The 57317-nt window shown below is 70.2% G+C and carries 51 protein-coding genes (1 of these 51 running past the window's edge); 26 read left to right on the forward strand and 25 right to left on the reverse strand.

From position 1 onward, the window contains the following. Window positions 1-486, reverse strand: a 486-nt coding sequence (locus ABZW18_RS19310) for a methylmalonyl-CoA mutase family protein (protein ID WP_356188865.1), incomplete at its 3' end; no start/stop codon positions are given. Beyond that, a complete protein-coding gene (locus ABZW18_RS19315) occupies window positions 486-2372 on the reverse strand; it encodes a methylmalonyl-CoA mutase family protein (protein ID WP_356188867.1) in 1887 nt (628 codons plus the stop codon). The genes ABZW18_RS19310 and ABZW18_RS19315, both read right to left, overlap by 1 nt. A 101-nt stretch (window positions 2373-2473) precedes the next feature. On the opposite strand from ABZW18_RS19315, the gene cobF reads away from it, so the two are divergent. Next, window positions 2474-3283, forward strand: a complete 810-nt coding sequence (gene cobF, locus ABZW18_RS19320) for a precorrin-6A synthase (deacetylating) (RefSeq protein WP_356188869.1) — start codon at window positions 2474-2476, stop codon at window positions 3281-3283. Here cobF and ABZW18_RS19325 read toward each other — a convergent pair. Further along, the gene (locus tag ABZW18_RS19325) at window positions 3204-4064 is read right to left on the reverse strand and encodes a cobalt-precorrin-6A reductase (RefSeq protein WP_356188871.1); all 861 of its coding nucleotides are present in this window, start codon (window positions 4062-4064) and stop codon (window positions 3204-3206) included. The genes cobF and ABZW18_RS19325 overlap by 80 nt on opposite strands. A 574-nt stretch (window positions 4065-4638) precedes the next feature. Between ABZW18_RS19325 and ABZW18_RS19330 the strand changes: the two genes are divergently transcribed. Continuing rightward, the gene (locus ABZW18_RS19330; RefSeq protein WP_356188873.1) at window positions 4639-5580 is read left to right on the forward strand and encodes a hypothetical protein; all 942 of its coding nucleotides are present in this window, start codon (window positions 4639-4641) and stop codon (window positions 5578-5580) included. A gap of 10 nt (window positions 5581-5590) precedes the next feature. Then, a complete protein-coding gene (locus ABZW18_RS19335) occupies window positions 5591-6616 on the forward strand; it encodes a zinc-dependent alcohol dehydrogenase family protein (protein WP_356188875.1) in 1026 nt (341 codons plus the stop codon). 34 nt (window positions 6617-6650) lie between these two features. Here the strand turns inward: ABZW18_RS19335 and ABZW18_RS19340 are convergent, their stop codons facing one another. Beyond that, a complete protein-coding gene (locus ABZW18_RS19340) occupies window positions 6651-7220 on the reverse strand; it encodes a TetR family transcriptional regulator (protein WP_356188877.1) in 570 nt (189 codons plus the stop codon). Window positions 7221-7339: 119 nt separating this feature from the next. On the opposite strand from ABZW18_RS19340, the gene ABZW18_RS19345 reads away from it, so the two are divergent. Both ABZW18_RS19345 and ABZW18_RS19350 read left to right on the forward strand, forming a co-directional pair. Next, complete coding sequence (locus ABZW18_RS19345) at window positions 7340-8131, forward strand: SDR family NAD(P)-dependent oxidoreductase (RefSeq protein ID WP_356188879.1); 792 nt, start codon at window positions 7340-7342, stop codon at window positions 8129-8131. A 135-nt stretch (window positions 8132-8266) separates the two neighbouring features. Beyond that, complete coding sequence (locus tag ABZW18_RS19350; RefSeq protein ID WP_356188881.1) at window positions 8267-8962, forward strand: glycoside hydrolase domain-containing protein; 696 nt, start codon at window positions 8267-8269, stop codon at window positions 8960-8962. Between the two features lie 96 nt (window positions 8963-9058). On the opposite strand, the gene ABZW18_RS19355 is transcribed toward ABZW18_RS19350, so the two are convergent. The 5 genes from ABZW18_RS19355 to ABZW18_RS19375 form a co-directional block, all read right to left on the reverse strand. Further along, window positions 9059-9274, reverse strand: a complete 216-nt coding sequence (locus tag ABZW18_RS19355) for a DUF397 domain-containing protein (protein WP_356188883.1) — start codon at window positions 9272-9274, stop codon at window positions 9059-9061. 9 nt (window positions 9275-9283) lie between these two features. Next, the gene (locus tag ABZW18_RS19360) at window positions 9284-9598 is read right to left on the reverse strand and encodes a Scr1 family TA system antitoxin-like transcriptional regulator (protein WP_356188977.1); all 315 of its coding nucleotides are present in this window, start codon (window positions 9596-9598) and stop codon (window positions 9284-9286) included. Window positions 9599-9734: 136 nt separating this feature from the next. Then, window positions 9735-10925 carry a methyltransferase domain-containing protein gene (locus tag ABZW18_RS19365; protein WP_356188884.1) on the reverse strand — a complete coding sequence of 397 codons (1191 nt, stop codon included), beginning with the start codon at window positions 10923-10925 and terminating at the stop codon, window positions 9735-9737. After that, window positions 10926-11069, reverse strand: coding sequence for a hypothetical protein (locus tag ABZW18_RS19370; RefSeq protein ID WP_356188885.1), 144 nt, complete (start codon window positions 11067-11069; stop codon window positions 10926-10928). 301 nt (window positions 11070-11370) lie between these two features. Continuing rightward, a complete protein-coding gene (locus ABZW18_RS19375) occupies window positions 11371-11583 on the reverse strand; it encodes a hypothetical protein (RefSeq protein WP_356188887.1) in 213 nt (70 codons plus the stop codon). A 138-nt stretch (window positions 11584-11721) separates the two neighbouring features. Between ABZW18_RS19375 and ABZW18_RS19380 the strand changes: the two genes are divergently transcribed. Beyond that, window positions 11722-12900: a helix-turn-helix transcriptional regulator gene (locus tag ABZW18_RS19380; protein ID WP_356188889.1), complete on the forward strand. Its 1179-nt coding sequence runs from the start codon at window positions 11722-11724 to the stop codon at window positions 12898-12900. Window positions 12901-13014: 114 nt separating this feature from the next. Here the strand turns inward: ABZW18_RS19380 and ABZW18_RS19385 are convergent, their stop codons facing one another. Both ABZW18_RS19385 and ABZW18_RS19390 read right to left on the reverse strand, forming a co-directional pair. Further along, window positions 13015-13791, reverse strand: coding sequence for an NAD(P)H-binding protein (locus tag ABZW18_RS19385; RefSeq protein ID WP_356188891.1), 777 nt, complete (start codon window positions 13789-13791; stop codon window positions 13015-13017). A 46-nt stretch (window positions 13792-13837) separates the two neighbouring features. Beyond that, on the reverse strand, window positions 13838-14650 hold the full coding sequence (locus ABZW18_RS19390; RefSeq protein ID WP_356188893.1) for a sigma factor-like helix-turn-helix DNA-binding protein: 813 nt from the start codon (window positions 14648-14650) through the stop codon (window positions 13838-13840). Between the two features lie 151 nt (window positions 14651-14801). Between ABZW18_RS19390 and ABZW18_RS19395 the strand changes: the two genes are divergently transcribed. The 5 genes from ABZW18_RS19395 to ABZW18_RS19415 all read left to right on the forward strand — a co-directional run bounded on the left by ABZW18_RS19395 (window position 14802) and on the right by ABZW18_RS19415 (window position 19927). Beyond that, entirely contained in the window at window positions 14802-15758 is a 957-nt protein-coding gene (locus ABZW18_RS19395; protein ID WP_356188895.1) for a lysylphosphatidylglycerol synthase domain-containing protein, read from the forward strand. 218 nt (window positions 15759-15976) lie between these two features. Then, window positions 15977-16471 (forward strand): helix-turn-helix transcriptional regulator, encoded by a 495-nt coding sequence (locus tag ABZW18_RS19400; RefSeq protein ID WP_356188897.1) that lies wholly within the window; start codon window positions 15977-15979, stop codon window positions 16469-16471. A 55-nt stretch (window positions 16472-16526) separates the two neighbouring features. Next, complete coding sequence (locus ABZW18_RS19405) at window positions 16527-17120, forward strand: hypothetical protein (RefSeq protein WP_356188899.1); 594 nt, start codon at window positions 16527-16529, stop codon at window positions 17118-17120. After that, complete coding sequence (locus tag ABZW18_RS19410; protein WP_356188901.1) at window positions 17113-18321, forward strand: MAB_1171c family putative transporter; 1209 nt, start codon at window positions 17113-17115, stop codon at window positions 18319-18321. The genes ABZW18_RS19405 and ABZW18_RS19410 overlap by 8 nt, the downstream gene beginning before the upstream one ends. Before the next feature lie 331 nt (window positions 18322-18652). After that, a complete protein-coding gene (locus ABZW18_RS19415) occupies window positions 18653-19927 on the forward strand; it encodes a cytochrome P450 (RefSeq protein WP_356188903.1) in 1275 nt (424 codons plus the stop codon). Between the two features lie 251 nt (window positions 19928-20178). On the opposite strand, the gene ABZW18_RS19420 is transcribed toward ABZW18_RS19415, so the two are convergent. From ABZW18_RS19420 to ABZW18_RS19450, 7 genes are all read right to left on the reverse strand, one after another. Then, on the reverse strand, window positions 20179-22002 hold the full coding sequence (locus tag ABZW18_RS19420; RefSeq protein ID WP_356188905.1) for a long-chain fatty acid--CoA ligase: 1824 nt from the start codon (window positions 22000-22002) through the stop codon (window positions 20179-20181). 41 nt (window positions 22003-22043) lie between these two features. After that, entirely contained in the window at window positions 22044-22850 is an 807-nt protein-coding gene (locus tag ABZW18_RS19425; RefSeq protein ID WP_356188907.1) for an SDR family oxidoreductase, read from the reverse strand. Then, the gene (locus ABZW18_RS19430) at window positions 22850-23866 is read right to left on the reverse strand and encodes an NADP-dependent oxidoreductase (RefSeq protein WP_356188909.1); all 1017 of its coding nucleotides are present in this window, start codon (window positions 23864-23866) and stop codon (window positions 22850-22852) included. The genes ABZW18_RS19425 and ABZW18_RS19430 overlap by 1 nt, the downstream gene beginning before the upstream one ends. Before the next feature lie 163 nt (window positions 23867-24029). Beyond that, complete coding sequence (locus ABZW18_RS19435; RefSeq protein WP_356188979.1) at window positions 24030-25499, reverse strand: SulP family inorganic anion transporter; 1470 nt, start codon at window positions 25497-25499, stop codon at window positions 24030-24032. Window positions 25500-25564: 65 nt separating this feature from the next. Then, entirely contained in the window at window positions 25565-26158 is a 594-nt protein-coding gene (locus tag ABZW18_RS19440; protein WP_356188911.1) for a carbonic anhydrase, read from the reverse strand. A 98-nt stretch (window positions 26159-26256) separates the two neighbouring features. Next, window positions 26257-26655, reverse strand: a complete 399-nt coding sequence (locus ABZW18_RS19445; protein WP_356188913.1) for a hypothetical protein — start codon at window positions 26653-26655, stop codon at window positions 26257-26259. A gap of 476 nt (window positions 26656-27131) precedes the next feature. Beyond that, window positions 27132-28415 (reverse strand): cytochrome P450, encoded by a 1284-nt coding sequence (locus ABZW18_RS19450; RefSeq protein ID WP_356188915.1) that lies wholly within the window; start codon window positions 28413-28415, stop codon window positions 27132-27134. A gap of 346 nt (window positions 28416-28761) precedes the next feature. Between ABZW18_RS19450 and ABZW18_RS19455 the strand changes: the two genes are divergently transcribed. Continuing rightward, window positions 28762-29391, forward strand: a complete 630-nt coding sequence (locus tag ABZW18_RS19455; RefSeq protein ID WP_356188917.1) for a TetR/AcrR family transcriptional regulator — start codon at window positions 28762-28764, stop codon at window positions 29389-29391. Between the two features lie 367 nt (window positions 29392-29758). On the opposite strand, the gene ABZW18_RS19460 is transcribed toward ABZW18_RS19455, so the two are convergent. Continuing rightward, entirely contained in the window at window positions 29759-30736 is a 978-nt protein-coding gene (locus tag ABZW18_RS19460; RefSeq protein ID WP_356188919.1) for a zinc-binding dehydrogenase, read from the reverse strand. A gap of 407 nt (window positions 30737-31143) precedes the next feature. Between ABZW18_RS19460 and ABZW18_RS19465 the strand changes: the two genes are divergently transcribed. The 8 genes from ABZW18_RS19465 (at window position 31144) to ABZW18_RS19500 (ending at window position 43638) form a co-directional block, all read left to right on the forward strand. Next, window positions 31144-31299: a hypothetical protein gene (locus ABZW18_RS19465; RefSeq protein ID WP_356188921.1), complete on the forward strand. Its 156-nt coding sequence runs from the start codon at window positions 31144-31146 to the stop codon at window positions 31297-31299. Between the two features lie 451 nt (window positions 31300-31750). Next, window positions 31751-32290 carry a hypothetical protein gene (locus ABZW18_RS19470; protein ID WP_356188923.1) on the forward strand — a complete coding sequence of 180 codons (540 nt, stop codon included), beginning with the start codon at window positions 31751-31753 and terminating at the stop codon, window positions 32288-32290. 42 nt (window positions 32291-32332) lie between these two features. Then, entirely contained in the window at window positions 32333-32725 is a 393-nt protein-coding gene (locus ABZW18_RS19475) for a hypothetical protein (RefSeq protein WP_356188925.1), read from the forward strand. 61 nt (window positions 32726-32786) lie between these two features. Then, entirely contained in the window at window positions 32787-33149 is a 363-nt protein-coding gene (locus ABZW18_RS19480) for a hypothetical protein (protein ID WP_356188927.1), read from the forward strand. 148 nt (window positions 33150-33297) lie between these two features. Continuing rightward, complete coding sequence (locus tag ABZW18_RS19485; RefSeq protein WP_356188929.1) at window positions 33298-35055, forward strand: SpoIIE family protein phosphatase; 1758 nt, start codon at window positions 33298-33300, stop codon at window positions 35053-35055. Between the two features lie 371 nt (window positions 35056-35426). Then, window positions 35427-35636 (forward strand): DUF5988 family protein, encoded by a 210-nt coding sequence (locus tag ABZW18_RS19490; RefSeq protein WP_356188931.1) that lies wholly within the window; start codon window positions 35427-35429, stop codon window positions 35634-35636. A gap of 177 nt (window positions 35637-35813) precedes the next feature. Then, window positions 35814-37154 (forward strand): beta-ketoacyl synthase N-terminal-like domain-containing protein, encoded by a 1341-nt coding sequence (locus ABZW18_RS19495; RefSeq protein ID WP_356188933.1) that lies wholly within the window; start codon window positions 35814-35816, stop codon window positions 37152-37154. Between the two features lie 76 nt (window positions 37155-37230). Continuing rightward, window positions 37231-43638: a type I polyketide synthase gene (locus ABZW18_RS19500; protein WP_356188935.1), complete on the forward strand. Its 6408-nt coding sequence runs from the start codon at window positions 37231-37233 to the stop codon at window positions 43636-43638. 100 nt (window positions 43639-43738) lie between these two features. Here ABZW18_RS19500 and ABZW18_RS19505 read toward each other — a convergent pair whose 3' ends face one another. The 4 genes from ABZW18_RS19505 to ABZW18_RS19520 are packed head-to-tail and all read right to left on the reverse strand — an operon-like array spanning window position 43739 to window position 48382. Beyond that, a complete protein-coding gene (locus ABZW18_RS19505; RefSeq protein ID WP_356188937.1) occupies window positions 43739-44383 on the reverse strand; it encodes an LUD domain-containing protein in 645 nt (214 codons plus the stop codon). Then, window positions 44383-45825: a LutB/LldF family L-lactate oxidation iron-sulfur protein gene (locus ABZW18_RS19510; RefSeq protein ID WP_356188939.1), complete on the reverse strand. Its 1443-nt coding sequence runs from the start codon at window positions 45823-45825 to the stop codon at window positions 44383-44385. Before ABZW18_RS19510 ends, ABZW18_RS19505 begins: the two co-directional genes overlap by 1 nt. Next, window positions 45822-46625 carry a (Fe-S)-binding protein gene (locus ABZW18_RS19515; protein ID WP_356188941.1) on the reverse strand — a complete coding sequence of 268 codons (804 nt, stop codon included), beginning with the start codon at window positions 46623-46625 and terminating at the stop codon, window positions 45822-45824. The genes ABZW18_RS19510 and ABZW18_RS19515 overlap by 4 nt, the downstream gene beginning before the upstream one ends. 38 nt (window positions 46626-46663) lie before the next feature. After that, on the reverse strand, window positions 46664-48382 hold the full coding sequence (locus tag ABZW18_RS19520; protein WP_356188943.1) for an L-lactate permease: 1719 nt from the start codon (window positions 48380-48382) through the stop codon (window positions 46664-46666). Between the two features lie 192 nt (window positions 48383-48574). Between ABZW18_RS19520 and ABZW18_RS19525 the strand changes: the two genes are divergently transcribed. From ABZW18_RS19525 to glpK, 3 genes are all read left to right on the forward strand, one after another. Further along, the gene (locus tag ABZW18_RS19525; RefSeq protein ID WP_356188945.1) at window positions 48575-49315 is read left to right on the forward strand and encodes a FadR/GntR family transcriptional regulator; all 741 of its coding nucleotides are present in this window, start codon (window positions 48575-48577) and stop codon (window positions 49313-49315) included. Between the two features lie 191 nt (window positions 49316-49506). After that, window positions 49507-50355: an MIP/aquaporin family protein gene (locus tag ABZW18_RS19530; protein WP_356188947.1), complete on the forward strand. Its 849-nt coding sequence runs from the start codon at window positions 49507-49509 to the stop codon at window positions 50353-50355. Between the two features lie 60 nt (window positions 50356-50415). Beyond that, window positions 50416-51933 (forward strand): glycerol kinase GlpK, encoded by a 1518-nt coding sequence (gene glpK / locus ABZW18_RS19535; protein WP_356188949.1) that lies wholly within the window; start codon window positions 50416-50418, stop codon window positions 51931-51933. Between the two features lie 152 nt (window positions 51934-52085). Here the strand turns inward: glpK and ABZW18_RS19540 are convergent, their stop codons facing one another. Together ABZW18_RS19540 and ABZW18_RS19545 are read right to left on the reverse strand one after the other, a co-directional pair. Next, window positions 52086-53459: an MBL fold metallo-hydrolase gene (locus tag ABZW18_RS19540; protein WP_356188951.1), complete on the reverse strand. Its 1374-nt coding sequence runs from the start codon at window positions 53457-53459 to the stop codon at window positions 52086-52088. Between the two features lie 155 nt (window positions 53460-53614). Beyond that, the gene (locus tag ABZW18_RS19545) at window positions 53615-54481 is read right to left on the reverse strand and encodes a universal stress protein (RefSeq protein WP_356188953.1); all 867 of its coding nucleotides are present in this window, start codon (window positions 54479-54481) and stop codon (window positions 53615-53617) included. A 459-nt stretch (window positions 54482-54940) separates the two neighbouring features. Here ABZW18_RS19545 and ABZW18_RS19550 point away from each other — a divergent pair, with 459 nt between their 5' ends. From ABZW18_RS19550 to ABZW18_RS19560, 3 genes are all read left to right on the forward strand, one after another. Next, entirely contained in the window at window positions 54941-56185 is a 1245-nt protein-coding gene (locus ABZW18_RS19550) for an ABC transporter substrate-binding protein (RefSeq protein ID WP_356188955.1), read from the forward strand. 67 nt (window positions 56186-56252) lie between these two features. Further along, on the forward strand, window positions 56253-57203 hold the full coding sequence (locus ABZW18_RS19555; RefSeq protein ID WP_356188957.1) for a sugar ABC transporter permease: 951 nt from the start codon (window positions 56253-56255) through the stop codon (window positions 57201-57203). Next, window positions 57203-57317 carry the start of a carbohydrate ABC transporter permease gene (locus tag ABZW18_RS19560; RefSeq protein ID WP_356188959.1) on the forward strand. It continues 719 nt past the right edge of the window, so the window shows 115 of its 834 coding nt (coding positions 1-115); it begins with the start codon at window positions 57203-57205; the stop codon falls past the right edge of the window. Before ABZW18_RS19555 ends, ABZW18_RS19560 begins: the two co-directional genes overlap by 1 nt.

A 57317-nucleotide genomic window follows, 5' to 3' on the forward strand; every position in this document is an offset into this window, starting at 1 on the left:
GATGGAGTCGATGGCCACGCCCGCCAAGCCGACGTCGCCGGTCACGCGCGGGTGGTCGCGGTCGTACCCGCGGTGGGTCGGCAGGTCGAAGGCGACGGACAGACCCTTCTGGCCCGCCGCGAGGTTGCGCCGGTAGAAGGCGTTGGACTCCTCGGCCGTGGAGAAGCCCGCGTACTGGCGGATCGTCCAGGGCTGGTTGACGTACATGGTGGGGTACGGGCCGCGCAGATACGGCGCGACGCCGGGGTAGGTGGACAGGAAGTCCAGCCCCGACAGGTCCTCGGAGGTGTAGAGCGGCTTGACGCCGATGCCCTCCGGGGTCTCCCACACCAGGTTGTCGTCGGCCTTGCCGGTGCTCTCCTTCAGCGCGGCCCGCCACTGTTCGCCGGTGACGCCCGCGCCTGCGGTCTCGGACTCGGCCGGTTCCAGGTCGATGCCGGAGAAGTCCGGGACCTGCCCCTGCTTTCCCGTAACTCTGTCCTGCATCACGCCACTCCCAGCTCGTCCAGTACGGAGGAGAGGACGGCGACCGCGTCGCCGCCCGCGACGGCGAACGCGTCGACTCCCGCCCGTTGATACGCGTCCCGCTGCTCGCCCGGCCGTCCCGCGAGGAACACCGGGCGGGCGCCCGCCGCCTTGAGGGCGGCGGCCACTCCCTCGGCCTGCTCCGCGTACACGGTGTCGCTCGAGCAGAGACAGGCCGCCCCGGCGCCGCTTCGGGCGAAGGCTTCCGCCGCCGACTCGGCGTCCACGGACACCGGGTCGTGGACCGGTTCGACACCGCCCGCCTGGAAGAGGTTGGCGGCGAATGTCAGTCGGGCGGTGTGCGCCGCCGCGGAGCCCAGGGCCGCCAGGAACACCCGCGGTCGGGCACCCGTCGCGGCCAGATGCGCGTCCGAGCGGGCCCGCAGCGCCTCGAAGGCCTCGTCGCGGCGGACCCGCGGCAGGCCACCGGACGGCCGCGCCGGGGCCGGTTCCCGCTCCACGGGCGTCTCCGCCAGGTTCGGGAACTCGCTGACGCCGGTGACCGGTTCACGTCGGTGGGCCAGATCCGCGGCGCGGCGCTCCCAGGTGTCCGACAGCCGCTCCGCGACGAGTCCGGCGCGCAGGGCCGCTGCCTGTCCGCCGGCCCGTTCGATCTCCTGGAACCAGGTCCAGGCGGCGTGGGCGAGTTCGTCGGTGAGCCGCTCCACGTACCAGGAGCCGCCCGCCGGGTCGATGACCTGTGCCAGGTGGGATTCCTCCAGCAGGATGGAGGAGGTGTTGCGGGCGATCCGGCGTGCGAAGGCGTCCGGCAGACCCAGTTCGCTGTCGAACGGCAGCACGGTCACGGCGTCGGCTCCCCCGACCCCGGCGCCCAGACACGCCACCGTCGTACGGAGCATGTTCACCCACGGGTCGCGCGAGGTCATCATCACCGGGGACGTCACCGCGTGCTGGAGCTGCGCCGCCGCGGCCGGGGCCGCCCCGGACACCGCGGCGACCCGCGCCCAGAGCCGCCGCGCCGCGCGCAGCTTGGCGATGGTCAGGAACTGGTCGGCCGTCGAGGCGAAGCGGAACTCCAGCTGGGCGCAGGCCGCGCCGACCGGCAGTCCGGCCTCCGTCAGTTCGCGGAGGTAGGCCACACCGGTGGCGAGGGAGAGGGCCAGTTCTTCGGCGGCCGAGGCACCGGCCTCGTGGTACGGCAGGGCGTCGACCGCGAGCGCCCGCACGCCGGGGTAACGCCGGTCGCAGAGCGCGGCGAGTTCGGCGGCCTCCGTCAACTGCCGTGCGAGGTCCGCGTCCTGGCTGGTACGGGCCACCAGCCCGAGCGGGTCGGCACCGAGCCGGCCGAGCGCTGCCTCCTCGGGCACCGCGCGCTCTTCGTAGAGCCGGAACAACTCGCGTGCCGCTGCCGCGAATTCGGCGCCGGGCTCCAGGGCGACCGGAGCGAGGTCCAGGTAGACGCCGTCGAGAGCCTGCGGCAGGCCGGTGACCGGCAGCCCGGCCTCGCCGACCGCGAGCCAGACGGAGGTGACGCCGTTCTCCAGGTCGGCGAGCAGAGCTTCGTTCGACCGCTTCGGGTCGGGGTGGGTGTGGCGCTGGCGCACATCCCAGCCGGATACGGCGGTGCCCTCGGGCCTGCCGCCCCGGAGGAACGGCGGGAAGCCCGGGTACCCGGGGTCCTCGGCACCGTCCTCGGCCGTGTACAGCGGGCGGGTGGCGAGCCCGTCCTGGAGTTCGGTGCTGAGCGCGTTCTCGGCCGCCGTGCCCGAGATGTCGGTCTTACCCGACTTGCGCAGCACGCCTTCTACAAGGAGCTGCCACTGTTCGCGGGTCGCATCCGGGAACTCGGCGGCCAGGGAGAACCCGTCGTCGGGCAGGACCGTCATGGGGGGAAGATTAGGCGAGGTGGCCCCCTGAGCAGCAGTCCGCTCAGCTGTGACCTTGACCTCGTTCGATCACAGCGCCCCCGTACGGCAGACTCGGCACCGTGAGAAAGATCCTCGTCATCGGTATCGGAGCGGGCGACCCCGACCATCTGACCCTGCAGGCCGTCAAGGCGATCAACTCGGCCGACGTGTTCTTCGTTCTGGACAAGGGTGAGGCGAAGTCGGATCTGGTCCGGCTGCGCCACGACATCCTTCAACAGCACGCCGGACAGCGGCCGTACCGGGTGGTGCAGGCACAGGACCCGGACCGGGACCGTACGGCCCCGTCCTCCGGGTACTCCCCCGCCGTCGACGACTGGCGCCGCCGCCGGGCCGACATCTGCGAGCGGCTCATCCGCGAGGAGTTGGCGGACGGCGAGTGCGGCGCTTTCCTGGTCTGGGGCGATCCCGCCCTGTACGACAGCACCCTCGGGATCCTGGAGGACATCCTCGACCGCGGAGAGGTGTCCTTCGTCCATGAGGTCGTCCCGGGCATCAGCAGCGTCTCGGCGCTGGTGGCCGGGCACCGGACGGGGCTCAACCAGGTGGGCAGACCGGTGCAGATCACCACCGGCCGGCGGCTGTCGGAGGGCTTCCCTTCCGGCGTGGACGACGTGGTCGTCATGCTCGACGCGCACCGGACCTTCAGCCGGTTCCGGGACGAGGATCTGCACATCTACTGGGGCGCGTACGTGGGGACGCCCGACGAGATCCTCATCTCCGGCAGGCTGTCGGAGGTCGCGGACCGCATCGAGACCGTGCGGGCGGAGGCTCGGACGCGCAAGGGCTGGATCATGGACACGTATCTGCTGCGCCGGGTCCCGGCGCAGGGTCCGGAGCAGGTCGCACCGGAGGGCGGGGCAGGCGGGTGAGCCAGTCGGCCGCGCCCGCCACGTCCGGTACGGAACGCACCCCTTCGGGCAACGGGGGCCGCCGGACCACCACCACCGGGAGCCCGAGTTCCGTGGCAGCCTCCAGCTTCGCCGCCGTGGCCCGGCCGCCGCTGTCCTTGGTGACCAGGACATCGATGCGATGGCTCCGCAGCAGCTCTCTCTCGCCCTCGACGGAGTACGGGCCCCGGTCCAGAAGGACGCGGGCGTTCCGGGGCAGCGGCGGCTCGGGCGGCTCCACCGCCCGTACGAGGAACCACAGGTCGTCCAGGGCCGCGAAGGCGGCCAGGCCCTGACGGCCGGTGGTGAGGAAGATCCGTCCGCCGGGCCCGCCGAGGCCGGGCAGGAGGGCGGCGGCCTCCGCGAGCGAGGAGACCGGGTGGCGGCGCTCACCCGGACCGGCCGTCCAGCCGGGCCTGCGCAGCGCGAGCAGCGGAACTCCCGTACGGGCGGCTGCCCGGGCCGCGTTGTGGCTGATGACCTCGGCGAAGGGGTGGGTGGCGTCGACCACCGCGTCGACCGCGTGCTCGCACAGCCACGCCGCCAGGCCGTCGACTCCGCCGAAGCCGCCGGTCCGTACCTCACCGACAGGCAGCCGGGGCTCGGCCACCCGGCCGGCCAGCGAGCTGGTGACGCGCAGGGAGGGCTGTTCGGCTGCCAGTTGGGCGGCGAGCCGGCGGGCCTGTGCGGTGCCGCCGAGGATCAGCACATGGCCGGCATCCCTGGCGTGCCTGCGGGAACCCTCGCTGTTCGCAGACCCCATGGCTCCTTCTCCCGCTCCTCCCGCGCCTCCTGCTCCTCCCGCCTCACCCCGCCCCGCCGCCCCGCGTACGGCCCGGGGGGTGTTGGTGACGGGGCCCATCGTTGCATTCGCCGGACAGATGGTGTTCGGCCGCCTGAGGACCTGCGCCCGGGGCCGCCCGGGTGCCGACGCGCACCCACTGGTGCCGGGCCCCGCGCCCAGCGGGCGGGCGGGCGGCAGGCGCGTCCGACTGATCGTTGCGAGGGCAAGCACCAGCGGGTCCGCCCCGGATTCGCGGCGTTCTCGGTGCCAACGTCCTGACCTGCGGTTTCTGAGCCGCAGACCCGCGGTAGGCCCCGCACCTGGCCGCATCCGTACATATTCGAACATATCCGGATGGATTAAGCCGTACCCGGATCGATTCGGCCATGCGGCTTCGGCCTGCTGCCGGGCCCGCTTCCCCCGTGGATACCGGGATTCCGCCGGACCGGCTCCAGGGGAAATACACCGGATGGCCGGGGGGCCGGTTCGCTCGACGCGCCGTTCCCGGGGGGTCCCTGCGACCATAGGGGTAGCCGGGGACCACGATCCACGAGTGACAGCGAGGACTGCGATGACCGGCATCCAGGACAAGGCGCAGCAGGGCCACTCCCACCAGCGGCCGGGGCCGTCTCGGCCGTCTCCCCTCTATCAGGGCAAGACCTCGTTCGACGACATCTACGACCAACCCGACCCCCGTGACTACTTCCGCGGGCTGCGGCCGCTGGAATACCAGATTCCGCACCATGCCCAGCGCATCTTCCAGCGCCTGCTGCCCGCTCTCGGAGCGGTGACGGGGCGGGACCAGCAGGTCCGCGTGCTGGATGTGTGCTGTTCCTACGGCATCAACGCCGCGCTGCTGAACCACGATGTGACCCTGGACGACCTCTACCACCGCTACACCGACCCCCGAGCAGCCGCGCTCAGCAGGGATGAGCTGATCGAGCGCGACCGGGCCTTCTACGCCCGGAACCGCCTGCCCGGCGCCGCCCACATGACCGGTCTCGACGCAGCGCGCAACGCGGTGGCGTACGCGCGCGCCGTCGGCCTGCTGGACGAGGGCTTCGGCGAGGACCTGGAGCTCACGGACCCCAGCCCCGCGCTGGTGCGCGCGCTGGGACCGGTCGAGCTGATCACGGTGACGGGCGGCGTCGGCTACGTCACCAGCCAAACCTTCGACAAGCTCCTCTCGCACATCGAGGGACCGGTGTGGGTGGCCGCCTTCGTCCTCCGGACGGTCGACTACGGGTCCCTCGCCGACACCCTGGCCCGCCACGGACTGGTGACACAGCGGGCGACGTCGCGCACCTTCCTGCAGCGGCGTTTCAGCGATGCGCGCGAGCAGCAGAACGCGATCGAGGCGGTCCTCGCCACCGACCGGTCACCGGAAGGCAAGGAGACCGACGGCTTCTACCACTCCGAGCTGTACCTCTCACGCCCCGCCGAACACGCCGCCGCGTTCCCCGCTGACGAGATCCTGGACCGGGCGATCCACTGAGGGGACCGGGATGGACCCACTCGAGTCGGCGCAGGCCTCCTGGGTGGTCGAGCGGCCGGGCCCGATCGGCTCGGGCCCGTTGCGGCTGGTGGAACGACCGATCCCGGCGCCCGGGCGGCACGAGTTGCTGCTGAAGGTACTGGCCTGCGGCGTGTGCCGGACCGATCTGCATCTGGCGGAGGGCGATCTGCCTCCCCACCGGGCGAACTGCACCCCGGGACACCAGGTGGTGGGACACGTCGTCGCCGCGGGGCCGGGTGTCGACGACGCGCTCCTCGGCGAGCGCGTAGGCGCCGCCTGGCTGGCCGACACGTGCGGTCACTGCCGCTTCTGCCGTACCGGACGCGAGAACCTCTGCCCGCGGTCCCGCTACACCGGCTGGGACATCGACGGCGGTTACGCCGAGTACACCGTCGTCGATGCCCGGTACGTCTACCGGCTGCCGGAGGGCTGGACCGACGAGGAGACCGCGCCGCTGCTGTGCGCGGGAATCATCGGCTACCGGGCGCTGCTCCGCGCCGACCTGCCACCCGAGGGCCGGCTCGGCATCTACGGTTTCGGCGCCTCCGCTCATCTGACCGCCCAGCTCGCCCTGGCCCGGGGCGCCGCGGTGCATGTCGTCACCCGGTCACCGGAGGCGCAGCGGCTGGCGCTGGAGCTGGGGGCGGCAACCGCCGGAGCGGGCGCCCCTCCGGAACCGCTGGACGCCGCGATCCTGTTCGCACCGGTCGGCGACCTCGTACCGGTGGCGATGGAGGCGCTGGACCGGGGCGGGACGCTCGCGGTCGCCGGGGTCCATCTGACCGCTGTGCCCGCCCTCGTCTACGAGCGGCACCTGTTCCAGGAGCGCACGCTGCGCAGCGTCACGGCGAACACCCGGGAGGACGGGCGGGCCCTTCTCGCCGAAGCGGCGCGGGTACGGCCCCGGGTGGAGTTGACCCGCTATCCGCTGGACCGCGCCGACCGGGCGCTGGCCGACCTCGCGGCGGGCCGGATCACCGGGGTGGGCGTGCTGTGCGGACCGGGATCGCGGTGAGCACGCCCGCGCGTCCGGTGCCGCCCCGCGGTGGTCACTCGGGGCGCTGCGGTCCGCCCACGAGCATGAGCAGCGCGTCAACGAGATCGTCGGCGGCGGAGCCGGTGGCCAGCCGGCGCAGCTGGATTCCGGTGACGAGCGCGACGGCCGCGCTCGCGGCCCGCTCCGCGTCGGGTACGCCCAGGGCGCTGAGGATCGAGGCGGCGAGCCGGTCGTAGGCCGCGAAGCACTCGTCGGCGGCGGCGCGCAGCTGCGGGTCGCGGCCTGCCTGGATGTACAGCTCGAACGAGGCGATGTGCTCGCTGTCGAAGCTGGTCCGCGCCGCCACCTGGCCGACCAGGACGCCGGCTTCCGCCAGACCCACGTCGTCCGCCCGGTACTGGGCGGCGAGTTCGGTGAACCGCCGTGTCTCCTCGGCGACGAAGGACCGCAGGCTCTCCCTCAACAGGTCGTGCTGTGTCGCGAAGTGGTAGGTGACCGAGCCGAGCGAGACGCCCGCTTCCTTGGCGATACGACGGTTGGTCACGCCGGCGACGCCGTGCTCACCGATGATCCGCAGTACGGCGCGGATGATGCGGTCTCGGGTGTCGGCCGGTCTGGACATGCCGTGCATTCTTCCACTGCGGCCGGGCTGTTCTCACCGGGCTCGCACCGCTCCGACCACACGTTCGCTAATGTTCGTTCGAACGAACGACTTCGACCTTCGACGACAGGTGGACACGCATGCGCATCGCCGGCTCGACCGTCCTGCTCACCGGAGCGACCGGGGGCATAGGGCAGACCCTCGCCCGCCAACTCACGGCCAGGGGCGCCACTCTGCTGGTCACCGGGAGGCGCGCGGAGGCGATAGAGCCCTTGGCGACGAGCCTGGGCGCCCGGGCGATCGTCGCCGACCTGGCCGACCGGGCCGATGTCGAGCGGCTGGCCGAAGAGGCCGGCGAGACCGACATCCTGATCGCCAACGCCGCGCTCCCCTCCAGCGGTGAAGTCCTCGACTACACCACCGCTCAGCTCGACCGCGCCCTCGAGGTCAACTTCCGCGCGCCCGTCATGCTGTCACGGCTGCTGGCGCCGCGGATGGTGACAGCGGGCCGCGGCCATCTCGCGCTGATCGGCTCGCTGTCGGGCCGGACCGCCTCAGCGGGCACCTCCGTCTACAACGCGACGAAGTTCGGCCTGCGCGGGTTCGCCCTGGGGCTCCGCCAGGACCTCCACGGCACCGGAGTCGGCGTCTCGGTGGTGCAGCCCGGATTCGTCCGCGACGCCGGGATGTTCGCCGACACCGGCGCCGCTACGCCCGGGGGAGCCCGTACGGTCTCCCCCGGCCAGGTGGTGGCCGCGGTGATCGGCGCGATCGAGCGCGACCGGGCCGAAGTGAACGTCGCACCGCTGGAGTTGCGCCTGGGCAGCGCCGTGGGCGGGCTCTTCCCGAGCCTGGCCGCCCTGGTCCAGCGCCGGGCCGGGGCCGACCGCGCCGTACGGAGGATCGCCGAGAGCCAGCGGAACAAGCGCTGAGCGGTCCGACAGCTCCACAAGCCCGTGCTGCCGGGCCCATTGACACGTCAATGGGCCCATGACACGGTTTCGCGACCCAGCGAGACAACGTTGTCAGTGGAGGGTACGTATCTCATGCGGCTGCCGGTCGGAAGGATGCGTGCACGCACAGCGGGGGCGAGCCTGCTGACCGCGGTGCTGCTGTGCAGTGGTGTACCGGTGCTGCTACCGGCCGCCTCCGCTCCGGCCGAGCCCGCCGAGCTGGTGAATCCGTTCGTCGGCACCCAGAACTTCGGCAACACCTTCCCCGGTGCGAGCGCGCCGTTCGGCATGGGCAAGCCCACGTACAACCCGAACAACGAACCGGATCTGCACGCGCCGTACATGTATCTGTGGGCGGGCGCACCGGCGAAGACCGCGACCGTGGTGCGGGCGGCGATGACCCTGTTCACCAACGGCCCGGACGGGATGACCGGCAACGACGACCTGGGCACCATGTCGGCGTGGTACGTCTTCTCCTCGCTCGGCCTCTATCCGACGATGAGCGGTGCGAACTTCCTGGCACTGTCCAGCCCGCAGTTCGCGTCGGCGACCGTCCGGATCGGTTCGTACGGCAAGCGGCAGGGCGGCACCCTGAGGATCACGGCGCCGGGGGCCGGTGACAGCAGGCGGTACGTCCGGAGCGTGTCGCTGAACGGCCGGGATGTGCACCGGACATGGCTCGACTGGGACGGCATCGCGCACGGCGGCACACTCACCCACGAGCTCGGCACGTCACCGTCCTCCTGGGGGACGGCCCCCGGCGACGAGCCGCCGTCGGTCGGCGGAGCTGCCGCCGACGGTGGGAGGTAGCCCCGCGGAAGGCCGGTGAGCCGCGAGAGAACCCCACCCTCGTCGGCGAGAGTGGGGCTCCTGGCTCTGCTCTGTCAACGATCCGGCTCAGCCGGCTCAGGTCGGGAAGTCTCCGGCCTTCACAGCCGAGACGAAGGCGGACCAGGCGTCAGCAGGGAAGACCAGCGCCGGACCCTCGGGGTCCTTCGAGTCACGGACGGGCATGACAGCCCCGTAACCGTCCGCAACCTCGACGCAATTGTCGCTGGACGCGCTGCTGTAGCTGCTCTTGCGCCACTGGGCGTTGTTCAGATCAGGTCGTGTGGCGCGCATGGGTAGCGGTCATCCAGTACCTCTCGGATCAACTTTGCCGTTGCGTCCGGTGAGAGTGCGTTGGCTTGCAGGCGGTCGTAGACGGCCGCGTACCTGATGACATTCATCGTCCGGTTCTTCGATCAGTCTGCCCGAGCGGATGCCCTCGCTATAAGCCATTTGTCCGCCAGGAAGGGTGAGCAGCGTCAGCGAACCACCCAGCGCGGCAGGTTCCACACGGTCGTACGGCAAGACCTGGACATCGGCGCGCGGCCGTGCTGCCAGCTCCAACAGGTGCTCCAGCTGTACCCGCATGGCCGCACGGCTGCCGACGATCCGGTACAGACCTGAGCTGCCGCGTCGTCCGAGCCGACAGCCGCTCGCGTCACCGTGAGGACACCTCGTGTGTCGCCACTCTGGCGGTCACGCCTGCACCATGGCGATGAGCCCCCCGTCTTCGGACGGGGGGCTGCATGGGGTTTCAGGTGCCGTCACACCTCCTGGTAGTTGGTACGGGATGGTCGGGGCTGTCCAGCCAGACCCAGTGGCCCCGGTTGTCCACCGTGAGGCCGAAGCGCTCGAAGCCGGGCTGACCTTGCTGGTACCACCACCGCCAGGCAGCCTCCAACTCGTCCCACAGCCTCCGAGGGCCGGACTGCGCGACCGGGTACTCCGCTCCGCCCTTCTCGTAGTCAGCCGTGGCCCAGCTCGTCACGTCCGTATCGAACAGCCACAGCCGGTACGCCCCCTCCCCACCTGGCTCGACCCGACAGAAGAGACCGGGCACCTGCACGCCAATGGCGAACATGTGGATCCAGTCGCCCACGTCGTCGGGCGAGAGCGTCGTCGTGGATGCCACTCCACCCGCCGGCCACTCCTTGCCGCCGAGGTACCGGCGCGTGGTCGGCAGGCTCTTGCGCTGCTCTCGCAGGCGCATGAATGCCGAGGAGCCTACGAACGAACCCGAGGCGTATCCGTCGTCGTCGACCATGAGCCGGGCGATCGCTTCTCCGCCATACGTCGGACCCCACGGCGCGACAATGATGGAGCCCGGTTTGGCCTGCCCCACCCACTGGGACGGGATGTGCCCGACAGAGCAGGTCGCAATGATCCGGTCGTACGGGGAGCTCTTGCCGTATCCCTGTGTGCCGTCGCCGACGACGACCAGAGGTGTGTAACCGGCGGCGAAGAGATGCCCCTTCGCCTCCGTGGCCGTGGCCTCGTCCACCTCAACCGTTACGACGTTGTCATCCCCGACCCGATGAGCCAACAGGGCGGCATTCCAGCCCGTGCCCGTGCCGATCTCCAGCACATGGTTGCCTTCCTCCACACTCAGTGCGTTGAGCATGGAGAAGACCATGGTTGGCATGGAGTTCGAGGAGGACGGGGTCTTCCCCTTACCCGGTCCGGTGTAGGCCCCGTCGTCCCACTGGGTAGTGATGGGCGCGTCCGTGTAGACGGCTTTCCACCACAGTTCGGGGGACTCCGATCGGACCACGCGGTCGTCCTGCCGATTCATCCCCGCCCGACCCGGCCAGATCACGTCTGGGACGAACCGGTCTCGCGGCACGGCCTTGAACGCCGACAGCCAGTCGCATGTCAGCGCTCCCGATTCCATGAGCCCGGAGGCCAGCCGGTCGGGGCTGGCCTCCGTCACCTCCTGAGCAGTCACTTACTTCCCGTCCGCCGGACCCTGGCCGTCGTTGGTGTTGCCGCCCTCATCGGAGCCGCCTCCACCGTGCTTGTTGCCGGAGTTGCTGTCATCCTGCTGGCTCCCGCCGCTATCGGATCCGGACGCTTCGCCATGCTTCGACATGATGGACTCCTTCTCTCGGCGCTGATGGGTTTCCTTCGTACTGTTCTTGCCATGCGCACCCGTCCCGACCGCCCGACCTGTCCTCATCAGTGGGGGACGGCCGGAACGGGGACTTGCACCCGTCCCGGCGAGGCTCCATCCAGGCGGGGCACCGGAGATGGAGTCATCTCGCCGAGACGGGAGTTCAGTTGGACAGTGGGCGGTACACGAGGCGTGGCTCGGCCATGAACCACAGCCCCTTGCCTTCAAGGATCATCTGGCCACCAGGGGGGCTCCGCTCGCGACTGGTCCCACGCCGCAGTCACGCCCTCTCCTCGATCCACTCGGCCAAGCGAGTGATCAGATCAGCTGAGGCGCTGCCGAGATCCACCATGGACCTTCCCATCACGGGGTAGGTGCCCTGGACGGTGGGGAGAGTGAAGCCCGCGCTTCGGAGAGCACTGTTCAACTTGACTGCCGCTTCGCGGCCCTGACTGATGGACTTGTCCGCGCCGTCCGCCTTCTCGCGCTTCACGGGCCCTCCCTCGTCGGCTGCTGTCTGTAATCAGTCAACTGCGGAGGATCAAGATCGGTTAACACAAAGCTTGCACAACTGCTTCCGGCCAAGCTTCAGTTGACGAGAGCGAGACCCTGACATGGAAGAGTTGGTGCCATGGAGAGCACGCCCGCCGCAGGTGAGAACATCGCTGTGCTACGCAAGGCGCGAGGCGTAGGCCAGGCCAGGCTCGCTCGGGATGCAGGAATCTCACTGTCCTACCTGAGCAAGATCGAGGTGGGGCTCAGACCGGCCACACCACCCGTCGTCGCGGACATCGCCAAAGCGCTTCACGTCCCCACGGCCAGGATCTACGGCCAACCTTTCCTCGGCCCATCAGAACAGGCCGACTTGCTCAACGACCTCCGCAGCGCAGTCCGGCGACACACGCTCCCCAAGGAGGACATGCCCACTCGTGATGTCCTGTCAGCAGCCCTCGGCAGGGCGGCTGAGCTCCGGGCCGAGGCCCGGTATCTCGAACTACTGCGAATGCTCCCGAAGCTCCTGGGGCAGACCACAGCAACCGCCCTGACCGCCGGAGGTGACGCCACGGCATGGGGGCAGGTGGCCGACGTGTACGGGTGCGCCTACGCCGTCGCCCACCGTCTGGGCCAGCCCGACCTCGCCGATATGATCGTGTCTCGACAGAGCTGGGCCGCCCAGCAGACCTGGAATCCCGAGGCCGAGGCTGCGACAGCCTGGAACGAGGCCGGCACGTACCAGAGCGCGGGCATGTATGAGGACGGGCTGGCCATAGTCGAGCGGGCCATCTCCAAGTTCGAGGCGGCGGGACGCGGGAGTGGGCCCAACAGGATCATCCCTCTCGGATCTCTCCACCTCCGAGGGGTCGTCCTGGCCTCCCGGCACAAGGACAAGCGCGCCACTGAAGACCATCTGAGCAAGGCTCGGGAACTGGCCAGAGACCTCCCCGATGACGTCGTCCGGCACAACCTGACGTTCGGCGGCGGGAACACGGCTCTGTATGAGCTGGCTGCCCACGTCGAGCTGGGACAGCCGGACAAGGCGTCGGAGATGGCCGGACCCCTGATCACCGCACCTCCGACAGGCTTGAAGCCGAACAGGGTGGGTCGGCTGTACATCGACGCCGCCCGAGCCCGACTGGCGACCAAGGACCTCCAGGGGGCCGAGGAAGCACTGAAGGCAGCCTTCTCCGTTGCCCCGCAGATGGCGGAAGTGCATCCCATGAGCCGCGAGGTTCTCCGGGTCCTGTTCGTGCTGCACCAGAGGAGCCGGCCGGACCTGGTGGCCATGGCGAGGAAGTCCGGGTTGTCCTGAAGCGCCGCCCCTCCTGGTCTCTGGTTGCCGCCCGGGCCACGGGACGGCAGGCGGATGTGCCGGGTTGGTTGCTGTGGCCTCAACCCCCGGCGCCGCGCCATGTTCGCGTCGGCGTCAGCGGGCGACCTTCTCGGCCAGGTATTCCTCCCAGGTCCGCCGGCCCACCGCGCGGTCGGGCGCGGTCAGAGCCCCGGAACGAGAGCCCGCGCCGACCTTCCCCGGGATGAACACCGGCAGGACGAGGCGGCGCTTGCCCGCCGCCCGCAGCCAGCTCCCGGCCAGCCGGTCTGCCGTGTACACCGTTGGCCCGGCCAGGTCCGGCACCTGGCCGGCCGGTCCGTCCAGCGCCGACTCGACGAGCCGGTCCGCGACTTCACCCGGGTCAACCGGCTGGCAGACCGTGCGGGCCGGCACGATGACCACGGGCAGCTTGGACAAGACGGTAAAGGCCCTGTCCAGCAGCTCGGGGAACTGAGTGGCGCGTAGATTGGTCCAGCCGATTCCCGAAGCCGCCAACAGCCGCTCCCCTTCCAGCTTGATCCGGTAGTAGGGGTAGGGGATCCGGTCGATGCCGACGATGGAGATGTTGACGACGTGCTCGATCCCGGCTCGCTCCGCGGCCTCCAGCAGGTGGTGGAAGGCCGGGATGTCGTTCTTGAAATGCCGGATGTCGGTCGCACAGTGAATGATCGTACGGACCCCGGCGAACGCCTCGTCCAGACCCGCGCCGCTCGCCAGGTCACCGGTGAACCAGGTCACCCCCGCATCGCCTGGCCGCACGGCCCTGCGGGTGAGCGCCCGCACCGGCAACCCGGTGCGGCGCGCCCGCTCCAGCACCTCGCGGCCGAGTACGCCCGTCGCACCGGTCACCATGATCCCGTCGTTCTTCATCAGCCAGCCCTTCTCGTGTTGCTGTCACTCATGAAGAACCGACGACTCACGTGTTCTGTGACGGCTCCCGCAACTGACCGGCCAGAAAGGCCAGTTTGTCGGGGTTCACGACGATCCGGATCCCGATGATCCCCGCCTCGCCGACCTCCAGCGCACCCAACGAGGTCAGCTCGCCGTCCTCCCAGCCAAGCGCCACCGCACTGCCGTTCGCCTCGACGATCTCTGTCCGCACCCCACTCGCCCAGCGGGTGAACAGGCCTGCCAGGTACCGAGCCACCCTCTCCCGGCCCACCACCGGCCGCCGCGCCGCACCGACCTTGCCGCCACCGTCCGACCACGCAACCACGTCGTCGGCAAGCAGCGCCTCCAACTGCTCCATCACCCCCTGCGCCGCCGCATCCAGAAACCGGGCCAGCAACCCGCTGCTCGACTCCGGGGACGACACGAACTTCCGCCGGCCGTCCGTCACATGCTGCTTCGCCCTGCGGTACAGCTGACGCGCGTTCGCCTCCGAGCAATCGATCACGCCCGCGATGTCCCGATGGCTGTAGCCGAACGCGTCACGCAGCACCACCGCCGCGCGCTCCGGCGGCGTCAGACGCTCCATCAACACCAGCACCGCCAGCGACACCGCCTCTCGCTGCTCCACCATCTCCATCGGCCCCAGTGCCCCGCCATCGGTCCGCACCGGCTCCGGCAGCCACGGCCCCGGTGCAGTGACCTGCCCGGGCTCGGCTCCATGCCACCGCAGGTACGCATCCTGCACGGCATCCTCCGCCTCCGCCGCCGACCCGAGCATCCGGTACGCCAACGAGAACAGCCGGGGCCGGTGCTCTTCGAACTGCTGCGCCTTGTCCATGAGCGCAACGCTAGAAGATCATTGAAGATCTTGGTCGGGGCGTCTTACCGGGGCCAGGCGCGACTCGAGTGCGGGCGGTTCACCTCGGTGTCCTGTTCAGGCCGACCGCAGGTCGCCCCGCGTTCGCCGGGCGCGGAGAGCGTGTACGCCCATGGGGACAGACACGGCTTCCCGGTGGCGGCGGCTTCCGCTGCGCGAGATCGCGTGTCTCGTCCCCGTCGCGGCGGTGGCCGTCTGGGCTACGGGGCACTGGCGGGTTGTCGCCGAGGGTTCCGGCAGGCTGCTGACCGCCGAGCCCGGGTGGCTGGTGGCGGCCGGGGCGGCCACCGTTCTGGCGTGGGTGGCGGCAGCCTTCACCCGGCAGGGCGCGGTCGTCGACCGGCTGCCCGCCGCCCGGCTGCTGGCCACCCAGTTCGCTGCCTCCTCGGCCAATCACCTGCTGCCGTCCGGCCTCGGTGCGGGGGCGGTCAATCTGCGCTTCATGGCGGTCTGCGGGCTGCCACTGGCGCGCTCCTCCGCCGCGCTCGCGCTCTACCTGCTGGCGGAGGCGGTGGCGCGCGTCGCCCTGCTGCTGGTGCTGCTCGCCGTCTTTCCGCACGCGCTGCGGATCGGCCATCTGCTGCCCGGGGCGGGCGCGGACACGCTGATACTGACGGCCGGCGGGCTCCTCTGCGCCGTCCTGCTCGCGCTCGGCCTCGTACGGCCGTGGCGCAGGGCCGTACGCACGTTCCTGAACACCGCACTCAGCGAGGCGCGCTCGGTGCACGCCAGACCCGCCCGGGTGCTCGCCCTGTGGGGCGGATCGCTGGCCTTCCCCGCGCTCCAGGCCGCCGGGCTGGTGGCGGTCGGCCTCTCGCTGCACGTCCGCGTTCCGGTGATGCACCTGGCGGTCGCCTATCTCGCGGCCAGCATCCTGGCCGCGGCGATCCCGGCACCGGGCGGCATCGGATCGGTCGATGCCGCCCTGGCCGTGGCACTGGTCGCCGCCGGGGTCCCGGCCGCCGCTGCCGCCGCCGCGGTGCTGGCCTTCCGGCTCATCACGGTGTGGCTGCCGCTGCTTCCGGGTGCGCTGGTGCTGGGCGCGCTGGTGCGCCGGAAGGTGCTCTGAGCGCCCGCAGGCAGCGGCGTGCAACCGGCCCCGGGGGTGGGGGGAACGGGCATGCGGGCCGCTGGGGCACCGCCCAACTGGCGGTTAAGTCGGCCGTCTGACCACCATTCGGGCGGGCTGGTGCGAGCCGTTGCCCCGTGGCAGGATGCACGGCGCGGGTCCACTCACCTTAACTGGCCGTGAGGGACCGGATACTTGCTGGTTCAAGGACGGTGCAGATGGCAGTCGGGGACGGCAATTCGCCGAAGGCTGCGGGCAGCGCACTCGCCGAGCGGCTCAACTACCTGTTCGCCCATATGCACCCGCCGGGCGCCCCGTACACCAACGCGTACGTGGCCGACGAGATCAGCCGCGGGACCGACGCGTACGGCGGGGTCAGCCTCACCGAGCAGTATCTGTCGATGCTGCGCAACGCCAAGCGGGCCAACCCCAGCCCCGATGTCCTGCGCGCCCTGGCCAAGTTCTTCGCCGTACCCGTCGGCTATCTGATGGGAGACCTGTCGGCGTCCCAGGCCGAGCGGGTGGAGGAGGAGGTCCAGTTCCTGGTCGCCATGCGCGACCAGCGGGTGCGTGCCATCGCCCTGCGGTCCGTGGGCCTCCCGCCCGAGGTCCAGGACAGTCTCACCGCGATCATCTCCCAGTTCCGGCAGCAGATGAACCTCCCGGCCGACCCGCCCGACCCGGGTGGTGAGGCTCCCCGTGGCGAGCGGTGAGAGCGACCCGCTCTTCTATTCATGGCGACGGACCGGCGACGAGGACGGTGCAGACATGCGCGGACGACTGGGAGGAATGCGCCGACGGTGCAAGCAGCTCATCAAGGAACTCGGGCTGCCCGCGTCGACCGATCTGCACGGTCTGTGCGATGTCGTCTCCCACCGCGTCGGGAGCCCCATCCATCTCGTCCCGATGAGCCTGGACGGCGTGGTCTCCGGCATGACGGCGACGACCGACGACGGCTTCTGGATCTTCTACGAGCTCAAGACCTCCCCGTGGCACCAGGTCCACATCGTGCTGCACGAGATCGGCCATCTCCTCCTCGGCCATGAGCAGGACCCGGCCGTCACCGCGGAGGCCCTCCAGGTGTGGACGCCGTCGGTCGACGTCATGACCGCGATGCGCCGGCTGGGGATGACCATGAACTTCGCCCGCCACCACTGCTACGACAACCTCACCGAGCGCGAGACCGAGGTCCTGGGCACCCTGCTGATGGAGCAAGTGGTGCCCTCGTCGGCGGACCACGGCCTGCCGGTACGCGGGCAGGCGGCCGAGCTCGCCGCCTCACTCGGCCCGGCCCTCCGGCACGTACGGAATCTGAAGGACCGTGAGCCCGGCGGCAACGAAGGGGAGGACGCGCGTGTTTGACGTCCTGTACCTCTGCTTCGGCGCCGTCGCGGCCACGATCGTCGCGTACAAGACCCGTGCCTGGCTCCGGGATCTCCGCAACGTCGACCTGGGCCTGATCTGCCTCATGACCGCCGGTGTCCCGGTGGTGTTCCTTCTCTCCGCCCCCAGCGTGTACCGCGCGTTCGACCGTATGGTGGGCGTGGCGAACCTGGCCATGGTCTTCCTGTACTCGTCCGTGGTGATGTTCGCCGTCGGGGGCCTGGTGCTGATGCTGCGCTGGACCAGCGGGACGGACGAGGCCGCCCGCGCCCGTACGGTGAAACGGACCCGCGCCGTTGTGGCAGCCGTGGCGGCGGTCTGGACGGTCGCGATCGTCTTCTTCGCCGTCGGCCGGCCGGACGCCGTGGAGCACCCCCGCGACTTCAGCACCGCGTACGCCTCCACCCCCGTGGTGGTCTTCCTGATCCTTTATCTGGCCATCTTCGGGTCCAGTCTCGGCGCGCTCGGGCTCCTGTGCCCGCGCTACGCCTCCCGCCTGGGCGGCTCCTGGCTCGCCCGGGGCCTGAGAACGCTCGCCGCCGGATGCTGGCTGGGGCTGCTGTACTGCAGCTGCAAGGTGGTCGGCTTCGCCTTCTCCTGGGCGGGCCACGAGGTCTACTGGCTCTCCAACGGCGTGGCTCCGCTGAGCGCTTCGGTCGCCGCGATCCTGGTCCTGCTCGGGTTCGCCCTGCCCGCCATCGGCCCCCGCGCGTCCGCCTGGCGAAGGCTGCGGCGGCTGCACCCGCTGTGGCAGACGGTCATCTCCGGCGCCCCGGAGGTGACCATGGGGAACTCCGGCTGGTCGCGCCGGTGGCCCGTGGGCGGGCTGGAGTGGCGGGCCAACCGGCAGATGGCGGAGATCCGGGACGTCCAGCGCGGGATCCGGCGGCATGTCGAAGCCGATGTCCTCGACATCGCACGGGCCAGAGGACAGGCCGCCGGCCTCGACGAGCGGACGCTGGCCGCCGTGGTGGAAGCCGCCGCGCTCCGCCGCGGCCTGCTGAACCAGGCCGTCGGCCATGTGCCGGAGCACGGAGCCGACAGCGTGGTGGTGACGGGCGGCGCCGAACCGGCCGAGGAGCACGAGCACTTGGCGCGGGTCGCGGACGTCTACCGACTGCCGCTGGTGGACGAGGTGCTCGAGGAATTGCGGGAGCGGAGCGCCGCACGGCGCCGCTGACAGCGGCGCCCAGGAACGAGGTGGCCCGGCACGGGGGTCCGGGCCGCCTGCGACAAGGGCGGCGCCGGGGACGATGGTCCCGGCGCCGCCCCTGCGACCTTCTGCCGATCCCGGGGCAGCGCGGCGGTGCCGGGATGACAACCCCGGGATGTCCCCCGTACGAGCCATGTCCCGGTCGGCGGCCGGTGCCTGGAGTGAGGAGGGCCACCCGCATCCATGGGGTCCGGCCAGGTGATCCGGCCACGCGGATACTGAGACGCCACGGCGGTGTCCTGGGGAACCGCCGTGTGCCGGGTGGGAGTTGCCGGGCCAGGGCCTAGAGTCGGGTTTCATGCAGAACACTGTCGTGTCCGGCTCCCCGGGCCCCTTAGATGCTTCAGCACTGATCGCCGACCCGTACGCCGCGTACGCCGCACTGCGGCAAGCGGGGCCCGTCCACCGGATCACCGGCCCGGACGGGCGGCCCGCGTGGCTGGTGACGCGCTATGACGACGTCCGGCGGGCTCTCGCCGACCCCCGGCTCTCGCTGGACAAACGGAACGCGCTGCCGGGCAACTACCGGGGCTTTGCGCTGCCGCCCGCCCTGGACGCCAACCTGCTCAACATGGACCCGCCGGACCATACTCGGGTACGCCGTCTGGTGGTGAAGGCGTTCACCCCCGGCCGCGTCGAGAAGCTGCGCGAGCCGGTCCAGCGGGTCGCCGACGAACTACTCGACGCCGTCGAGCCCGAGGGCCGTACGGATCTGCTCGCCTCGTACGCGGGGCCGCTGCCCATCACGGTGATCTGCGATCTCCTCGGCGTCCCGCCGCGGGACCGGCGCGACTTCCGCGCCTGGACCGACGCCCTGATCACCCCGGACCCGGAGCGGCCCGCGGCGGCGAAGGAGGCGATCGGCCACATGCTCCGCTTCTTCACCGGGCTGATCGCGAGCAAGCGGGCGGAACCCGGTGACGACCTGCTCTCCGATCTCATCGCGGTCCGGGACGACGACGGTGGCGGGTCCGAGACCGGTCCCCGATCGGGCTCCGGCGGCGACGACCGGCTCTCCGAGGACGAACTCACCTCTCTGGCCTTCCTCATCCTCTTCGCCGGATACGAGAACACCGTCCATCTCATCGGCAACTCCGTGCTCGCCCTGCTGGACCATCCGGAGCTGCTGCGTGAGTTGCGCGAGAACCCGGCCGGACTCGCGTCAGCGGTCGAGGAGTTCGCCCGCTACGACGGCCCGGGGCCGCTGGCGATCCGCCGCTTCCCCCGCGAGGACACGGTCATCGGTGGCGTGACCGTCCCGGCGGGAGAGACCGTGCTGCTGGCCATCGCCTCCGCCAACCGGGACGCCGGCCACTTCCCCGAGCCGGACCGGCTGGACCTGCACCGCGGCCAGTCCGGGCACCTCGCGCTGGGGCACGGCATCCACTACTGCCTCGGCGCCCCGCTCGCCCGGATGGAGACGGAGATCGCGCTCGGGACTCTGCTGAGCCGCCTTCCCGGCCTCGCCCTCGACGTCCCGCGCGAGGAACTGCGATGGCGGCCCTCGATCCGGGCCCGCGGTCTGCTCTCGCTCCCGGTCTCCTGGCAGCCGGGTCCACGGGCGGGCGGCTGACCTCGGCTCACCTCGACCGAGCACCCCGCCCGACGCGCATGCGCGCCGCGAGGAGAGCTTCACCGTGTGGTGGCCGAGGAGCCGACCGTACGGGGAAGCGCGGGACCATACGGGGTCCCGGCCCGGGGCCCCGTACCCCTGCTGCCCCGCTGCGCTGCCCCGCTGCCCCGCTGCCCCGGGAGCGTCGGCCGCTCTCTCCCCGCGCCGGGCCTCCCGCCGGGCCCGTCGGCACGCCCGGCGGCCCGGGCACCTCAGCGCGCGTACAACGCCGCGATCTCCTGGGCACAGAACTCTTCGATACGTCGGCGTCTGAGCTTGCGCGTGGGGGTGAGCATGCCCTGCTCCTCGGTGAACGGGGTGGCCAGTATGCGGTAGTTCCGGATCGACTCCGACTTCGAGACCTGGGTGTTGGCGGCCGACACCGCCCTGCGGATCTCGGCTTCCAGGTCGGGGTCCGCCACCAAGTCCTGGAGTACGAGCGGGGGCTTGCCGCGGAGGTTCAACCAGTGCGCCACGGCCTCGAGGTCCAGCGTGACCAGGGCGGCCACGTACGGCCGGTCGTTCCCGACGACGACGCAGTGCTCGACCAGCGGATGCTCCCGCACCCGCTCCTCCAGCGGCGCGGGCGAGAGCGTCTTGCCGCTGGCGGTGACGATGGTCTCCTTCTTGCGGCCGGTGATGGTGAGGTAGCCGTCCTCGTCCAGGGAGCCCAGGTCCCCTGTGGAGAGCCAGCCGTCCCGTAGCGCCTCTGCCGTGCCGCCGGTATCGTTCAGATAACCGGAGAAGACCGTCCCGCCGCGCAGCAGGATCTCGCCGTCGTCGCCCAGGCGCACCGTGGTACCGGGCACCGGCCTGCCCACGGTGCCGAAGCGGACCCGTCCGGGCGGGTTGGCGGTCGCCGCCGAGGTGGACTCCGTCAGCCCGTACCCCTCGTAGATCGTCACCCCGGCGCCGTCGAAGAACAGCCCGAGCCGGCGCCCCATGGTCGAGCCGCCGCTCACCGCGTTGCGCACCTTGCCGCCCATCGCCTCGCGGACCTTGCCGTAGACGAGCGCGTCGAAGAACCGGTGCTGTATGCGCAGCGAGGTGCTCGGTCCCGGGCCGGTCCCGAACGCTCGCTGCTCCCGCGCCTCGGCGAAGCGCACCGCGACCTCCACGGCCCTGTCGAAGGCGGTGAGATGCCCGGCCTCCTCCGCCCTGTTCCGCGCGGAGTTGAAGACCTTCTCGAAGACGTAGGGGACCGCGAGGACGAAGGTCGGGCGGAAGGCGGCCAAGTCGGGGAGCAGGGCCTGCGCCGACATGTCGGGCTGGTGTCCCAGACATCCCCGGGCCCTGATCGCCGCGACCTCGACCATCCGGCCGAAGACATGCGCGAGTGGCAGGAAGAGCAGGGTGGACGGCCGGGCTTCGCCCGCGGGCTCGAAGATCGGGCGCCAGCGCGCGATCAGGTTGTCGCACTCGGCCATGAAGTTGGAGTGGGTGAGCACGCACCCTCGGGGACGGCCGGTGGTGCCGGAGGTGTAGATGACCGTGGCGACCGCACCGGGCGTGACCGCGAGCCGGTGACGGTGCACAACGGTGTCAGGGAGACGGGCGCCGTCCGCGGTCAGCGTCTCGACCGCGCCCGCGTCCAGCTGCCACACCCGGGTCAGCTCCGGGAGCCCGTCGAGCGTGGAGCCGAGGGTCATCGCCTGCTCCTCGTGCTCGACCACGCACGCCACGGCCTCGGTGTCGTGCAGGATCCAGCGGACCTGCTCGGCGGACGAACTGGGGTAGACCGGGACCGGTTGAGCGCCGATGGTCCACAGGGCGAAGTCGAACAGCGTCCACTCGTACCGGGTGCGGGACATGATGGCGACCCGGTCGCCGAACCGGACTCCCTGCGTGAGCAGCCCCTTGGCCAGCCCTGTCACCTGGTCACGGAATTCCGCGGCGGTCACGTCCCGCCACTGGCCGTCCACCTTGCGCCCGAGCTGCGTTCTCCCGGGGTCCTCCGAGGCATTGTCGAAGACGGCGTCGGCGAGGCCGCCGACGTGGGGAGCGGTTGCCAGGGCCGGCACGGTGAACTCGCGCACAGGTGTGCAGATTAGCCTGCCGGCCGGCCCGGCAACAGGTCTCAGGAGGTCCTGGAGAGTTCCTCGATACGCCGCCGCAGTTTGCGCATCCCGCCGAGCCAGCGTTCGGTGTCGGTGGCACGGAGGGCGTAGTGGTCCCGCACTTCGGGGTGCGGGAGGATCAGGAACCGCCCGTCCGCGAGCCCTTCCATGACGCTGGCTGCCACCTCCTCCGGTTCGAGGACGGCGCCCCCGAGCACGGCCTTCGCCGACGCGTCGCTGCGCTCGTACATCTCGGTCCTCACGCCCTGCGGGCACAGCACCTGGACAGTGATGCCCTTGTCGCCGTGGGTGGCCGCGAGCCACTCGGCGAAGGCGAGCGAGCCGTGCTTGGTCACCGAGTACGACGCGGAGTCGAGGTGGGTGAGGAGCCCGGCGGCGGACACCGTGGCCAGAAGGTGGCCACGGCCCCGCTCGAGCCACGGCCCCAACAGTGCACGGGCCGACCTGACATGCGACATCACGTTCACCTGCCAGACGCGCTCCCACACCTCCTCCGCGGTGTCGACCCCGCCACCGGGCTCGATGCCGGCGTTGGCGCAGAACAGGTCGATCTCGCCGAGGTGGGTACGCGCAGCCGCCACCAGAGCGGCCACGCCGTCCTCGGTACTGGCGTCACCGGCGACGGCGAGCCCGCCGACCTCGTCGGCCACGCGGGCCGCCGCGGCGCCGTCCAGGTCGTTGACGACGAGCCGGGCTCCCTCGGCGGCGAACCGGCGGGCCAGCGCCGCGCCGATGCCCGAACCCGCGCCGGTGACCACGACTCCCGCGTCCCGCAGGTCAATACCGCCCGCCCGTTTGCCGCCCATCAGGCCTCATCCGCGATCTTGAGGACGAGCTTGCCGGTGTTCTCCCCGCGGAACAGCCGCAACAGCGTTTCGGGGAAGTCCTGCACGCCTCCCTCGACGACGTCCTGCACCGCCTGGAGCCGGCCCGCTGCGAGCCACTCGGCCAGCTGGGCAACGCCCTCCGCGTACCGGTCCGCGTAGTCGAAGACCACCATCCCGGTCATCGAGGCGCGGTTGACGAGCAGCGACATGTAGTTGGCCGGGCCCTTCACCGGCTCCACATTGTTGTACTGGGATATCGCGCCGCAGATGACCACGCGGGCTCCCCGCGCCAGCCGGGTCAGCACGGTGTCGAGGATATCGCCGCCGACATTGTCGAAGTACACGTCCACGCCGTCGGGCGCGTGCTCCCGCAGCTCCTTCTTCACGTCCTGGGACTTGTAGTCGATGGCCGCGTCGAATCCGAGCTCGTCCACGAGCATCCGGCACTTGCTCTCGCCACCGGCGATGCCGACGACGCGGCAGCCGATGATCTTGGCGATCTGGCCCACCAGGCTGCCGACCGCACCGGCCGCACCGGACACCACGACGGTCTGCCCGGGCTCCGGGCGCCCGATGTCGATGAGGCCGAAGTAGGCCGTCATCCCCGGCATGCCGAGGGTCCCCAGATACACGGAGAGGGGGGCCAGCGCCGGATCGGCCTTGGTGACGCCGCGGCCGTCCGACAGGCAGTACTCCTGTACGCCGAAACCACCCGATACGTAGTCCCCCACGGCGAAGCCGTCGTGCCGGGAGGCGACGACCCGGCCCACCGCGCCCGCGCGCATCACCTCGCCGATCTCCACCGGAGGGATGTACGACTTGCCGGCGTTCATCCAGCCGCGCATCGCGGGGTCGAGCGAGAGGTAGATCACCTGCACCAGCAGCTGTCCGTCGGCCGGCTCGCCGACCGGCTCCTCGACCTGGTCCCAGTCGGTGGTCCGCGGCAGCCCCACGGGGCGGGCCGCCAGGCGGTACTGGTGGTTGGTGCGGCTCATGTGAGCGACTCCTCAGCTGTGGCGTAGTGCACACCGACTGGTCGGTATGTGCTAAGGGAGGTTAGCCCGGCCCCCGGGCCAGGGGCAAGAGAAAGCGGCCCCCTCCTCCCCTGAGGGAGAGAGGGGGCCGCCTGTCACTCCGGCGGTCACCGGGAGAAACCGGTCAGACCGTCGGCATCAGCACACGGGGCGCCCCCTCCCCGCCATTGTGCCGGGCCGCCCAGTTGGTCAGCGCCGTACTGCACGCGTGGTCCAGATGCCGGAGGTCGAGTATGTCGAGCTCGATGATCCGGTCCTTCGGCAGCGCCTCGAGGGTGTCGAGCATCCTGGGCAGGCGCAGGAAGGTCGCGTTGCCCGACAGCACCACCCTGACCGGAGCGGCCTTGTCGGGCCCCTCGTCGACCCGCACCTGGATGTGGGAGGTCTCCCAGGCGGCCTTGGCGACGGCGAGCAGCAGTCCGAGGATCACCCCTTCGAACATGTTGGTCACGACGATGGCGACGGCGGTGACCGCCAGGACCAGCGCCTCGCCCCGGTGTTCCCGCCACAGCGGCCCGATCTCCTTCAGCGGGATGAGCTTGAAGCCGGAGAAGACGAGGATGCCGGCCAGCGAGGCCAGCGGGATCAGGCCGAGTGCGGCGGGCAGCAGTGCCGCGAAGAGCAGCAGCCATACGCCGTGCATCACACGCGAGGCCTTCGTACGCGCGCCCGCCTGGACATTGGCCGCACTGCGTACGATCACCGCCGTCATGGGCAGGGCGCCGAGAACGCCGCACAGGGCGTTGCCCGCGCCCTGCGCCATCAGCTCCTTGTCGTAATCGGTGGCGGGACCGCTGTGCAATCGGTCCACCGCGGCGGCGCTGAACAGGCTCTCCGCGGAGGCGATGAGGGTGATGGCGACGACCGTGCCGATCGCCCCGACCTCCGCCATCCTGCTGAAGTCGGAGGCGCCCGGTGGCCCGATCGCGCCCAGCAGCCCCTTGACCTCCACCGTGTTGACGGGCAGCCGCGCCAGTGCCACCACGGCGGTGGTCAGCGCCACCGCGGCGAGGGGCGCCGGGACCAGCCGGACCTTCGGGGGCATGTGCTTCCAGAAGGCCATGATCAGGACCGTGCCCACGCCGAGTGCGAAGGCGGTCAGCGCACGGGGGGAGCCTGCCACGTCGAGGAACAGTCCGGGCAGGCCCGCGAGGTTGGCGGGCCCCGAGCCGGGCGCCTTCGCGTCGGCCATGGCGTACAGCTGACCGCCGATCAGCACCAGGCCGATACCGGCGAGCATCCCTTCGACCACGGCGATGGAGATGGCGCGGAAAAAACGGCCCAGTCGCAGCGCGCCCATGACCAACTGGAGTACGCCCGCGGCCAGCACGAAGACGCCCAGGGCTCCCAGCCCGAACTCCGTGACCGCTTCCAGGATGAGGACGGTGAGCCCCGCGGCGGGGCCGCTGACCTGGAGGCTGCTCCCGGGGAGCATGCCGGTGACGATACCGCCCACGATGCCGGTCACCAGGCCGAGTTCGGCCGGGACTCCGGAGGCGACGGCCACGCCGACGCACAGGGGCAGGGCCACGAGAAAGACGACGACGGATGCGGCGAAGTCCGCCCGCAGGGTGGAGGCGGAGGGGCGCTCCACGCCGCTGCTCGGGGCCGGGCTCCGGCGGTGGCGTCCGCGCTGCCCGCGCACGCGGGTGTCGGCGCTCACAGCGGAAGGAAGGCGTCGGCGTGCGCCCGGTGGGCGAGCACGGAGCCGGTATGTATCTCGTAGAACCAGCCGTGCAGCGTTAACCGCCCGTCGGCCAGCCCCCGGGTGACGCTTGGATAGCCGCGCAGCCGGTCGAGTTGGCTCAGTACGTGGTCCTGGACCGCCTCCGCGATATCGGGAGTCGAGGGGGCGGCGCCGGCGGGCGGAGATGCCGCGCTCTGCAGCCAGTCGCGGACGGACGGGACGGCCGTGAGGTCTTCACGGCGCACGATGGCTCCGACCGCTCCGCAGTGGGAGTGGCCGCAGATCACGATGTCGGCGACGCCGAGCACCTCCACGGCGTACTCGATCGTGGCGGCCTCGCTCGAGGGCCGGTCGGGGTGGTGGGCGGGAATGATGTTGCCCGCCGTGCGGAGTTCGAAGAGCTCGCCGGGGCGGGCTCCGGTGATCAGCGAGGGGATCACCCGGGAGTCGGAGCAAGTGATGAACAGGGCTTGTGGGGACTGCCCGTTCGCCAGGAGGCTGAACTCGTCCGCGTGTGCGGCGGCGCGTTCGCGGAATGCTCGGGCGTTCTTCGTCAGCATGTGCATGTGGTGTTTCCTCCGGCGTGCCCCGGCGGGGCGCGCGGTGTGGTCGTGCCGGATCACGGTTGCAAGGTGGGGAAGCCGTGCGGAGCCGACTGGTCCGATCAGAACCGGAACACCTGGAGCACTGCGGTCAGAGCTGCCGGGTTCTGCCTGCGGAGTCCGTGCGGAGGGCCGTGGGCCACGGGCAGCGGGCGGATGTGGGAGGCGGCGGAGCCGCCGTCACCGGCCGGGGACGTGAACGGATAGCCGATGTCCGCGGGCGCGTGGACGGTCGGGTAGGGCGACCGGCTGCCGCTGCCGTACGGAAGAGGACCGTCGAGAGGAAGCGGCTCGTCCCACGGTGGGTCGGGGGACAGGGCGTCGGCCTCGTTCGACGTACCGCCGGGGCGCGAGTCGGTGGCTTCGGCGGGATACACCGCTACCTGACACAGCATCAAGACGGCGAACAGGACGGCGCTCAGCGCCGCGAGTCCATCCGGTATTGCCCTGCGCCGTGCCATATGACCTCACCGTCCTTTTGGTCCAACCGGTCAGTAACTCCAGCATCATGAGTCACTGTGACAGAACCACGGCACAGAAGTAGCTGTTTCGTTAAGGATTCGTGAGTTGCACGGTGCTTGACTTCTCGCGGTTCCTGCCCATTTGGCGGAACTCATCACCCCTCACACCGCTCGACACGGCGCGGACAGCTCGGCTGTATAAGGAGGTTGCTCTTCACTCGATCAGTCAGCGGACCGGCCGACCTGGGTGGCCACGCCGAACAGGTGCATCTTCGGGCGCAGTCCGCGGACGTCCGACGGTCTGCAGCACGTGTGCATCCGGCTCGGAGCCGCCGAGTGGCCACCCCTCGCGGATCCGCTCCGCGAGGCCGCCCGCCGGCGGAGGGGTGGCCCTCGCATCTCGGCACGTTCACGCATGAGGCGTCGCGGGGCGGCCGGGCGGCCCCGTCGAACGTGTCAGGGTGGCGGGTGTCAGGTCAGCTCGGACCACTCAGGTTGACGGGCAGGGACTCGACGCCGTAGACGATGGACAACTTCCGGAACGACAGCTCCTCGGGGTCGACGGCAAGGCTCATCCCGGGGAAGCGTCGTACCAGAGCCGGGTAGGCGGCCCGCAGCTCCATACGTGCCAACTCGGCGCCCACGCAGCGGTGAATTCCGTATCCGAAGGCCAGATGAGACGGGGCGTTTCGCGTCGGATCGAACTGCTCCATGTCGAATCCGGAAGCCTCGTCGCGATTGGCCCCGCTCAGTGAGCACAGGACTATGTCGCCCTTCGAGATCCGGGCCCCGGAGATTTCGATGTCCTCACGGGCGAACCTCGGAAACGCCAGCTGAACAACCGTCAGGTAGCGCAGGGCTTCCTCGACGAACGGGTCGACGGCGGCGTCGGTGTCACGGATCGATGCGAAGGCGCCGGGGTTCTGCAGCAACAGCATGGAGCCCAGCGAGAGCATGCTCGTGGTGGTGTCGAGCCCGCCGGTCAGCACCCCGTCGGCCAGACCGGCGAGTTCACGGTCGCCGATCTCGTCGCCATGCTCCTTGATAATCATGCCCAGGAGGCCCTCACCGGGCGAATCGCGCTGCTTCTTGACAACATCCTGAAGATAGGAAAGGGATTCCGTAATAGCCCCCAACGAGGCGTCCGCTCCGCCGGAAAGGTCGAAGCGCGCCGTGCTGAGCTGCTGAAATTCGCGACGTTCGTCGCCGGATACTCCGAGCAATTCGCATATGGTCAGAAAGGGAATCGGCAGCGCGAAGGACTTGACCAGATCGACGGGGTCGGGGGACTTCGCCATGGTGTCGAGGTGCTCGTCGACTATTGCCTGGATCCTCGGCGTGAGCCTGCGCAGCCGGCGCATGGTGAACTCCGGCGCCAGAAGGCGCCGCAGGCGCGTGTGCACCGGGGGGTCGCTGAAACCGAGGCCGCCGGGGTTCTGGTCCTCCACGACTCCGGCCTTTCCCGCCAAGTGGAGGAAGTCGTTGCTGAACCCGTCGGCCGAGCCGAGCACCTTCTTGACCTCGTCATAGCCGGTGACCACCCAGGCATCCATACCGAACGGCAGGGGGACCTTGGCGATCGGCGCCCTTTTGCGCTTTCTGGCCAGGTCCTCCACCGGGTCCAGGCCTTCACGCCGCAGGGGCATCAGCACAGAGTCTGGCAAGAACGACATTTTGGAGGGGGCGAACCCCTTCTTCTGGACCCTTGCAAGATACTTCTGCCCGAGCCGTGCAGCGACGCGGGAGCGGAGATTCGTCATGAGTGTGAATCTATCCGTCCTCAAGTTGGGGAGATGATCCGGTCAAGGCCATGAGTACTGTGAGGAGTTACTCCCCCGGGGATTTACCCGTGGACCCGTGACACAGCCGGGCGACAACCTGGCCGTGACGAGCGCGCGGCATCCGAAGCCAGGAAAACCCCCACGTCGGCCACTCCCCCGGGGCGTCGGCGCGCCCCCCAAGAGGGTAGGTCCCCTATCGCCCGACGAACCGCCGCGGCCCCGCTGCGGCGGTATCGCAACCCTGGTCCATCATAGGCGGGATGTAGACGCGCGTACAAGCACAGCGTGTAAGACGAGCGTATGAACGGTGAGGTAGAATCGAGCAATGGGACACCGCGAAGATCTACTGGTCGGCGCCAAGCGCTGCCTGATCGAAAAGGGGTACGCCCGCACGACGGCGCGGGACATCGTTGCGGCTTCGGGGGCCAACCTCGCGTCCATCGGCTACCACTACGGCTCCAAAGAAGCCTTGCTGAACAAGGCCCTGATGGAGGCCATCAGCGAGTCGGGCGACGAGCTCACCCAGGCCGTGGCCGACAACGACCCGGACGCCCGGCCGCTGGAGCGGTTCGAGCGTGTCTGGACCCGTCTCGTGGACCAGTTCGCCACGCACCGGCAGGTCTGGGTGGCCAGCTTCGAGGCTTTCGCCCAGGTCGACCATGCGCCGGTGGTACGCGAGGCGCTCGCCGACGGTATCGAGCAGGGCCGCGAAGGCATCGTGTCGATCTTCAAAGACGCCGGGATGTTCGGAGATCTGGCCGACAAGGTCTCCGATGGGGAGCTGATGCGGTCGGTCGGCTCGTTCTACCAGGCGCTGTCGATGGGCGTGATGGCGCAGTTGCTGGTCGACCCCGAGCGTGCTCCGACGGGCCGAGACCTGGCCAACGCGCTACGGGTCATCGCGGCCTCGATGCGCACCGATCTCGGCGAAGAGCTGCCCGCCTCCACTGCCTGAGCCGACGGCGGGCTCGCCCCGCACCTCCACGCACAGACGACCGCGGTCCCGGCACAGTCGATGTGTCGGGACCGCGGTCGTCGGTGCGCCGTACACAACAGCCCCGCGGCGTCTCGGGCGGTAGCAGGCCCCACAGCAAGGCCAGTTGTCACCGGTCCATCGGCCGGCCGCCCGCCGAGCTGCCCCTGGACGAACTCCCGTGCTGATTCCCGATCGCTCCCATCTGGCTGCCGCGATGGTCGACGCGGCAGGGCCCGGAACGGGGCGACCCGGGGGCTCCCGGCTCCCCTGGAGGTCCCCCATCTCACGGGTATCTACCGCAAGTTGGGGCCCGGCTTCGTCGCGACGATCTCAGTGAAGCTCGCATCTACGGGATGAGGACAACCTTGCCCGTCGTCGCCCTGGTTTCGAGGGCGGCGTGGGCGGCCGCTGCCTCCGACAGCGGGAACGTCTGTACGGCGGGCACAAGCCTGCCTTCGCCGCCCGCCGCCAGCGCCCGGGCCTCGAACTCCGGCCCTTCCTCCCGCCGGTCGAGCAGAAGCGCCAGGGCGTCGATCACCGTCAGGTCGCGCTCTGTCAGCGTCTCGGGGTCCGGTTCGAAGTCCTGCTGGGAGGCGTTGCCGATCGTGACGTACCGGCCGCCGTCGGCGATCAGCTCGAACGCCGCCCTCGCCTGGTCACCGCCGACCCCGTCGAGTACAACCGTGACGGCGCGGCCGCCCAGCTTCTCGGCGACGCCCTTCTCCCAGGAGGGCTCGTTGTAGTCGACGGCGAGGTCCGCGCCGAGCCCGCTCACGGCCGCCACCTTGGCGGGGCCGCCTGCCGCGCCGATCACCTTCGCGCCGAGGCCGCGCGCGTACTGCACCACCAAGCGGCCGATCCCGCCGGCTGCGGAGGTCACCAGAACAACGTCGTCCGAGGTGAGCTTGGCGACGTCCAGAAGTTGCAGGGTCGTGGTTCCCGTGACGACCATGGCGACGGCCGCCTCGTGCCCCAGTCCGTCGGGAACCCGGTGCACGGACTCCAGGTCGGCGACCGCCAGTTCCGCGTAGCCGCCGGGCGCGCCGGCGGAGGTCACGACATCCCGCCCGATCCAGGCCGGGTCCACCCCGGCACCCACCGAGTCCACGGCTCCCGCCACCTCGCCGCCGAAGATCGATGGAAGCTCGGGCAGCGGCGGCAAGGTCTCGCTGACCAGGCCCGACCGCATCATCGTCTCGACCAGGTGCACGCCCGCCGCCCTGACGGCGATGCGCACCTGAGCCGGGCCGGGCATGGGGTCGGTGACGGTTTCGTACCGAAGGTTCTCGGCGGGGCCGAAGGTGTGCAATACGACGGCGCGCATAGCGTCCTCCCAAAGGTCGTGGGCAACTCGCCCCATTGAGCCTGCAACCTCAACCGCACTTAATGTCAACGCAGTCATCCGCCAAGCCGGTAGAGCGGTAGGCGGGCAGGCCTGCAGAGCCGATGGCGTACGGACTCCGTGAGAGCCCGTCACCCCGAGGTGGGTGCTCCGGCGCGTCTGCAGGGGGGACCGGCAACGGCCCGCAGCCGGGGAGTCCGGGGTACCGCGCACCGAAACCGTGGTTACCTCCCCCGTTTCTCGTGGTTCCCCACAGAGACTTTGTCCGGGCACCGAGGACTTAGCCGGAAATGGTTGATATCGGAGTCCTGGAGTGACTTACTCATGCCCAACGACGCTGAATTCTCCCGACGTCGGACAGAGAAGTCGGACAGAGAAAGAGTGCAACCGTGAAAAACAGCCACAGGGCCGTATTCGGCGTGCTCGCGCTGAGCGCCGCATGCCTCTCCACCGCGGTTTCCTCACCTGCCGCCCACGCAGGATCAGAAAACTACATCCAGATCACGCACAAGGCCGCCTTCGTCGCCAACACCTACTACAACTGACGCGAAGCCGAGAACAAGAACTACTGCAACAACGCTCGGTCGGCAGGCGACTCCTGGAAGGCCCATTTCCCTGCCGATGCGACCGGCGCCATCATCGACCTCAGCCTCTGGCCGGCCTATTCCGCGAAAGCCAGTGCCTCGGTGACCGACACGAACAGGAACCACTTACGAGGTGCGCGGAACCCTCCTCAATCCGACGCTTCTCGAAACGGGCTGCTGACCCCGGCCACCGGGCAGCAGCGTCCTCCGAAAGCACTTCGAGCGGGTTCTCGCGTCATCAACACAGTGAGGAAAGAACAGTGTAACTACGTCCCGAACAGTTCTCGCCGCCGGTGCGGTCACCACGGCGCTCACAGCGCTCGTCTTCGCAATACCGACGGCGTCGGCAGCATCCCTTCCCGAAGTCAATGGCCATATTGACAACTGGGTGAACGAAGGAAGCCCCTCCGTCGTGTACGACAACGGATACCGGGTCGATTCGGCATCCGAGGTCGCCGGCGCGCTGGAACAGTGCAAAAGCAGCGGCGTTTCATGCGCCGCCACAGCCGTAGGCACTCCCAGCCAGGTGACGAAGTGGTACGACGTGGAAAACGCCGGCACGGGCACCGGTCTTATTGAGGCCTGCGGCGCCGGTGAGGGAGAAATCAACCAGACGATCGGCGGAAGTCACACCTTCACCTGGGGATGGAACATCGGCATCAATGCCGATGTCACCCTGGTCAAGGATGTGCTGAAGGTCGGGGCGCCGCACTTCACGACGTCGGTGCCCACCCGCAATCCCCCCTTGAGGGGAATTTCCGTGTCGCAGCCCGGTGATTTTCGCGCCGCCGAACCTGCCGCCCTGGATCGTCACGTCGGAGACGCCGCGTTCCATGTCATGGCCCATCTTCAGCATCCCCTTCTCTCCCTTTTTGATGGTGATCCTTATGTCACCGCTCTTGGTGTCGGCGTGCGTCTCGTTGTACTGCGCACCCTGATGAACGGTCGCTGACCCGGCAGCCCCTCCCGCGAAGCATCCAGGAAAGGTCACCTCATGCGGAAGACGACGACATCGGTGGCATGCGGCGCCGCCGCCCTCGGCCTCGCCGTGGCCGGCGCGACCCTGACGGCGCCGTCCGCAGCCGCCGCTGCCGGCGGCTCGGGCCAGTACATCGGTTTCACGAACAACGGATGGTTCCTCGTCGACACCTGCTACAAGTGGAAGTCCTCGGAAACCGCGGATTCCTGCGATTACGCCAAGCCCATCAACACGGACTGGCGTGTGGAAATCCCCGCGGACGCCGAAGGCGTCAGAGTCGAGGTGACCGTCGCCGGTCAAATCGGCGGCGGTAATGTGTCGCCGCAGATCACCGACCTGAAGCAGAGCCACTGCTACGAACTGAGTGGCTACACCTGGGGCCCCCGAATCGCCCAGAAGGACTGCTAGTCCGTTCCGGAACAACCGAAACGAGAAGGTGAACTCCAGCGTGCGAAACACAAGGCATAAGGTGGCATACGGTGCTGCCGCTCTGGGCCTCTCCCTGGCCGGCGCAGTGCTGACAGCTCCCCCCGCCGCTGCCGGCTCGGACAACTACATCGGGTTCGAGAACGGCGCAGGGTATTTCATCGACACCTGCTACACCTGGACAGGTCCCGATGGAATAGAGAAAAAGAACTATTGCCACAACGCCAAAACGTTCGACACCAGCTGGAAAGCGCACTTCCCCGCGGAAGCGACCGGGGTCACGGTCACCGTAAATTTCACGGGAAGCGCTTCCCAGTACCTCTACATCAACGAGGCCGGCACGAACCACCGCTACAAGTTCACCGGCGCATGGCCCCATGGCCATGTCCTCAAGGTGCACTGCTGATTTCTCGAACCCTCAGGGGCCCGCCGGTGAAATCCGGCGGGCCCCACATCATGCCGTCACCGCGCGAAGGACGCGGATGCGATTCCTCTTCCACGGACCGACGATTGAGTGCAAGACGTTTCGGTACGCGCGAGGAGGAGGTGCGCGGGTGTCCCCCGAGGCTTCCCGCCGGGAGGGAGTCGACGCCCTCTTCGCAGCAGCGGCCGCGGCCCTCTCCGCGGGCGGCACTGACCAGCTGCTGCGCAGCGTGCTGAGCGGCACCTCGGCCGGCATCGCCATCATCGACCCGCGACTGCGCTATCTGTACGTCAACCCCGCCTTCGCCCGGATGGTCGCCGTCACGCCCAACGAACTCCTCGGCCGGAAGATCACGGAGGTACTGCCGGGCATCGAGAGTCGCACGGACGTACTGCGCCAGGTCCTGAAGGACGGTCGGTCCCGCGAAGCGACCACCACGGGCCGTACCCGGACCGGCACCCGGGACGAGCGCCACTGGTGGCACGGCGCGTACCACCGGCTGGAGATCGGCGGCCAGGTGGTCGGTGTCGCCGGCATCGTGCTGGAGGTCACCGCCTCCCGGCAGCAGCAGCGGGACCTGGAGCGGGCCCGTACGCGCCTCGCCCTGCTCGACGAGGCCGCCACCCGGATCGGCACCGGCCTTGACATGGACAGCACCTGCACCGAGCTGGCGGATTTCCTCGTCCCCCTGCTGGCAGACGTGGCGACCGTCGAGGTCCTCCCCGCCGACTCGGCGGAAGGCAGGCGGCTGAAGGCTGCCAGGGTGCTGCGGTTGCGCCGGACCGCAGTGGCCGCCGTACCGGCGCTGCGTATCGGGGTGCGGCGGTTCGGGATGGCGGGCGAACTCGTCGAGTACCGGACGGGGTCGGCCGTCCTGCGCTGTCTGGAGACAGGCCTGCCCATCGCGGAGAATCTGCTCTCCGACGACGAGCTGAACCGTTCGGAGCCGGACGAAGGCCGCTTGGCGGCGTACCGGGATGTGGGTGTCCACTCCATGCTCGTCGTGCCACTGCTGGCCCGCGGCCACGCCATCGGCACCGCCACCCTGGCGCGGTCCGGGTCCTCCCCGACGTTCACCGAGGAGGACGTGCTGATCACCCAGGACCTGGCCGGCCGCGCCGCCCTCAGCATCGACAACGCCCGCCGCTACACCCGCTCGCAGGACATCGCCCTGGAACTGCAGCGGGCTCTGCTGGCCGAGCCGGGCAGCCCGCACCCCAACCTCGAGCTGGCCTCCCGCTACATCCCCTCCGGCAGCAGCGCGCTGGTCGGCGGCGACTGGTACGAGACGGTCAGGCTGCCGTACGGAAGGACCCTGCTGGCCATGGGGGACGTGATGGGCCACGGCGTCGAGGCAGCCGTCGACATGAGCAACTACCGCTCGATGCTCCGCTATGTGTCCGCCACGGACCTGCCGCCGCACCGCATTCTGCGCAGGCTCGACTCAACGATCGCCGAGGGCGCATCGGGCCGCCCGGCCACATGCCTGCTCGCCCTGGCCGACCCGTCCCGCGGCATCTGCTCGTACTCCAGCGCCGGGCACCTGCCGCCCGCCGTCCTCGCGGCCGACGGCGTCCCCGAACTCATCGAGGTCCCGCCCGGGCCGCCGCTCGGAACCGGCTTCGGCGGATACCAGCTGGTCACCCGTGAGTTCACGACCGACCAGGTGCTGCTCCTCTACACCGACGGGCTGGTGGAGCGGCGCGGCGAGGACATCGACGTATCACTGGCCCGGCTCGCGGACCTCCGGCTGCCGGTCACCGGCGACCTCGAGGAGCTGCTCGACGAGCTGCTGCGGCGCCTGGAGGGCGATGCCGCGGAGGACGACGTCGCGGTCCTCGCGGCGAGATTCCGCACCTCCGCACGGCACCGGACGGCGGCGTCCTGACGGACGGACCGTTTCCGGTTCGAGGACGGATCAGAACCGCGATTTCTTTTTCCGCCCGCCTTCCTTTCCACGCGCGGAAAACCGTTATGGAAATCATTGCGGAATAAAATGTATGATTATCAGAAAAGCCCTGGGGAATTCCTGGCCCATCCGCGGATTTCGGGGTTGTGCGCCGGTCCGCTGGCGGAGCATCAGAAAGCAGAATGCCGCCGCCCCCGGCCCATGCGTCAGCTGTGCTTCAATTCACTCCGATTCATCCCCGCTCACGCCCTCCCTGGCGATTCCAGCGGGGTATACCTTAGCTCATGTAGTGGCAGTTCGATCGCACTGCATGCATTCCCCCCTTCCCGATGCGCTGGGAGGTGAGTGCCATGCTCCAGCCGGTGCTTGCGCTCCTCAGGGGCGGCCCGAGCGATATTCCCGAGATCTGGGAAATACCGTCCGGGGGAACCGATGAGCAGGTGAAGATTCCGCGCGGCAACGGGTACGAGCATTTCGAATTCGCCCGAGAATACGCCCGGATCGGCGATGAGTTGATGCCCGTATACCGCTGGTGCTACCGCACCTTCATCGCCGAATAGGTGCCGTTCGCGGGTACCACCTGCCGGCGGTCGATTCATCGGTTCAGCGTGTGATTGGACGACATGCGATGGGCGACGTGTGACGGACGAAATGCCACTGCCGTAGAGGCGGGTGTGCGGCGACTACCTTTCCGGAGGGATCACGATGACGATTCTGCTCTCATATGGATGTGCGTCGTGAGCGCGCCGGCGGCCGGTGCGGCCGGCTCCGGCAGGAACGCGCGGGACGTCGTGGTGACCGGTATGGGTTTCTGTCTGCCCGGTGAGAGCGCTCCGGTCTTCACCGCTGTGGACGCGTGGAACGTCGCGTCACGGGGGCGCACCTGTCTCGCGCACGACGGCGTCTACTACGGCTCCGTGGGCCTGTCCCCCGCGATGTTCGACGAGCGTCTCCCGGACGTACCGGGGTTCTTCTCCCGGCACTTCACCGACGCCCATCGCTTCGGGCTGGTCTCGCTGGTCGAGGCGTGTGCGGACGCCCAACTGGACTTCCGTGCCGGGGACCTGTCCCACGCGGCCATCCTCGCCGGGCGCGGCGGTGTCGACGCCAACATCGACAGCTACCTCGCGGTGCTGCGGGCCGACCCCGGAACGACCACGCCGGAAGACGCGATGGAGTTGTTCGTGGCGGCCGAACAGGCCGTGACTCCCTCCGACGTGGCGCTCGTACAGGGGGCGCTGACCCGCTCCACCGGGCCCTGCTTCACGGTGTCGTGCGGCTGCGCGTCGTCCGCCGTGCAGATCGGCAACGCCCGCCGCATGATCGCCGCGGGCGACGTCGACATCGCGGTGGTGACCGGCGTCGATGTCTTCAGCGTCACCCTGATCAGGAACATCCAGCGTCTGCTGAGCGGCGCGCAGCGCACGTACGAGGCGATCCGGTCCGACGACATGCCGGAGCTGCTGCCGTCCTTCGAGCGCCTCATGCGGCCGTACGACAGGAACGCTGACTGTGTGAACCACGGCGAGGGCTCGGCGACGGTGATCCTGGAGAGCCGGGAGCACGCGCACCGCCGCGGTGCGTACGAATACGGCCAGGTCCTCGCCCAGGCCACCACCCGCGACGGGCTCGCCAACCCGCTGGCGAGCGACGACAGCGGATCGCAGCTGGTGGCCGCCGTCCGCAGGTGTCTCGGGGACCGGTGGAACATCGGCCAGGTGCCGTACGTGCACGGCGGCAGCGACGGGAACGTCGTGGTGACCACCTTCGAGGCGAACGCCATCAGGGAGCTGTACGGACCGGCCTCGGCCGACCTGCTGATGACCTCTCAGGAGGGCTGCTTCGGTCACAACGGGGCCCCCGCCGGCGCTCTCGGCGTCGCGCTGACCCTGCTGATGATGGAGCGCGGCGAGGTGTGTCCCACCGCGAACTGCGAACAGCCGGCCGGAAATCTCACCTTCGATCCGGTACCCGGCGTCTCCACCCGCCCCCTCGACTTCGACTGCGCATTGAGCTTCAACTACCAGGTCGGAGGGGTGAAGAGCGCCATCCTGCTGGGAAGCAGCGACACCGTGTAGCGGCTGGCACCGCCACCGAACGCCTCCCCCCGCAACGCCCTTCGCCCACCACCGATCGACCGAGAAGGAGGACCCCGTGAGCCGGCAGGAAGACACATCGAGGCAAGAGAACGAGCAGATCGCCGTCGTCGGCATGGGGTGCCGGCTTCCCGGAGATGTCGATACGCCCGACGCGCTCTGGCGCCTGCTGGTCGACGGGCGCGACGCGGTGAGCGAGCCCCCGGCCGAGCGCACGGAGCTGTGGACGCCGGACAACTCCGGGCCCCCGGACTCCGGGTCCACGGAGTCCGGGTCCGCGGAAACCGGGAGCGCGATACCGCTGTGGGGCGGCTACCTGCGGGACGTGTCCGGATTCGACGCGGACTTCTTCGGGGTCTCCGGCCGCGAGGCGGACGTGCTGGACCCGCAGCACCGGCTGCTGCTGGAGGTGGCCTGGGAGGCACTGGAGAACGCCGGGCTGCCGCCGGACCGGCTGAACGGCACCGCGACGGGCGTATTCGTGGGTCTCAGCTACAACGACTACATGGAGCACCTTGCCGGCCGGCCCCAGGAGCTGGAGGGCTCGATCCTGACGAACGGTCACTGCGTCGCCTCCGGCCGGATCTCCTATCTGCTGGGGCTGCACGGTCCCTGCGTCGCGCTGGACACGGCGTGCTCGTCGTCCCTGGTCGCGCTCCACCTGGCGTGCCAGGCCCTGCGCGCCGGGGAGTGCGACACCGCCCTGGCCGGTGGTGTCACGCTCATGCTCCGCTCCCGGACGACGCGGTCCTTCGTCAGGATGGGGATGCTCTCCCCGACGGGTCGCTGCCGCACGTTCGACGCCGCCGCCGACGGCTTCGTCCGCGGTGAGGGGTGCGGAGTCGTCGTTCTCAAGCGCCTGGCGGACGCCGTACGGGACTCCGACCGCATCCTGGCGGTCGTACGGGGTTCGGCGGTGAACCAGGACGGCCGCTCCGACGGCCTGGCCGCACCTTCCGAGGACGCCCAGCGGGCGCTCTTCGGGGAGGCCCTCGCGCGGGCCGGGGTCGACCCGCGCGAGATGGGAATGATCGAGGCGCACGGCACGGGCACGCCGGTCGGCGACCCGATCGAGTTCTCCAGCCTTGCGCAGGTGTACGGCGCGGGGGACGACCGGTGCGCCCTGGGGTCGGTGAAGACGAACCTGGGGCACCTGGAGCCGGCCGCCGGAATCACCGGGCTGATCAAATCCGTGCTGTGCCTGCGGCACGGGCTCATCCCGCCCAACCTGCACTTCACCGGCTGGAACCCGGCCATCCGGGCCGAGGACACCCGGTTCTTCGTCCCCACCGAACTCACCGAGTGGCCCGCCCGGGCAGCGTCACGGCTGGCGGCGGTCTCCTCCTTCGGGTTCTCCGGGACCAACGCCCATGTGGTGCTGGAGCAGGCCCCCGCCCCCACGGCCCGCCGCCTGCCGGCCCAGCGGCGACCGGAGCATCCCGTGCCCGAGGTCTTCCTCGTCCCCGCCGGATCCCCGGACGTGCTGCCGGACGCGGCGCTGCGGTTCGCCGACTGGCTCGAGGGCGACGGCGCGACGGCTCCGCTCCGCGACGTCGCCCATACGCTCGCCCTGCGGCGGTCCGCGGGACGTGGACGGCTGGGCGTGACAGCTGCCTCCCGCGGCGATCTGGTCGGCGCACTGCGGTCGTTCGCGGCCGGCCGGGCGCACCCGGGCGTGGTGTCGGGGGCGGTGGGCGCCGCGATCTCGCGGAAGCCCGTGTGGGTGTTCTCCGGCCATGGTTCGCAGTGGGCGGGCATGGGCCGCGGTCTCCTGGAACACGACGCCGCCTTCGCCGCCGCCCTGGCCGAGGTCGACTCGCTGATCGCCGCCGAGGCCGGGTTCTCCGTACTCGAGATGATCCGCGAAGGCGAACCGGTGACCGGCTGCGCACGGGTCCAACCCGTCCTGTTCGCCATGCAGTTCGCGCTGGCCGCGGCCTGGCGGGCGCACGGCGTCGAACCGGGCGCGGTCATCGGCCACTCCATGGGCGAGGTCGCGGCCGCGGTCGTGGCCGGGGCCCTCTCCCCCGCCGACGGTGTCCGCGTCATCTGCCGGCGGTCCGCGCTGCTGAACCGGATCGCCGGAGCCGGCGCCATGGCGAACGTGGGCCTGGACCGTGCCTCGGTGGAGGCGGAAATCGCCGCAGCCGGCGTCGCCGGGTCGGTCTCGGTCGCCGTGGTGGCCGGGCCCGGCCAGTCGGTCATCGCCGGGGAGAGTGACGAGGTGGAGCGGCTGGTCGCCGGATGGGACTCGCAGGGCGTCCAGGTGCGGCCGATCGCCGTGGACGTCGCCTCGCACTCCCCCCAGGTGGACCCGCTGCTGGACGACCTCGCCGCCGCTCTGACCGGTCTGGCCCCGCGGCAGCCGGTCATCCCGTTCTACTCCACGGTCCTCGACGACCCGCGCCGGGTCCCGGAGTTCGACCCGGCCTACTGGTGCGCGAACCTGCGCCGTCCGGTCCGCTTCTCGGCCGCCGTGGGCGCCGCGGCGGCCGACCGGCACACCGTGTACGTCGAGGTCTCCCCGCACCCGGTCGTCACCCACGCCGTCTCGGAGAGCCTCACCGGTCCGGTCGGTGATCCGGTCGTCCTGCCCACGCTGCGGCGCGAGGAGGACGAGCCGGCCATCTTCCGTACCCAACTCGCCGCTCTGCACTGCGCGGGCGTGGACGTCGACTGGTCGACGCTCTACGCGGACGCGGGCCTCGCCGACGTGCCCCCCATCCTCTTCGACCGGAAACGCCACTGGGTGGACACCGGAACGGCCCCCGCGATCCCCGAGGGGACGGCCGCCGACCGGCGGGCCACCCTGCCCGGTGTCCACACCGAAATCCCCGGTGTGCCGGTCCGCCACTGCTGGCGGGGAGAGGCCGGGACCGCGGCGCAGCCATGGCTGGCCGACCACCGCGTCCACGGAGAGCCGGTGCTTCCGGGCGCCGCCTACTACGCCCTCGCGCTGACGGCGGCCTGCGAGGTGTTCGACGCCGCTCCGCACGAGGTGGAGGTCACCGGCATCACGTTCCGGGAGCTGCTGCGGCTGGAGGAGCGGACCGAGGTCAGTACGACCGTGGTCGTACTCGCCCCGGACCGTGCCGAGTGCGAGATCCTCGCGAGGAACGACGACGGCGGCTGGGCGGGGCGGGCCACGGCCACGCTGCGCCGGCTCGCGACACCGCCCGCGCATCCGCCGTCGGTCTCCGACGCCACGCTGGCCCTGAGGCATCCCGTCGCGCTCGATCCGGCCTCCCTGTACGCGAGTCTGCGCAACCGTGGCCTCGAGCACGGGCCGGCTTTCGCAGGTCTGACGGACCTTCACGCCTCCCGGCACGGAGACAGCTTCTGGGCCCGTATCCGTCTCCCGGAGGCCGCACAGGCAGCCCGGCACTCCCTGCGGATCCATCCGGTGCTCGTCGACGTCTGCGCTCAACTCGTCGTGGCGGAGCTCATCTCCGAGCCCGGCCACGGACTGGTGCTGCCCGTCGAGGTGAAGGCGGTACGGATCTTCGGCGATCCCGCGACCGCCGCGTACTGCCATGCCCGGATCTCGGAGGCGACGGAGGACAGCATCGTCGGCCACGTCCGGCTGCTGGACGAGGAGGGCAGGCCCGTGATGGGCATCGTCGGCCTCCGGTTCGTCCGCCGCGGCGGACAATCCTCCGCGGACGTCGACCGTTGGTTCCTCGAGACCGGTTGGCATTCCACCCCCCGCCAGGAGGGCGCGGCACCGGTCGCGCCCGGCAGCTGGGTCGTCATCGGGGAGGCGGACGGCTCCGCCGAGGTGCTGGCCGGCCACCTGCGCAACTCCGGGGCGACGGCGGAGGTCCTGGACATCCCGGTGAGCGCACCGATCGCCGAGCTGACGGGCTCCTTCGCCCGGCGGCCGGAGGGCCGGGGCACGCCGCTGCGGGGCGTGGTGCTGCTCTGTGCCCCGCCCAGGACCGGTGGGGAACCGGCCGAGGAGGCTCTGCGCCGTACCCGGCGGCTGCTCGGCACCGCCCAGGCGATCGCCACCGGCCACAGCGATCCCCCGCGCCTGTACGCGGTCACGCGCAGCGCCCGGGGCGTCGAACCCGGTGAGACGGTGAACCTCGGGCAGAGCGCCTTGCGCGGGCTGGTGCGTGTCCTCGCGTTCGAACACCCGGAGATGCGCGCCACGCTCGTGGACGCCGACCGGGCGGGCGATGCGCTGCGCGGCGTCGCCGAGGAGCTCCTCGGCGCGGGCCCCGAGGACGAGATCGCCCTGCGGGGGCGGTCCCGGCAGGTCGCCCGGCTGGAGTACGCCCCGCTGTCGGACGCCGAACGCACCCGGGCCGCTGCCCGTACCGTGCGCTACAGCACGGACGGGTTCCGGCTGCGGGTGGGCCGTGCCGGTGACCTCGGCGCGCTGGAACTCGCGGCGACCGGACGGCGCGAGCCGGGGCCCGGCGAGGTCGAACTGCGCGTCCGTGCAGCGGGCGTGAACTTCCGTGACGTGCTCACCGCCATGGGCCTGCTGCCCGGGGACCAGGACGTCAGGTACCGGATCGGCTTCGAGTGCGCGGGGGTGGTCACCGCGGTCGGACCGGAAGTCGAGCACGTCCGTACCGGCGACCCGGTCGTCGCCGTCGATCTGCGGGGTGGCGCCTTCGGTCCGTTCCTCACCGTGCCCGCCGCCACGGTCGCGCCCGTCCCCGACGGGATCGGTCCTGTCGCCGCGGCGGGGCTCCCGGTCGCGTTCCTCACCGCCTGGTATGCCCTGCGCCACGTCGCCCGGCTCGCCGAGGGGGAACGCGTACTGATCCACTCCGCAACCGGCGGAACCGGGCTCGCCGCGGTCGCGGTCGCCCGGCTCCTGGGCGCGGAGGTGCTGGCCACCGCCGGCAGCGAGGATAAGCGCGGGTTCCTGCGCGGCATGGGGATCCGGCACGTGATGGACTCCCGCTCGCTGGACTTCACCGAGCAGACCCTGGAGGCCACCGGGGGCGAAGGCGTCGACGTCGTCCTCAACTCGCTCTCCGGCGAGGCGATCAGCGCCGGGCTGCGGAGTCTGCGGCCGTTCGGCCGCTTCGTGGAGCTGGGCGTGCGCGACATCCTCTCCGACACACATCTGGGTCTGTCGCCGTTCCGGCACAACATCACCTTGAGCACCGTCGACCTCATCGGAGTCCAGCAGGCTCATCCGGAGGTGTTCGCCGCACTGCTGCGGGAGGTGCTCGACGAGTTCGCCGAGGGCCGGCTGCAGCCCCTGCCCTTCCGTACGTTCCCGCTGTCCGGGGCCACCGACGCGTTCCGGCTCATGGCCGGTGCGGGCCATATCGGCAAGATCGTGCTGACCGTCCCCGAGGACGGCGACACCACCGCGGTGCTTCCCGACGGGCCGCCCTCGGTCCGTGCGGACCGCGGGTACATCGTCACCGGCGGGCTGCGCGGTGTCGGACTCGCGACCGCTCGCTGGCTGGCCGTACGGGGCGCCGGCCATATCGTCCTCAACGGCCGCTCCGCCCCCTCCGGGGCCACCGAGCGGGAACTCGGGGAACTGCGCGCCGCCGGTACCCGGGTGACGGTCGAGCTCGGCGACATCGCCGAGCCGGGCACCGCGGAACGCCTCGTGGCCACCGCCACCGCGTACGGCCTGACCCTGGGCGGCATCGTGCACTGCGCGATGGTTCTCGACGACGCCGCCGTCACCAACATCTCCGACGATCAGCTGACGCGGGTGTGGCACCCGAAGGTCACCGGCGCGTGGCGGCTGCACCATGCCACCACCGGGCGGAATCTCGACTGGTTCGTGGTGTTCTCGTCCTTGGCCTCCCTGCTGGGCAATCCCGGCCAGGGGGCGTACGCGGCCGCCAACTCCTGGCTCGACTCGTTCGCCGCCTGGCGAGCCGCCCGCGGGCTGCCGACGCTCGCCGTCAACTGGGGGCCGTGGGGCGAGACCGGGGTGGCCACCGATTTCGCCGCCCGCGGCTACCGGACCATCCCCACCGATGCGGGAATGACGGCACTGGACGCTCTCCTGACGCACCGGCGCGTACAGACGGGGGTCATCCCCGGCGCACCGAGCACCTGGATCCTCCCCGCCGGGCGGCACTCGTCCCTGTTCGGCCGGCTCATCGAGAGTCAGGAGGAGCCGGGGAACGAGGAGCGGGGCGGCGACCAGGACATCCGGTCCGAACTCAGGTCCATCGAACCGGGCCTTGCCCGGCGCGCGGCCCTGGAGGCGTATCTGTCCGACCACATCCGCGCCGTGCTCCGGCTCGGAAGCGCCACCCTCGATCCGCAGACTCCGCTGAAGTCACTCGGTTTTGACTCGCTGCTCTCCATGGAATTGCGGGCCCGGCTGGAATCGGGTCTCGGCGTACGGCTCGCCGGCAACTTCGTCTGGCAGCACCCGACCGTCGCGGCGCTCGCCACCGGCCTCGCCGCGCACATGGGCCTGGAGCTCCACAGCGGCGAGAGCGTCACGGGGGCCGGACCCGTCGGCTGACCGCGCGGACCGCACGGACCGCACGAGCCGCACGGGCCGCGGGGTTCCGGGACGGATCACCCGGCGCTCGGGTACGGATCATCCGGTGATCCCGTACGGATCACCGGATGAGGACGACCTCGAGCGTGCGCGGTCCATGGACGCCCTCCACCCGGTCCAGTTCGATGTCGCTGGTCGCCGAAGGGCCGGAGATGAAGGTCAGCGGCCGGATCGGGTCCAGCCGGGCCAGCGCCTCCGGTACGGACGCGACGACCTGGTCGGCCCGCACCAGGCACAGATGGAGGTCCGGGACCAGCGTCAGGGCCCGGCGCCCCTGTCCCGGACCGCCGTCGAGGACGAGCGTGCCGGTGGCCGCGATGGCGGTGGCGGCGGTGGTGATCACGCCGTCGGCGGCGTCCAGTTCCCCGACGGGCAACGGCGGTTCGTCCCGCAGGATTTCCACGGCGTCCGACGCCTCGTACCACTCCTGGGGAAACCCCTGGGGCACCACCAGACGCGTAGCGCCTCTGACGGAGAGTGCGTCGGCCACCGCCGCCACCGCGTCCTGCGGGCTCACCACCCGGACCGAGGCCCCGTAGTCGGCCAGCCGTTCGGCGAGCAGCGCGACGGCGTCCGCGGACCCGGCGGGCGGGTCCCCGCCCTTCGCGTAGTCCCTGGCCACCGGTACGTCCTGGGGCAGTTCGCCGGCCGGAATGTCCACCAGCCCGCGGCGGATGCGCTTCAGGATCTCTTCGCGTGCGCTCATCAGTGCGTCCTCCTCCACCAGCTGCGGAAGCTCTCCTGCGCCGGCGCGGGTGCGTCGCGTGCGTCGGTCCACGCCGACAGCGGGCCGGGCAGCCGCCCGATGCGGCCGCGCCGGGAGACCAATCGCGCGGCCGCGGCGCCAGCGCGCTGCACCACGGCGAGCCGCGAGGGCGTGGAGAGCACCCAGCGGGCGGCCGACATCGCCAGCCGCTCGGGTGTCGGCATACGTCGCTCACGGGACTCGTCCACGACGCGGGCCCGCAGGTGGACGAGCACCTCCGGAATGTTGATCTTGACGGGGCAGACCTCGTAGCAGGCGCCGCACAACGTCGAGGCGTAGGGCAGCGACCGGTCGACCGCCGAATCCACACCGCGCAGTTGGGGGCTGAGGATGGCGCCGATCGGGCCCGGATAGACGGACCCGTAGGCGTGCCCGCCGGCCCGCTCGTACACCGGGCAGACGTTCAGGCACGCCGAGCAGCGGATGCAGTTCAACGCCTGACGGCCGGTCGGGTCGGCGAGTGTGTCGGTGCGGCCGCCGTCCATCAGCACCAGGTGGAAGGTGCGCGGTCCATCGCCCGCGGCGGTTCCGGTCCAGGTGGAGGTGTAGGGGTTCATCCGCTCTCCCGTGGAGGAGCGGGGCAGCACTTGGAGGAAGACCTCCAGGTCCTGCCAGGTGGGCACGACCTTCTCGATGCCGACGACGGAGATGAGCGTCTCGGGCAGGGTGAGGCACATGCGCCCGTTGCCTTCGGACTCCACCACGACGGCGGTTCCGGTCTCGGCCACCAGGAAGTTGGCTCCCGACACCCCGACCTTGGCCGACAGGAACTTCTCCCTGAGGTGCTTGCGGGCCGCGTCCGCCAGCCGGCGGGGGTCGTCGGTGAGGTCAGAGGGTGCTTCCGCGCCGTGCCGTCCCATCTCCCGGAGGAAGATCTCCTTGATCTCCGCGCGGTTGCGGTGGATGGCCGGCACCAGGATGTGCGAGGGCCGGTCCTCGCCGAGCTGGACGATCAGCTCGGCGAGATCCGTCTCGTACGCGGCGACACCCGCCTCGGCCAGCGCCTCGTTGAGCCCTGTCTCCTGTGTCGCCATCGACTTGACCTTGACGACCTCGGACTCCCCGGTGTCCCTTACCAGGTCGATGACGATCCGGTTGGCCTCCTCGGCGTCGCGGGCCCAGTGCACCTGGCCGCCGGCCGCGGTCACCCGCTCCTCCAACTGGAGCAGATAGCCGTCCAGATGGCGCAGCGTACGTTCCTTGATCGCCCGGCCGGCCTCGCGCAGCTCTTCCCAGTCCTCCAGCTCGCCGACCGCGTCCGCCCGCTTCTCACGGATGGTGTGAGTGGCGTGCTTGAGGTTGCGCCGCATCTGTGTGTCGGTCAGGGACCGGGCGGCCGCGTCCGGGAACGCGGGCATGCCCAGGTACGTGGTGTCCTTCATCGCGGCTTCACTCCTTGCGCGGTACGGCGGGCCGGCTGCGACGGCAGCCCCGGAGGGTCCGCCGCCTGACGCTCTTCGGTCGCGGCGAGGATCTCGGCCAGGTGCAGCGTGCGAACCCCGGTACGCAGCCGGGACAGTGCGCCGCCGATGTGCATCAGGCACGAGTTGTCTCCCGCGCACAGCACCTCCGCTCCGGTGTCCTGCACATGCCGGACCTTGTCCGCGCACATCGCCACCGAGGTGTCGGCGTTCTTCAGGGCGAAGGTGCCGCCGAAGCCGCAGCATTCGGTGGCCGAGGGGAGTTCGACCAGATCGATGCCGCGTACCGCGCGCAGCAGGGCGAGCGGTCTGTCACCCACACCGAGCATGCGCAGCGAGTGGCAGGTCGGGTGGTAGGTGACCCGGTGCGGGAAGTAGGCACCGACATCGGTCACGCCCAGGACGTCGACAAGGAATTCGGACAGCTCGTAGACCTTGGGGGCGGCGCTGACCGCCTCGGTCAGCCGGGCGTCCTTCGCCACCTGCGACGCCACGGTGCCGTGGTGGTCACGCACCATGGCCGCGCAGGAGCCGGACGGGGTCACCACCGCGTCGTAGTCGGCGAAGACCTCGGCGAACCGGCGTACGAGGGGCACGCACTCCCGCTGGTATCCGGTGTTGAAGTGCATCTGACCGCAACAGGTCTGCTGCATGGGGAAGTCCACGGTGCAGCCGAGCCGTTCGAGCAGCGTGGCCACGGCCCGGCCCGTCTCGGGATACAAGGTGTCGTTGAAGCAGGTGATGAACAGTGCGGTCCGCATGGTTCCTCCTCTGAGCGGTGACGGCACGTCGGAGGCTCCTACGGGAGCATCCCGGCGAGGACGCCGGACTGCAGGAAGACCAGTACGCACATGGCCAGCAGGAGCAGCAGGCTCCACTTGATGGCGCCCCGGAAGAGCTCGGACTCCCGGCCGACCATGCCGACCGCGGTGGCGGCGATGGTGAGGTTCTGCGGGCTGATCATCTTGCCGACGACGCCGCCGGAGGTGTTGGCCGCGACCAGCAGGGTCGGATCGAGTCCGGCCTTGTTCGCGGCGGCCTGCTGGAGCGTCGCGAACAAGGCGTTGGCGGAGGTGTCCGATCCGGTGACGGCGGTGCCGAGCCAGCCGAGGATCGGTGAGAGGAACGCGAAGGCGGCGCCCGTTCCGGCGATCCAGGTGCCGATGGTGATGGTCTGTCCGGACAGGTTCATCACGTAGGCGAGTCCGAGCACCGAGGCAACGGTGAGCAGTGCCCAGCGGAGTTTGGCCACCGTGCCGCCGAATTCCCGTACCGCCGACGACGGGCCGACCCGGTAGACGGCGGCGACGATCACGCCGGAGAGCACCAGCAGCGTGCCCGGAGAGGACAGCCACGGGAAGATGTAGACGCTGGTGGTCACGGCCTTCCCGGCGGCGGTGAGCACCTGTCCGTCGAGCCCCGGCCAGGGGATCTCGGCATCAGTGGAGACGAGGAACTCCTTGACCGGCGTCCACAGCTTCGCGACGGAGAAGACCGCGATCACGATGAGGTAGGGCAGGAAGGCCATGAAGATGCGGTGGCCGCCGCGCTCGTCCGCCGTCGTGCTCCCATCGGGGGCGGGCCGGGTACCCGTCGTGGTGGCGGGCCCGGCGCTGCCGTCGGCCCCGGCGGGTCCGGAGGCGGAGGTCTTGCCGTCTCCGTGCTCGGCCGCGGCGTGCAGATCGGCCCTGGCCCGTTCTCCGCCACGCGGCTGCCAGACGCGGAGGAAGAGCACGACCGCGGCCAGAGCGGCGAGCGAGGCGATGATGTCGGTGAGCTCCACGGAGATGAAGTTGGCGCTGATGAACTGGGCGAGGGCGAACACTCCACCGCACACCAGGGCGACCGGCCAGGTCTGACGGATCCCGCGGCGGCCGTCGACGAGCACGACCAGCAGCAGGGGGACGAACAGGGCCAGCAGCGGGGTCTGGCGCCCCACGTAGGCGCCGATGTCCGTGTACGGGATCTTGGTGAGGTTGCCCGCGGTGATGATCGGGATGCCGATGGCGCCGAAGGCGACAGGGGCGGTGTTGGCGACCAGCACGGTGATCGCGGCGCGCATCGGGGAGAATCCGAGCGCCATGAGCATGACGCCGGTGATGGCGACCGGCGCACCGAATCCGGCCAGTGCCTCCAGCAGACCGCCGAAGCAGAACGCGATGATCACCGCTTGGACCCGCGGGTCGTCGCTGATCAGGTTGAACGCACGCCGGAGATCTTCGAATCTGCCGCTGACGACGGTCAGCTGGTAGACCCAGATCGCGGCGACGACGATCCACATGATCGGGAACAGGCCGAAGGCCGCTCCTTCGCTCGCCGACAGCAGGGCCAGGTCAGCGGGCATTCCGTAGCCGACGACGGCCACGACGACAGCCACGGCCAGGGCTGCGAGACCGGCCACGTGGGCCTTCAGCCGCACCCCGCCCAGCAGCACGAACAGCGTGAGCAGCGGCAGGGCGGCGACGAGAGCCGAGAGGGGAAGGCTGTCGGCGACGGGGGCGAGATCTGGCTGATACATGCAACCCTCCGTGGAGCTTGGTCAGACCATAGCTTGGACGGGACACACGCTAAACAGCGAGAAACGGCATGTCTAGGGGTCGGCCGGATGCAATTGGTCTGACCAATGCGTCGGAAGCTAAGATCGAGCAGGGCCACGCACGGGGAATCCGCTCCGAGCGGGCTGTGCCATCAGAGGGTGGAGGGGCTTTCCATGGCTGACACCGCGGCCTGGGAGCCGGTACCCCGCTCCCGCACGTTCGAGCTCGTCCTCGCCCGGATCGAGGAGCAGATCCTGGCCGGCAATCTCCGCGTGGGCGACCGCCTTCCCCCGGAACGGGAACTGGTCGAGCTCCTCGGAGTCAGCCGGGCCGCCGTCCGGGAAGCACTGCGCGTCCTGGAGGCCCAGGGCGTACTGCGGTCCCGCGTAGGCACGGGCCCCGCGTCCGGGACCGTGATCGCGGCCATGCCCAGCGCCGGCCTCACACAGCTGCTGCGCCTCCACATGGCGCTGGCGAACTTCCCGCTCTCCGATGTGGTCGAAGCGCGGGCCACGCTGGAGCGGTCGAGCGCCCGGCTGGCCGCCGAGCGCGCCAGCGACGACGACCTCGCGCTGATGCGTGACCGGCTCGAGCGCATGGACGACGCGAAGCTGTCTCTCGAGACGTTCAACGACTACGACACCGAGTTCCATGTCGCCATCGCCGAGGCCGGGGGCAACCGCCTCATGGCCGATATGACCATCGCCGTCCGCAACGCGGTACGGCGCACCCTGCTCACGGCATTCCACGAGATGCCGGACTGGAACTCCGTCGCCGACCGGCTGCGCGCCGAGCACCACGCCCTCTACGACGCGATCGCCGCCGGCGACTCCGAGCGAGCGGGCGACCTGGTGGAGGCTCACATCCGCGGCTTTCACCGGGACATCGTCCGCACATCCCCGCGGGAGTCCTGACCCGCGACGAACCCCGGCCGGCGGATACCGCCGACGGCACCAGCAGCTCTCCCCAGGGCCACGCGGGCCACCCGGACAGCCGGGCCACCCGGACAGCCGTACTCCGCAGGCGGACCCGCCCAACCCGCGCACACGATGGTCAGGATGTGGGCGGCACAGCCGTCCGGCGAACCGTCGAAAGCGGGTAACCCATGGCTGAGACCAAGCAGCGATCCCAAAGAACAGGACTGATCGGAGAACTCTCGGCCGAGTTCGCCGGCACCATGATCCTCCTTCTCTTCGGCTGCGGCGTGGTCGCGCAGGTCGTGACAGGAGGGACCCTGGTCGACGGGGCGCTGGGCGACCACGACAGCGTCGCCTGGGCCTGGGGCCTCGGTGTCACGCTCGGCATCTATGTCGCCGCGCGCCTGAGCGGTGCTCATATCAACCCGGCCGTTACCCTCTCCATGGCGGTGTTCAAGGGCTTCTCGTGGAGCAAGGTGCTGCCGTACATGGTGGCCCAGACGGCCGGCGCCTTCGTCGCGGCGCTCCTGGTGCGCTGGAACTACACCGAGGTACTGGCAGCAGCCGACCCCGGCCACACCTTCGCGACCCAGTTCGTGTTCTCCACCCTCCCCGGCACCCTCCCCGAGGGAATCCCGGTCAGCGAATGGGGAGCCTTCCGCGACCAGATCATCGGCACCGCGATTCTGGTGCTCCTGGTCTTCGCCGTCACCGATCTGCTCAACACGGCGCCGGGGGCCAACCTCGCCCCGTTCATCATCGGCCTCATCGTGGTGGGGATCGGTATGGCGTGGGGCACGGACGCCGGTTACGCCATCAACCCCGCCCGTGACTTCGGGCCCCGGCTCGCCAGCTTCATCACCGGGTACGACACCGCGTGGCGAGATCAGTACGGGAATCTCTACTTCTGGGTGCCCATCGCCGGCCCCCTCATCGGCGGACCTCTCGGCGGGGGCCTGTACAAGCTCTTCGTCGGCCGCTTCCTCCCGGTACCCGAACAGCAGGAGGTGGGGCGGGTCCCCACCGCGGAAGAGTGACGGGAACCACGACATCGGCAACCCAGGACAGCTCGTTCGATTCCACGAGAGGCGACAGCGATGCCAGAGTTCGTCGGTGCGGTGGACCAGGGAACCACCAGCACCCGTTTCATGATCTTCGACCACGACGGCAACGAGGTGGCGCGATCCCAGCTGGAGCACGCCCAGATCCTGCCCCGCTCCGGTTGGGTCGAGCACGACCCGGTGGAGATCTGGGAGCGCACCAACACCGTGATGCAGAACGCCATCCGGGACGGTGGTATGCAGGGATCGGACCTGGCCGCGGTCGGGATCACCAACCAGCGGGAGACGACGGTCGTCTGGGACCCGCGCACGGGTCGTCCGTACTACAACGCCATCGTCTGGCAGGACACCCGTACGGACACCATCGCATCGGCCCTCGAGCGGGACGGCCACGGCGAGGTCATCCGCCGCAAGGCGGGCCTGCCGCCGGCCACCTACTTCTCCGGCGGCAAGATCAAGTGGCTGCTGGAGAACGTCGACGGTCTCCGCGAGGCCGCCGAGCAGGGCCATGCGGTCTTCGGCAACACCGACTGCTGGGTGCTGTGGAATCTCACCGGCGGGCCGGACGGCGGCATCCACGCCACTGATGTGACCAACGCCAGCCGCACCATGCTGATGGACCTGGAGACCCTCGACTGGGACGACGAGTTGCTCGGCATCTTCGGTATCCCGCGCTCGATGCTGCCGCGTATCAACCCTTCCTCCCACGCCGAGGCGTACGGCGTGGCCCGTACGTCCCGCCCGCTGCGCGCCGCCATCCCCATCACCGGTGTGCTCGGGGACCAGCAGGCGGCCACCGTCGGCCAGGTCTGCTTCTCGCCGGGCGAGGCCAAGAACACCTATGGCACAGGCAACTTCCTGCTGCTCAACACCGGGACCCAACCCGTCCGCTCGCAACACGGGCTACTGACCACCGTGGCCTACCAGTTCGGCGACAGCCCGGCTGTCTACGCCCTGGAAGGCTCCATGGCCGTCACCGGCGCCGCTGTGCAGTGGCTGCGCGACCAGATGAAGATCATCAGCGAGGCCGCGGAAAGCGAGCGGCTGGCCAGTACCGTCGAGGACAACGGCGGGGTCTATTTCGTACCGGCCTTCTCGGGCCTCTTCGCACCGTACTGGCGCTCCGATGCCCGCGGCGCGATCGTGGGCCTCACCCGCTTCAATACCACTGGGCATCTCGCGCGAGCCACCCTGGAAGCCATCTGCTACCAGAGCCGCGACGTCGCGGACGCCATGGAGCAGGACTCCGGAGTGCACCTCGATGTGCTCAGGGTGGACGGCGGCGTGACCGCCAACGACCTGTGCATGCAGATCCAGGCCGACATTCTCGGCGTGCCGGTCAGCCGCCCGGTCGTCGCCGAGACCACCGCGCTCGGCGCCGCGTACGCCGCCGGGCTCGCCGTCGGTTTCTGGCGGGACACCGACGAACTGCGCTCCCACTGGCAGGAGTCGAAGCGCTGGGAGCCCCAGTGGAGCGAGGACCAGCGGGCGGAGGGTTACGCGGACTGGAAGCGGGCCGTGGAACGCAGCTTCGACTGGGTGAAAGTCAAGTAGCGCCCCGCCCCGCGCTCCGCGCTCGCCGAAACGGCACAGAGCCCACGGGAACGGTCCGGACCACGCCCCACCGGTCCGGACCGTTCCACGTAAGGTCCCAACCAGGCAGCCCTGAAATGGCCAGGCAGCGCTGAAATGGACTTGATGGCTCGTCAGTGACGATCCCCGGCGATGGACAGACCGGCCTCGGCAGCGGCGTCGAAGCCGTCGTCCACGGCGACCACGTCCCGGCCTTCCGCGTCCAGCAGGGAGGCGGCGATGGCCGCGCGCATGCCACTGGCGCAGTGCACCCAGACGGTCCCGGCCGGCACCTCACCGCTGCGCTCGTGCAACTCGTGGACGGGAATGTGCACCGAGCCCTCGATGTAGCCGCCCGAGCGTTCGGAGTCCCTGCGCACATCCAGCACCACGACCCCCGCACCCCGCTCGCGGACAGCGGCGAGACCGGCGAAGTTCTCACGCGGAAAGGAGCTCAGCTGGGTCCGTCCGCCGGTCACCCAGGAAGCCGGTTCCCCGGTGGCGGCCGCGGCAGGGCGGTCGATACCCACCCGGACCAGTTCCCGCTGCGCCCGGCTCACCTGTGCGGCGGTCTCACCCAGCAGGGTGACCGGCTTGCCCCAGGGGATCAGCCAGGCCAGATAGGTCGCCGGTTCCCCGTCGGCCTCGAAGTTGTACGCCCCCGCCACATGCCCGCCTGCGAACGCCGTCCGGGACCGCAGGTCCACGACCCACTCCCCTGCCGCCAGACGTGATGCGATCTCCCCGGCTCCGGCGCGGTGCGGCGGGGTCAGGTCGACCGGCGCGGGCCCCGCGGCGTTCAGCGGCCCCATGTGGGCGTAGTAGGCGGGTACGTCCTCCAGCCCGGCGAGCAGGTCCGCGACGAAGGTGTCCACGTCCTTGACCAGCGCCTCGTTGACCTTGCGTTCCGCGCCGACGGTGGTCCGGTCTCCCCCGGCCTGCGCGGAGGAACAGAAACTGCCGAACCCGTGCGTGGGCATCACCTGCACCTCGTCGTCCAGCGCGTCGGCCAGTCGGTGCGCGGATTCGTACTGGGCGCGGGCCAGCTGCTCGGTCAGCCGGGGTTCGACGAGGTCCGGGCGGCCCACCGTCCCGATCAGCAGGGACCCGCCGGTGAACGCCGCCACGTCCCGCCCGTCGTCCGCCAGCACATACGCCGTGTGGTGCGGGGTGTGCCCGGGAGTCGCCACTGCGCGCAGCATCAGTCCCTCATCGACTCCGAGGGCGTCGCCGCCGGCTATCGGGACCCGCTCGAAGGCCACTTGCGCCGCGGCCGGTACCACGTACCGGGCGCCGGTGACTTGGGCCAGTTCCAGCCCTCCGCTGATGTAGTCGTTGTGGACATGGGTCTCCACCACGTACGCGATGGCGACCCCGCGCCGTGCCGCCGACGCCATGACCCGGTCGATGTCACGCGACGGATCCACCGCCGCGGCCCGGTCCCGGCCGCCGGCCAGATAGCCGCGGTTGCCCAGCCCCTCGGTCTCGATGGTGTCGATGAAGAACACGGATCTGCTCCCTCCACCACACCCGTACCCCGGAGGCGCTTCGGCTATCTCCCGTCCGCGCCGGGCACGGACCGCACCGGGCTCCGCTCGGTCCAGCCGCGACCGCCGCATCAGTCGTGTGACCGGCGTCAGCCGCGCGAGCCGGGCCAGCCGCGTCAGTCGTGCGGAACCACCGCGACCGGGCAGTCCGCGTGGTGCACGGCGGCCTGGACCACGTGGTTGATGCGCGGCGCCAGGGCGTGCCGGTGCTTGCGACGGCCGACCACCAGCAGATCGGCGCCCGACGCCGCCCGTACGACGGCCCGGGCGGGGCTCTCGAGCCGGACACCGTCGATGACGTGCACGCCGGGGAACTTCTCGCGCCACGGGCCGAGCACGTAGTCCAAATCCTTCTGCGCGGCCTTCGCGACTTCCTCCGCGACGTCGGGGTCGACACCCCACGGCATGTACGCCCCCACCGGCAGCCTTCTGCCGTGGACGGCGTGCAGCGGGACGCCGCGGGCCGCAGCGTCCTCGAAGGCGAACTCGACCACGTCGTCGGCGGGGTGTCCCAGGCCGAGTCCGACCACCACACCGCCCTCGCGGGCGACCGGCAACTCCCCTCCCGCGCCCGCACGCACCAGGACCACGGGCCCGTCGGCCCGTGCCACGATGTGCAGGCTGGTGTCGCCGAGGAAGAAACTCTCGGCGGTGTCCAGTCCGCGCGAGCCGAGCACCAGCATCTTGGACTCCCCCACCGCCCTGAGCAGTGCGGAGGACGCCTCCTCGGCGACCAGATCCTCGATGATCGTCAGATTCGGATGGCTCCGGCGGAGTTCCGTCTGCGCATCGTGCACGATCCGCCTGGCCCAGTAATTCTGATCCTTTTCCCGCGGGACTCCGGGCGCCTCCTCGGAGAGCAGGATCCACGCGTGCATCAGGCGCAGCGTGACCCTGCGGCGGTCGGCATCGTCGGCGGCCCAGCGAGCGGCGGCCAGGCTCTCGGCCGTACCGTCGAGACCTACGGTGACGACTGGCTCCATGACGTGTGCCTCCGTCCTTGTCCGACGCTGAAGAGCGGTGACTGATGCCGCCTATTCACCGTCTGCTCCTTGGGGCGTCCGACTGCGCCGGCACATAGGGCGCCGGTCAGGACCACCTACTTCAAGGAATACCCCAAACCGCCCACATCCTCATGCCGCCGGAGATACGGGAATCGAGACGTACGGCCCCACGATCTCCGCGGGCGGCGCCTGGAGCACCCCATCGGGCGGCTCCCGAACACACTTGTACCTACTTGTAACTTTCATACCTCTATAAGTGCTTGATATCCCTTTGACCAGAATCTACTGTCTTGGTGACGATTGGGCTGCACAGAGTGACCGCGCGCCCGTAACCGCCGGTTCCGGGAGTGAGGTGCAGGGCACATGGACCGAGGAGTCCACCGGACAGCGGGAGGCCGAACCGCTGGAGCGGACCGGCGCAGGCGCAGCGCACGGCGGTTGCGAGCCCTTGCCGCGCTCCCCCTGCTCGCAGCGCTGCTGACCGCGTGCGGCGACTCCGAGACCACCGGTCGCCCCGTCCTGAACTGGTACAACTTCCCCGACGACTCCGGCGCCCTGCAGGAAGCCGCCACCAAGTGCAGCCGGGACTCGGGCGGCCGCTACACGATCGAGTACCACAAGCTCCCGCGGGCGGCGGACGGCCAGCGGCAGCAGCTCGTCCGCAGAATGGCCGCCCAGGACAGCGGGCTCGACATCCTCGGGCTCGACGTGACCTGGTCCGCGGAGTTCGCCGAGGCCCGCTGGATCCTCCCGTGGACCGGAGCGGACCGCCGGCAGGCCGTGCGGGACACCCTGCGGGCGCCGCTGCAGACGGCGACCTGGAAGGGCAAGCTGTACGCCGTCCCGTACAACACCAATACCCAACTGCTGTGGTACCGCTCGGATCTGGTCCCGAAGCCGCCGAAGACCTGGGCCGAGATGCTCAGGATGGCCGGTGACCTCGCCCAGCAGGGCAAGCCGCACTATGTGGAGATCCAGGGGGCCCAGTACGAGGGGCTGACCGCCTGGTTCAACACGCTGGTGGAGAGCGCGGGCGGTTCGATCCTGACGCCGAACGCGCTGGCGCCCTCGCTCGGCCCTCCCGCGGTGAAAGCCGCCACGATCATGCGCAACCTGGCGACCTCGCCCGCGGCGGACCCCTCGCTCTCCAATCAGATGGAGGACCAGAACCGGCTGGCCATGGAGTCCGGAACCGCGGCTTTCGAGATCAACTACCCGTTCGTCTATCCCTCGATGAAGGCGAACAACCCGGAGCTGTTCAAGAACTTCCGCTGGGCGCCCTACCCCCGGGTCGACGCGGACCGTCCGGCCCGGCCGACGATCGGCGGCATCGACCTCGCGATCGGCGCCTACTCGAACCACCCGGACCTGGCGTTCGAAGCGGCTCTGTGTCTGCGCAATCGCGACAACCAGATCACCGCCGCGGTCAAGGGCGGTCTGCCGCCGACCCTGCGCAGTCTCTACGACGACCCGGAGGTAGCCGCCAGCTATCCGTTCGCGGCCGAGGTGCTGTCCGCCCTGGAGACGGCGAGCCTGCGCCCGAAGACCCCTGCCTACCAGAACGTCTCGATCGCGGTTTCGCACACTCTCTCGCCCCCGTCCGGGATCAAGCCGGAGAGCTCGATCAACGAGATCAGAACGCAGATCGACGATGCGCTGCAGTCCAAGGGGCTGATCCCGTGAGCCGCACGAGCGCGGCCGCTGTACGCCCCGCACACCCCGATCCTCGGACGCCCCCAGGGAGGCCACGATGAGCAGCCCGGCCGCACCGGCCGACTCCGTGCCCCCGGAAGCGGGGGAACAGCAGAAGACGGTCGACGACCTGTCCGCGGGGACACGGCAGGAGCGCCGGTTCGCCTGGCTTCTGTGCGCTCCGGCGGTCGTCGTCATGATCGCCGTGACGGGCTATCCGATCGTGTACGCCATCTATCTGTCCCTGCAGCGCTACGACCTGCGTTTCCCGCAGTTGGCGGAGTTCGTCGGGTTCAGCAACTACGGGGCGGTACTCTCGTCCGACTTCTGGTGGGAAGCGTTCTGGGTGACCGTGCTGATCACCGCCGTCTCCGTGACGGTCGAACTCGTCCTCGGCATGGGACTGGCGCTGGTCATGCACCGCGCCATCTTCGGCCGCGGCACCGTCCGTACCGCGATTCTGATCCCCTACGGCATCGTCACCGTCGTCGCGGCCTTCTCCTGGCAGTACGCCTGGACCCCCGGGACGGGGTACCTGGCGAGCCTGCTGCCGACCGGCAGCGCCCCGCTCACCGACCAGTGGGAAGCCATCGGGCTGATCATCCTCGCCGAGGTGTGGAAGACCACCCCGTTCATGGCCCTGCTGCTCCTCGCCGGACTCGCGCTGGTGCCGGAGGAGACACTCCGGGCGGCCATGGTCGACGGCGCAGGCGCCTGGCAGCGCTTCCTGCTGGTCACGGTCCCGCTCATGAAACCGGCGATCCTGGTGGCGCTGCTCTTCCGGACCCTGGACGCGTTCCGGATCTTCGACAACATCTACGTCCTGACCGCGGGCGCCAACGGAACCGGCTCCCTGTCGATCCTCGGCTACGACAACCTGTTCACCGCGCTGAACCTCGGCGTCGGGTCGGCGATCTCGGTGCTGATCTTCATCTGCGTCGGGATCATCGCCTTCGCCTTCATCAAGCTGTTCGGCACGGCGGCACCGGGCTCGGAGGTGGAGCGCTGATGACTGAGGCCGGCAAGAGACGGGCCGTAGGCTGGGGCGTGGTGAACCTGGTGGTCGTGCTCTACGCCCTGTTCCCGGTGTGGTGGATCACCGCTCTCTCCTTCAAGGACCCCA

This window comes from Streptomyces sp. NPDC004647 (assembly GCF_040609575.1).
GTDB lineage: Bacteria > Actinomycetota > Actinomycetes > Streptomycetales > Streptomycetaceae > Streptomyces.

Bases quoted from the DNA above. Each gene is read 5' to 3' on its own strand.
- ABZW18_RS19325 (WP_356188871.1), bottom strand. From the start codon at position 4,064: ATGGGGTCTGCGAACAGCGAGGGTTCCCGCAGGCACGCCAGGGATGCC.
- ABZW18_RS19545 (WP_356188953.1), bottom strand. From the start codon at position 54,481: ATGGAGCCAGTCGTCACCGTAGGTCTCGACGGTACGGCCGAGAGCCTG.
- ABZW18_RS19450 (WP_356188915.1), bottom strand. From the start codon at position 28,415: ATGACGAATCTCCGCTCCCGCGTCGCTGCACGGCTCGGGCAGAAGTAT.
- ABZW18_RS19505 (WP_356188937.1), bottom strand. From the start codon at position 44,383: ATGAGCGCACGCGAAGAGATCCTGAAGCGCATCCGCCGCGGGCTGGTG.
- ABZW18_RS19455 (WP_356188917.1), top strand. From the start codon at position 28,762: ATGGGACACCGCGAAGATCTACTGGTCGGCGCCAAGCGCTGCCTGATC.
- ABZW18_RS19350 (WP_356188881.1), top strand. From the start codon at position 8,267: ATGCGTGCACGCACAGCGGGGGCGAGCCTGCTGACCGCGGTGCTGCTG.
- ABZW18_RS19520 (WP_356188943.1), bottom strand. From the start codon at position 48,382: ATGTATCAGCCAGATCTCGCCCCCGTCGCCGACAGCCTTCCCCTCTCG.
- ABZW18_RS19395 (WP_356188895.1), top strand. From the start codon at position 14,802: ATGGGGACAGACACGGCTTCCCGGTGGCGGCGGCTTCCGCTGCGCGAG.
- ABZW18_RS19340 (WP_356188877.1), bottom strand. From the start codon at position 7,220: ATGTCCAGACCGGCCGACACCCGAGACCGCATCATCCGCGCCGTACTG.
- ABZW18_RS19515 (WP_356188941.1), bottom strand. From the start codon at position 46,625: ATGCGGACCGCACTGTTCATCACCTGCTTCAACGACACCTTGTATCCC.
- ABZW18_RS19460 (WP_356188919.1), bottom strand. From the start codon at position 30,736: ATGCGCGCCGTCGTATTGCACACCTTCGGCCCCGCCGAGAACCTTCGG.
- ABZW18_RS19380 (WP_356188889.1), top strand. From the start codon at position 11,722: ATGGAGAGCACGCCCGCCGCAGGTGAGAACATCGCTGTGCTACGCAAG.
- ABZW18_RS19445 (WP_356188913.1), bottom strand. From the start codon at position 26,655: ATGGCACGGCGCAGGGCAATACCGGATGGACTCGCGGCGCTGAGCGCC.
- ABZW18_RS19525 (WP_356188945.1), top strand. From the start codon at position 48,575: ATGGCTGACACCGCGGCCTGGGAGCCGGTACCCCGCTCCCGCACGTTC.
- ABZW18_RS19355 (WP_356188883.1), bottom strand. From the start codon at position 9,274: ATGCGCGCCACACGACCTGATCTGAACAACGCCCAGTGGCGCAAGAGC.
- ABZW18_RS19315 (WP_356188867.1), bottom strand. From the start codon at position 2,372: ATGACGGTCCTGCCCGACGACGGGTTCTCCCTGGCCGCCGAGTTCCCG.
- ABZW18_RS19475 (WP_356188925.1), top strand. From the start codon at position 32,333: ATGCGGAAGACGACGACATCGGTGGCATGCGGCGCCGCCGCCCTCGGC.
- ABZW18_RS19510 (WP_356188939.1), bottom strand. From the start codon at position 45,825: ATGAAGGACACCACGTACCTGGGCATGCCCGCGTTCCCGGACGCGGCC.
- ABZW18_RS19440 (WP_356188911.1), bottom strand. From the start codon at position 26,158: ATGCACATGCTGACGAAGAACGCCCGAGCATTCCGCGAACGCGCCGCC.
- ABZW18_RS19425 (WP_356188907.1), bottom strand. From the start codon at position 22,850: ATGGGCGGCAAACGGGCGGGCGGTATTGACCTGCGGGACGCGGGAGTC.
- ABZW18_RS19490 (WP_356188931.1), top strand. From the start codon at position 35,427: ATGCTCCAGCCGGTGCTTGCGCTCCTCAGGGGCGGCCCGAGCGATATT.
- ABZW18_RS19405 (WP_356188899.1), top strand. From the start codon at position 16,527: ATGCGCGGACGACTGGGAGGAATGCGCCGACGGTGCAAGCAGCTCATC.
- ABZW18_RS19555 (WP_356188957.1), top strand. From the start codon at position 56,253: ATGAGCAGCCCGGCCGCACCGGCCGACTCCGTGCCCCCGGAAGCGGGG.
- ABZW18_RS19415 (WP_356188903.1), top strand. From the start codon at position 18,653: ATGCAGAACACTGTCGTGTCCGGCTCCCCGGGCCCCTTAGATGCTTCA.
- glpK (WP_356188949.1), top strand. From the start codon at position 50,416: ATGCCAGAGTTCGTCGGTGCGGTGGACCAGGGAACCACCAGCACCCGT.
- ABZW18_RS19390 (WP_356188893.1), bottom strand. From the start codon at position 14,650: ATGGACAAGGCGCAGCAGTTCGAAGAGCACCGGCCCCGGCTGTTCTCG.
- ABZW18_RS19370 (WP_356188885.1), bottom strand. From the start codon at position 11,069: ATGTCGAAGCATGGCGAAGCGTCCGGATCCGATAGCGGCGGGAGCCAG.
- ABZW18_RS19345 (WP_356188879.1), top strand. From the start codon at position 7,340: ATGCGCATCGCCGGCTCGACCGTCCTGCTCACCGGAGCGACCGGGGGC.
- ABZW18_RS19430 (WP_356188909.1), bottom strand. From the start codon at position 23,866: ATGAGCCGCACCAACCACCAGTACCGCCTGGCGGCCCGCCCCGTGGGG.
- ABZW18_RS19385 (WP_356188891.1), bottom strand. From the start codon at position 13,791: ATGAAGAACGACGGGATCATGGTGACCGGTGCGACGGGCGTACTCGGC.
- ABZW18_RS19400 (WP_356188897.1), top strand. From the start codon at position 15,977: ATGGCAGTCGGGGACGGCAATTCGCCGAAGGCTGCGGGCAGCGCACTC.
- ABZW18_RS19335 (WP_356188875.1), top strand. From the start codon at position 5,591: ATGGACCCACTCGAGTCGGCGCAGGCCTCCTGGGTGGTCGAGCGGCCG.
- ABZW18_RS19530 (WP_356188947.1), top strand. From the start codon at position 49,507: ATGGCTGAGACCAAGCAGCGATCCCAAAGAACAGGACTGATCGGAGAA.